Here is a 44,209-nt window from a genome sequence, read left to right as displayed (position 1 = left end):
GGGGTCGGCTGGGCGGGGTGGGAGGGCCAGGACGTAGGCGCCTACTCGCTGGCCCGGTGTGGCGAGTTCGGCCAGGCGGGACAGGCGGGCGGCGTCGGTGGAGGGGTCGCCCCAGCAGTTGGCCACCAGCACGTCGGCTCCCGGCTCGCCTGAGGGGAGTGCGGCGAAGGCGCCGACCGCCCAGGGGTCCGGGTTGGCGTGCAGGGTGATCGGAACGTTGGCGGCGGTTCTTCCGGCGACGGCGATCAGGCGCTGGCGTAGGGAGGTGGAGAGATCGACCCGTACGGCGCGCACCTCGTCGGCGAGGGAGCCCAACGCCTCGTCGATGGTGCCGGCGAGGGTGGGGGTGGTGCGGTCTATGGTCGCGCGGACTGTGGCTCTGGTGGGGGTGGGGTAGCGGGAGGCGCAGTGCGCGCAGAAGCACAGGGACAGGAGGTCGGCGTCCACCGGGGTCCAGTCGGCGCCGGAGGTCTTCTCGTGGATGCTCTGGTGGGCGAAGCCCATGGGGCCGCAGGCTTCCAGGATCAGGCCGTCCGGGTCGCCGACCGTGAGGATCTCCTGCACCAGGCGCTCGCAGTAGTCGACGACGTCCTCGTGGGCAGGGCAGAGCGCATAGGGGTACGGGTCTCCGAACGCGTTGCGTACGACGACGTCGGGGTTGGCGACGCCCAACTGGGAATTGTGGGTCAGGACGGTCCAGGCGTGGACATTGAGGCCGGCGGCCTTCAGGGTGTCGCGGGCCTGGAGGTAGGCGTCGGCGGGTGTCCACGTGGGGCTCGCCGGGACCAGACGGGACCAGGCCGAGGGGCGTACCGGGAGGTAAAAGGCAGAGTAGGGGACGTCGAGGACGCGGTGCGCGGGGTGGTAGGGCGTCGCCGCTCTCGTCGAGTGGTAGCTCGCCGCCAGCGCGACCGTTTCCACGCCCAGGCTCGCCAGGCGGTCGGGCGCCGACGGGTCGCCGACGATGTCCCAGGGGTAGACATAGGCCACGTTCACCAGCGCGGTCTCCTCGCCGAGTAGGAGGGCTCGAAACGCTGCATGTACGTCGTGTCGTCGCGGGCCAGGATGCCGCACTTGTCGTATGCCTCGTTCATGGCCGCCAGCGCGTCGCGGTCCAGTTCGACGCCCAGGCCGGGCCCGGCGGGGACCGGGACGGCGCCGTCGGTGAAGCGCAGGGCGCCGGGCAGGACCACGTCCTGGCCGTCCTGCCAGGGAGTGTGCGTGTCGCACGCGAACGTGAGGTTCGGGGTGGCGGCGGCCAGATGGGTCATCGCGGCCAGGCTGATGCCGAGATGGGAGTTGGAGTGCATCGACAGGGACAGGCCGAAAGTGTCGCAGAGCGCGGCGATGTGCGACGAACGTACGAGGCCGCCCCAATAGTGGTGGTCGAGGAGGAGCACGCCGATCGCGCTGGAGGCGATGGCGGGCGGCAGGTGTTCGGGGGTGACCACGCACATGTTCGTGGCCAGGGGCATGGGGACGGCGGCGGCTACTTCCGCCATGCCGGGAATGCCGGGGGTGGGGTCCTCCAGGTACTGGAGGGTGCCTTCCAGTTCGCGGCCCACGCGGATGGAGGTTTCGACTGTCCAGGCGGCGTTCGGGTCCAGGCGCAAGGGGACTCCGGGGAACGCCTCGTGCAGGGCCCTGATCGCGTCGATCTCCTGGTCGGGAGGGAAGACGCCGCCCTTGAGCTTGATCGACTTGAAGCCGTATTCCTTGATCAGGAGTGCGGCCTGCTCGACCACGCCTGCCTCGTCCAGCGCCTCGCCGAACCGGTCGGGTTCCCCACCGGGGTGGCCGGCCCACTTGTAGAAGAGGTACGCGCTGTACGGCACCGCGTCCCGCACCTTGCCGCCCAGCAGATCGGCGACCGGGACACCTGCCGCCTTGCCGCGAATGTCCAGGCAGGCCACCTCAAAGGGGGAGAAGATGCGGTCGATACTCTTCTCCTTCGTGGCGACACCGGTCAACCCGTGCATGTCGCTCACCACGTCGCCGACGATCGCGCTGATCCGCGCGTACATCGTGTTCGTGGCGTGGACGTCGAGCCCGATCAACGCCGGGGCGCACTCGCGCATCTTCTCGAGGTGTTTGATATCCCCATAGGTCTCACCCAACCCGGTCAGACCTTCGTCGGTGACGACCTCGACAATGGTACGGAGGGCCCACGGCTCGTGGACCCCGGCGGCGTTCAACAGGGGCGGATCCCGGAAAGCGACTGGGGTTACGTGGATCTGCCTGATGATCATTTCGACCGCCGTCCATATATGTGAACAATTGCCAGATTTGTGGACAAGTTTCCGCAACTGTAAGAATCAGGATGAACAAGTGTCAAGACTCCGAAGGGCCATTCGATGATCTACGGATACGACCCCAGGACCGGCCAGACCGTGGGCGCCGCCCTGGAGGAGACCGACAGCGCCGGGGTCGGCTTGATCGTTTCGGCGGCGGCCGCCGCCGGTGCGGCTTGGCGGGCGACTCCGGCGGCCGAGCGGGCGCTGGCGCTCGAGGCGGTCTCCGACGCGCTGACCGCGCACGTGGACGAGCTGTGGCGGATCGCCGACGAGGAGACGGCGCTCGGGGAGGTACGGCTGCGCGGCGAGGTGGCGCGTACGGCGGGGCAGTTCAGGCTGTTCGCGGAGGTGATCAGGGATGGCGGCTACCTGGAGGCCATCATCGATCATGCCGACGCCTCGCTCGCGCCGCCCAGGCCGGACGTGCGGCGGATGAAGCACCCGCTGCAGGGCGTCGTCGCGGTGTTCGCGGCGAGTAACTTCCCGTTCGCGTTCTCGGTGGCAGGGGGCGACACCGCCTCGGCGCTGGCCGCCGGCTGCCCGGTGGTCGTCAAGGCGCATCCCGGACATCCGAACACCTCCGAGCGGGTGGCGAAGATCGTACGCGAGGCGCTGCCGTACCCTGACCTGCTGGGTCTGGTGCAGGGCATGCAGGCGGGGATCGATCTGGTGCAGCACCCGGGCGTGGTCGCGGCCGGGTTCACCGGGTCGGTGGCCGGTGGGAAGGCGATCCAGAAGCTGATCGACGAGCGTGAGGCTCCGATCCCGTTCTACGGTGAGCTGGGCAGCGTCAACCCCGTGGTCGTGCTGCCCTCGGCGCCGGTCAAGGAGGTGGCGAGCGGCTTCGCCGGGTCGCTGACGCTGGGCGTCGGGCAGTTCTGCACGAACCCCGGGCTCATGTTCGTCCCCGAGGGTGACGAGCTGCGCGAAGCGCTGGTGGAGGCGGTCGAGGGCACCAGCGGCGGGCCCATGCTGGCCGACCGGATCAGGGACGGCTACCTGGGCGGCGTCGAGCGGCTGGGCGAGCTGCGGCTGCTGGCCGAGGGCAAGCCGGGGGAGGGCGCCTGGGCGGTCACGCCGAAGGTGTTCACCACGGATCTCGGGACGTTCGCGGAGAAGCTGCCGCACATCGGCGAGGAATGCTTCGGGCCGGCATCGATCGTGGTGACGTACCAGGATGTCTCGGATCTGCGGCCGGTGCTGGAGCGGTTGGAGGGGTCGCTGACGGCCACCGTGCACAGCAGCGAGCCCGAGGAGGCCGGCGAGGTCGCCGAGGTGCTGGCCGGCAGGGCCGGGCGGCTCATCTGGAACGGCTGGCCGACCGGCGTGGCCGTGTGCTGGGCGATGCACCACGGCGGACCCTGGCCGGCCGCGACCACGTCGTTCACCTCCGTCGGGGCCACGGCCATCGACCGGTGGCTGGCGCCTACCGCGTACCAGGACTGGCCGGACGCGCTGCTGCCGGACGAACTCAAGGAGGACAACCCGCTGGACATCCCGCGAAGGGTTGACGGCCGTTCACAGATGTGAACGTTGACGTGGACGGGTGATGATCGTACGTTCGCGGCACGTACGGGTGTTTGAGCGCGCCCGCCCTCATGAAGGGGGCGGGCCGGACGCGAAGGAACATCAGCATGCACGATCAACGAACTGGAGCTCTACTGAGAAACGAACCGGACCTACGCAAAGAACCAGAGCTCCACTAAGAGTGGCGTCCCGGCACAAGACGAATAAGAGAGGCGGCCCGGTAGCCGGGGCCGCCTCCCGTACAAAAGACGCAGGACAAAGGGCTCAGGACAAAGAGCTCAGGAGAAAGGCTCAGGCCCCGGCGATCTCCAGCCCGGCGGCGATGATCCGCTCCAGCTCGGCCACGTGCTCGGGCGCCGGATCCACCAGCGGCGCCCGCACACCCCCGACATCCAGCCCCCGGAACCGCACTCCCGCCTTGACGAGCGAGACCGCGTATCCGGGCACCTTGTCCCGCAGGTTCACGAGCGGCAGGTAGAAGCCGGTCAGCAACCGCTGCACCAGCACCTCGTCCCCGCCCGTCACACCCTTGTAGAAGGCCAGCGCGATCTCGGGCGCGAAGGCGAACACCGCGCTGGAGTAGAGGGTCACCCCGAGCCCGCGATAGCCGGGAACCGTCAACTCGGCGGTGGGCAGCCCGTTGAAGAACGTGAACTCACGGTCGGTAGTCCGCCGCACGGTCAGGATGATCCGCTGGAGCAGGTCGAGGTCCCCCAGCCCGTCCTTGAACCCGATCACGTTGGGCACCCGGGTCAGCTCGGCCACGGCCTCCGGAGTGAAGCGGGCGTTGCCGCGCTGGTAGATGATGACCGGCAGGTCGCCGGCGTCCGCCACCTCGCGTACGTACCGCACCAGACCGGACGGAGGGCCGCTGACCAGGTAGGGAGGCAGCATCAGGAGCCCGTCGGCCCCCTGGGCGGCGGCCGCCCGGGCCACGGCCTTGGCGGCGGGCAGCGCGCCGCCCGCGCCGGCGAAGACCGGCACGCGTCTCTCGGCGGCGGCGACGGACACCGCCACCGTCCGGGTGTATTCGTCGAGGTCGAGGGCGTTGAACTCACCGGTGCCGCACGCGGTGAACACTCCTCCCGCCCCGGCCGCGACCCCCTCCGAGACGTGCCGGGCCAGCGCTGGTTCGGCGAGGTCGCCATCGGCCCCGAAGGGAGTCACCGGAAAGAAGAGAACACCATCTAGCCGCATCAACAGTCCTTTCTAGCGGATGCCCTCCCGGCGGAGAGTGGCAGCCAGCTTGCGGGTGTGTTTGATCACCGCTTCGGTGATCCTCTCGACCTCAGCGGGACCGAGTCCCGCCGGCATCGAGCAGCTGATCGCGTCCGTGGCCGGGATGCGGTAGTCGACCGCCACGGCCACGCAGGACACGCCGTACGTGCCTTGCTCGCGTTCGTAGGACCAGCCCCGGGTGCGTACCTGGTCGAGCTCGCCGGTCAGCTTGGTCAGATCGGTGACCGTGTGCTCGGTCAGGGCCGCCAGCGGGTCGGGCAGCAGCGCCACGACCTCGTCGTCGGTGAGCTGGGCGAGCAGCACCTGGCCGAGCGCCGTGACGTGGGCGGGCAGCCGCCTGCCCACCCTGGGGATCACGTGGTCGGCCTCGCGCGACTCCCTGGTCGCCAGGTAGAGCACGTGCGCGCCGTCCCTGCGGGCGAAGTGCACGGTCTGCCCGATCTCGTCCCGCAGGTCCTCCAAGCTCTCCTGAGCGAACGGCAGCGCCGGATCCTTGTCCAGGTACGCGGTGCCGGTCAGCAACGCGTGCGGCCCCACGCCGAACGCCGACCTCGCCGAGTCGGTCTCGACCCAGTTGAGCTCGACCAGCGTCCGCATGAGGGCGTGCAGGCTGCTGCGCGGGAACCCGGTGCGCTGCTGGAGCTCCGACAGCGTCAGGTTGTCGTGCGACGAGGCCAGGGCTTCCAGGATGCGCACAGTCCGCTCGGCGGATTTGACCAGCTGGGGCTCCATACTCATCCCATCTCGTATCCCTCGGCGGCTCAGGACATCCAGGATATTGGATAGCGTCCAGATACATGGACAGCTACCCCTTGACTGCGCCGCTTGTCAGACCGCGCATGAACTGCCGCTGGAAGGCCAGGAACGCGATGATCGACGGCAGCAGCGCCAGCAGCGACGCCGCGAGCAGCACGCCGATCCCGACCTCCTCGTCCGAGCGGAGCGAGCGCAGCGCGATGGGCAGCGTCCACATGGTCGACTCCGTCGCGACGATCAGCGGCAGCAGGTACTGGTCCCAGATCATCGTGAAGCCGAAGACGCCGATCACGCCGAGCGCGGGCCGGCACAGCGGCACGATGATCGTGGCGAAGATCCGCAGCTCGCCCGCGCCGTCGATGCGCGCGGCCTCCTCCAACTCGACCGGCACCTCCTTCATGAACTCCGTCATGACGAGGATCGAGAAGCCCCAGGCGCCGACGGGCAGGATCATGCCGGCGTACGTGCCGATGAGGTTCACGTTCAGCAGCGGCATGTCCGCCAGGACGAGGGAGAGGGGGATCGCGATGATCTCCTCGGGGAGCATCATCGTGGTGAGCATGATCAGCATGACGATCGACATGCCGCGGAACTTCTTGCGGGCCAGCGAATAGGCGGCGAAAACGCTCACCAGCATCTGCAGCAGCAGTCCGAAGCCCACGACCACGAACGAGTTGAGCAGGTAGAGGTAGACGTTCTTGTCCATGGCCTGGACGAAGTTCTCCAGCGTGAACTCGTCGGGCCACAGCGAGAAGGACGTCGGATCGAGGGTCTTGCTGAAGGAGCTCATCAGCAGCCCGACCAGCGGCCCGGTGAAAACCACCACCATAAGGCCATAAATCAGGACTTTTCCGGCTACAGCCAGCGGCCCCCTACGCGACTCCAGCCCCAGAGCGCTGTCGAACCTCATGTCGCCTGCCTCCTGCGCAGCATCTGGACGATCACGGTGAGCGCCAGCGTGGCCAGGAACAGCACGATCCCGCCCGCCGAGGCGACACCCAGCTCGTTCTTCTGGAACCCGAGCTTGTAGATCAACGTCATCAGCACCTCGGAGGAGCCGTTCGGGCCGCCGTTCGTCAGCACGTAGACCTCGACGAAGACCCGCAGGCCGCGGATGGCGGCCAGCGTGAACAGGATCCAGAACACCGGCCGCAGAGCGGGCAGCGTGATGTGCCGCAGCCGCCGCCAGGTGGACGCGCCGTCCACGGCCGCCGCCTCGTAGAGCGTGCGGTCCACGCCGACCAGCCCGGCCAGGAAGATCATCATGTCGTACGGCGTCCCGCGCCAGATGCTCATCAGCATGATCGACCACAGCGAGGAGTCCTCACTGGCCAGCCACGGCTGCGTGTCGATGCCCACCCAGCCGATGACGATGTTGAGCATCCCGCTGTCGGCGGGGTGGAACATGATCCGCCACACCTCGGCCACGGCCGCCATCGTGGTGACCACCGGGAGGAACGCCGCCGTCCGGACGAACCACAGATACCGGGCCGGCCCCTCGATGAGCAGCGCGAACCCCAGCCCCAGCACGAGCGAGCCGACCGTGGTGCCCAGCGCCAGCACGATGCTGTGCCAGATCGCCGCGGCGAACTCGCTGTCGGAGATGATCGTCTGGTAGTTCTGCCAGCCGACCCACTCGTCACCCAGGAACGTCTGGACCTTGAAGAAGCTCTTCCACAGGCCCACGAACATCGGGATGAACTTGAAGTACAGGAACAGGATCAGAGCCGGCGCCAGGAACGCCCAGGCGATCAGCGACCCCCGCCACCGCACCGTCCTGGTGCGGCGGCCGGGGGGCGCCGTCCGGTCGCGCGCCGGGGTGAGTGTGGAGGTCATGAGGCTTTCTGGCTCTGCAGTTCCTGGGTGAGCTTGGTGTTCAGCTCCTCCATCTTGGCCTTGACGTCGGCGGAGCAGTCGGCCCAGACGGCGTTGATGGCGTCGGCGGAGTCCTGGCGGATCGGCGTCCAACTCGGCACCGGCGGGGCGTAGACGGCGTTGGCGTACGACTCCTGGAAGACCTTCCAGCGCGGGTCCTGCCGCTCGGCGGCCATGTCGACCTGGTTGTTGACCGGCAGGCGGACGATGGCGCCGTTGGCGTCCTTGTTCATGCCGATCTTCTGGCCCTCGGCGGAGACCGCGAACTCGGCGAACTTCTTCTGCGCGTCCTGCTGCTCTGAGCCGGCCATCATGTAGACGTTCTCGCCCTCACCGAGGGTGCCAGGGCCGCCGGTCGGGCCCTTGGGCACGGGCAGGACCTCGATCTTGTCGGTCCCGATGCTCGTCACGAACCTGGCGAGCACGTACGGGCCGACCAGGTAGATGCCGCCCTGGCCCTTCTCGAACACCTCGTGGCTGATGGTCGTGTCGTTGCTGACGGCGCCCGGGTTGACGGTCTTGGTCTTGCAGAACTGGTCCTGCAGGTACTGGACGGCCTCGACGGTCTTGGGGTCGTTCACGGTGGCGACGTACTTGCCAGGGGCGCCGGGCTTGATGAAGTCGCCGCCGTTGGCGTAGATCAGCGAGGAGGCGTACCAGGAGGCGTAGCCGCGCTTGGTGCCGGCGGGAGCGACGAAGCCCGCGGTGTCGGCCTGGCCGTTGCCGTCGGGGTCCTGCTCGGTGAACGCCGTGGCCAGCTTGGCCAGGTCCTCCCAGGTCTCCGGCGGCTCCATGTCCACCTTCTCCCGCCAGTCCTTGCGGACGATCAAGGCGAACGCCTGGGCGGAGAACGGGGCCCCGTAGAACTTGCCGTCACTGCCCGTCGCGGCCTTCCACGCCAGGTCCGACAACTGGTCGCCGCCGGCCAGCGTGGCCTTGTCCACCTCCTGCAGCCAGCCCTGCGACTGCATGGTGCCCAACTGGGCGGTGTCGTTGATGACAATGTCAGGAAGCTGCTTCTGCGCCGCCTGCTGGTTCAGCTTGGTCTCGAAGTCGTCGAAAAGCGCGACGACCTTCGTCGGCACCCCGCTGGCCTTGGTGAATGCGTCGCCGAGCTTCTTCGCTGTCTTGGCGGAGTCGGAATCGGGCGCCTGCCTGATCCAGATCTCCAAAGTGTTGTCCGAACTACCAGATCCCCCGGAACCGCAGCCTGTCAGCGTAACGGCCAGGGCCGCCGTGATTGCGACCCCAAGCAGACGACGTGACATCAGACCGCCTCCCGTTCACATACGTGGACATGAGTCTGTCACTTGGATACGTGCCTGTGAACGTAACTACTCGTACCGCTAACGGTCAATATTCAAGGATGTGAATTTCGACCAGAATCGTGTACATCATGGATGCATGCGCATTCTCATGACAGGAGCCGCGGGGAAAGTCGGCACGCTGCTTCGACCCCGGCTCGCCCGCGACGGCCGTACGCTGCGGCTTTCCGACATCACCCCGGTCGAGGCGGGCCCGGGGGAGGAGTGGGTGGCGGCCGACCTCGCCGACCCGGCCGCGATGGCCGGGGCCATGAAGGGCGTGGACGCGGTGCTCCACCTCGGCGGCCAGAGCAGGGAGCATCCCTGGGCCGACATCGTCGAGGCCAACATCAACGGCACGCAGGTCCTGCTCGAGGCGGCGCACAACGAAGGCGTCGAGCACGTCGTACTCATGGGGAGCCACCACGCGGCCGGCTTCCAGACCAGGCCCGCCGACGGCGAGGACCTGCCCGACTACGCCTTCCCCCGGCCCGACACCTACTACGGGGTCAGCAAGGTCGTCACGGAGGCGCTCGGCAGCCTCTTCCACGACCGGTTCGGCATGAACGTGACCGTGATCAGGCTCGGCACCTGCAACGAGGGCTCGGTCGACACGCGCGGCCTGGCCACCTGGATCTCGCCAGGCGACCTGACCAGGCTGGTGGAGGCGGCGCTGGTCGCGCCGGGATACCACGTGGTGTGGGGCGTCTCGGACAACGCGCGCCGCTGGTGGTCCCTGCGCGAGGCCGAGTCCATCGGGTACGTCTCCCGCGACTCCTCGGAGTCGCATGCCGCCGCGCTCATCGCCGAGCACGGCGAGCCGGACCTGTCGGAGCCGCTGCACCACCGCGCCGGCGGCGTCTTCACCCTCAAGGAGCTCGGCGGCTCCTGGTGAGCGGGCCTCAGCAAACGGTTGCAAGAACCTTGACGACATCAGGCGTGAAGGTCAAGGTTTAGTCTGGCAACCGTTTGCAAGGAAGGACGGCGATGGCGGCGACGATCAAGGATGTGGCGCGCGCCTGCGGCGTACACGTCTCCACCGTGTCCCGTACCTTCTCCGCGCCGCACCTGGTCAATCCTGGCACCAGGAGCAAGGTGCTGGCCGCCGCCGACGAGCTGGGCTACCGGCCGAACCGGGCGGCCAGGGCGCTCACCACGGGCCGCACGTTCAACATGGGCCTCATCGTGGCCGACATCGCCAACCCGTTCTTCCCGCCGATCATCAAGGCCGCGCAGGCGCAGGCCAGGAGCCGTGACTACCACGTGTTCGTGGCCGACACCGACGAGGACCCGAGGGTGGAGGAGGAGCTGATCAGGACGTTCGCGAAGCAGGTGGACGGCGTCCTGCTGTGCAGTCCCCGTCTGTCGAACCGGATGATCGAGCGTCTGGCCGAGGACGTGCCTTTCGTGGTGGTGAACCGGCGGATCAAAGGCATGCCCGCCGTGCTGATGAACGTCGCCCAGGGCGCCAAGCTCGCACTGGACCACCTGGCCGGGCTCGGCCACCGCAGGATCGCGCTCGTGTCCGGCCCGATCGGCTCGTGGACCAGCAACGAGATGCAGGGCGTCGCCGCCGAGGCCACGGGACTCGACCTCGTCTTCTTCGGCCCCAACCAGCCCACCGAGTCAGGCGGCCTGGCCGTGGCCGCCGACGTGGCGGCCTGCGGGGCGAGCGCCGTGCTCGCGTACAACGACCTCGTGGCGCTCGGCGTCATCGAGGGGCTGTCGGCGATGGAGATCGGGGTACCGGACCAGGTGAGCGTCGTCGGGTTCGACGACATACTGCCCGGACGGCTCAACCGGCCCAAGCTGACCACGGTGGCGATGCCCGCGGTGGCGGCTGGCAGGATGGCCGTCGATCTACTGCTGCAGTCGGGGGGAGAGGGCGCGACAGTGACCCTCGACACCGCCCTCATCGTCCGCGAGTCCACGGGAAGGGCCCAATCATGATCTTCGGAACGCTGCCGTCAGGCGAGCGGGTAGAGCGCGTGGAGCTGTCATCGGGACGGCTGCGGGTCGAGGTGCTCACGTACGGCGCCATCGTCCGCTCGCTGGAGGTCTCGGGCGTCAATGTCGTGCTCGGCCTGGACACGCTGGAGGACTACCTCACCCGCAGCCGCTACTTCGGCGCGGTCGTCGGCAGGTACGGCAACCGCATCGCCGGCGCCCGCTTCACCCTGGACGGCGTCGAGCACCGGCTACCGGCGAACAACGGCCCCAACAGCCTGCACGGCGGCACCGACGGCTTCGACCGCAGGGTGTGGACCATCGCCGCGCGCACGGACACGTCGGTGACGCTCACGCTGACGAGCCCCGACGGCGACCAGGGCTACCCGGGCACGCTGAGCGCCTCGGTCACGTACACGGCCGAGGACGACGCGCTGCGCCTCGACTACGCGGCCGAGACCGACGCGCCGACCGTGGTCAACCTCACCAACCACTCCTACTTCAACCTCAAGGGCGGCGGCGACGTGCTCGACCACGTCATCAGGCTCGACGCCGGGCACTACCTCCCGGTGGACGAGGACAAGATCCCGACGGGCGAGGCGGCGCCGGTCAAGGGCACGCCGTTCGACTTCACCGAGCCGCACGCCGTGGGCGAGAGGTACGAAGGCGCGTACGACCACTGCTTCATCCTCGACGGCGACATGAGCGTGACGGCCGGCGGGCTGACCATGGAGGTCACGACCACCGAGCCCGGCGTGCAGTTCTACACGGGCAGCATGCTCGACGGGGCCGAGACGCCGTACGGGCCGTTCGCCGGGCTGTGCCTGGAGACCCAGCACTTCCCCGACTCGCCCAACCAGCCGCGGTTCCCCTCCACCGTGCTGCGTCCGGGGGAGCGCCGCACCTCCACGACCACGTACCGCTTCATCTGACCGAGCGCAGGGCGGCGGCGGCCTTGATCACCATCAGGGCCACGTCGTCCCGCGACGGCACCGCCGAGAACGTCTCGACCGCGCGTCGCACCCGTTCGGCCACCGCGTGGGCGCTCAGCCCCGCGCAGCCGGACAGCAGCTTCGACAGGCCGTCGCCGTCGTCCAGCAGGACGTCGCCTGCGCGCCGCTCGGTGACGCCGTCCGTCACGCACAGCAGCACCTCCTCCGGCGCCAGCTCGAACGTCTCCACGAAGAACCTCGCGCCGACCTCCACGCCCAGCAGCAACTGGGGTGTCGCCACGGGCTCGACCGAGCCGTCCGAACGCAGCAACAGGGGCGGCGGGTGGCCGGCCGAGGCGATCGTGCACAGCGCGCCGCCCTGCGGGAGCGGGGTCAGCTCACCGCACAGCAGGCTGAGGAACCTGCCCTCCCCCTCCTCGTCCTCCTCCAGCAGCGCGCGGTTGAGCCGGTCGAAGATGTCGGCCACGGTGTAACGCTCCTTGGCCAGCAGGCGTACGGCATGACGGGCCAAACCGGTGACCGCGGCGGCCTCAGGACCGCTGCCGCAGACGTCGCCCAGCGCGAAGCACCAGTGGCCGGCCACCGTGAACAGGTCGTAGAAGTCGCCGCCGACGTCCGCGCCCTCCCCGGCAGGCTCGTAGACGACCGCGGACTCCAGGCCGGGCATGGGCGCCACGCGCATGGGCAGCAGGCTGCGCTGCAGCACCTTGGACGTGGTCGCCTGCCTGGTGTAGAGCATGGCCGTGTGCAGGTTGAGCGCCACGAGGCGGCACAGGTCGGCGACCAGGCCGGCCAGCTCCAGCGGCAGGGTCGGCTCGCCCCGGCCGATCACCAGCGCGCCGTACGACCTGCCCTGCGTCAGCAGCGGGAACGACAGCACGCTCTCCGGGCCGACCGGCCAGCTCACCTCGTCGAGCGCGGTGTGCGGGATGGCGGGCAGCGACTTGCGCAACTCGGCGTTGTGGCGCTCCTCGCTGTGCCACACGTGGGCGAGCCTGGTCATGCCGGTCAGATCGGTCAGGTAGACGGCCGCCCAGGTAGCGATCTTGGGTACGACGAGCTGCGCGGTCAGGGCCGCGATCAGCTCCTCGTCGTGCACGCCCGCCAGCAGCTCGCCGGCCTCGGCCAGGAACGACAGCCGGCTCCGGTGCGCCCGCTCCTGCTCGGCCAGCCGCTCGCGCTGCACGGGAACGGCCACCTGGTCGGCGACGTGCTGCAGGCTGACCGTGAGCTCCTGGTCGAAGCGGCCAGGCTGCGCGGCCGTCACCACGATGTAGCCGGTCACCTCGCCGTCCGCCGGGCCCGTCACGAGCAGCGGCGCGCACGCCAGCGACCTGGCCCGCAACTGCTCCGCCAGCGCGACGTCCGCGGCGAGCAGGTCCTCGATCACCGTGGGCGTCCCGCGGCCGGGACCGAACACGCCGGTGGCCAGCAGCACGTACGCGGCGTCGCCCCCGCACGACATCTGGACGATCCGCGCGATCGTGTCGAGCAGCTCGGTGAACGGCATGTCCTGGGCGAGCAGGTCCTTGATGCGGCTGCCCGCCTCCCTGCGCAGCGGCACGGGCGGCGGCGTCAGGACGTAGCCGTGCTCGGCGGCCACCACCATCCAGATCGCCAGGCGATCCTCGGGACGCCCTCTGGTGCGCAGGTGGGAGACGTAGACGGAGATCAGCCTGCCGTCCGCGTGCCGCATCCGCGCCTCGCCGCGCCAGCGGCACAGGCCAAGCGTGTCGGCGAGCGACAGCGCGTACGGGCCGTGGCCGCGCCAGGCGACCAGCCCCTCAAGCGGCAGGCCGACGACCTGCCCGGCCGGCCAGCCGAGCAACCGCTCCGCCTCGGGGTTCCACGACCGTACGATGCCGTCGCGGTCGCACATGACGACGCCCACGTGCAGCGTGCCGACCGGCGCGGCGACGACGACCGGGACCGGCCCGTCCGGCGTCGACCCCTGCGGCTCGGGGCCGTCGGTGAGCTCCATGCGCACCCAGACGCGTTTGGCGGTCCTGGTGTAGGTGACGCCCCAGGCGTCGGCCAGCATGCCCGCGAGCACGAGCCCGCGCCCCGAGGCGCGCAGCTCGTCGGAGGGCGCGTCGTCGGCGGCCAGGACCGTCCTGGCGGGGTGGTGGTCGTCGACTTCGATCTCCAGCCTGGCCGGCTCGGCGTCGGGGTCGAGGCGGCAGGTCAGCTCGATGCCGGTGCCCGCGTGAACGACGGCGTTGGTGACGAGTTCGCTGGTCAGCAGCACCGCGTCCTCCGCGAGATGGCTCAGCCGCCATTCGCCGAGCACCTGGCGGACGAACCTGCGCGCGTGTGCTGGGGCTTGGGGTGTGCCGTCGAAGGCGGTGCTCGACACCCGGGTCGTGTCCACTTCGCGTCCTAGAACATCACTCGATGTAGTAGTTCTGTCACTCTCAGAGTGGCAGACTTTACGCCGTCCATACCTCCAGTTGCGAAGAAGACCGCCCTGGTGGCGCAGCTGGAGCCCCGTTTCACGGGCGGCCGGGCTCCTTCACGGGAGGCCGGGCTCCGCGCCTCCCTCGCGACGTCACCGGTTGATTCACCCGAGATGCCCCTGTCTCCGGCGTGGCTGCGCGCGTTCCACGGCGTCTCCGACGTACCTTTGGCATCATGGCCACCCGTACGCCGAAAAGCGCATCGAAGGGGCCGGCGAAGCGGTCGACCTCGTCTCGCTCGACCCCCGCGAAGCGGACAGGCGCGTCGGCGGGGCGTTCCAGGGCGAAGGGGACCGCTGCTGGCCGCAAACCTTCGGTGACCCACCAGGATCCGATCAGCTGGGTCTTCACGATGATCGGCAAACTGATCGTCGGGCTGTGGATGCTGCTCGCCAACGGCATCGGCAGCGCCGCCCGCGCGCTGGGCAAGAACGCCCGCGAGCTCGATCCCGCGCACCGGCGCGACGGGGTCGGCCTGACGGTGCTGGCGGGCGCGATCGTGGTCGCCGCCATGACGTGGCGCGACTCCGACGGCGCGGTGGCCGGAGTGGTCAACAACGCCGTGCACGGCGTGCTCGGCTCGCTGGCCTGGGCGCTGCCGCTGCTGCTCGGCCTGCTGGCCTGGCGTTACCTGCGCCATCCCGACCAGAACGCCGACACCGGGCGGATGGTGATCGGCTGGGCGGCGTTGCTGGTTGGTGTGCTCGGCGTCATCCACGTGGCCAACGGCACCCCCTACCCGGCCGGTCAGGGCCAGGGCATGGACAAGGTGTCGCAGGCCGGAGGCATGATCGGTTTCATCGTCTCCGCGCCGCCGATGAGCATCCTGCCGCCGTGGATCACGATCCCGCTGCTGCTGCTCCTGTCCGGGTTCGGAGTGCTCGTGATCACCGCGACGCCCGTGCACCGGATTCCCGAACGGCTGGCCGAGCTCAGGCACATGCTGTTCGACCGGGAGGGGGAGCCTGCGCCACGGGAGCCGGGCAAGAAGCGGGTCAGGGCCGCGAAGAAGCCTCCCGGGGGCGAGGGCGGCGAAACGGTCAAGCCGTACGACACGCCCGTCCTGGCCGAGAAGGACAAGCGGACCGACCACTCGCCGGAGATCGTTCCAGGGCTGACGGACGAGGAGGAGGCGGCCGTCCCCGAGGCCGAGCGCAAGCCGGCGCCCCCGGAGCCGACGCCCGCGCCGCGCAAGGTGGAGCAGCTCGTGCTGTCGCCGCAGGCGGGGCCGTACAGTCTGCCCAACCTGCAGTTCCTCAAGCCGGGCACGCTGCCCAAGCCGCAGACCAAGGCCAACACCACCGTCGTGAACGCGCTGACTAGCGTGCTGGAGCAGTTCACCATCGACGCGCAGGTGATCGGGTTCACCCGCGGGCCGACCGTGACGCGTTACGAGATCGAGCTCGGCCCGGCGGTGAAGGTCGAGAAGGTCACTGCCCTCACCAAGAACATCGCGTACGCCGTCAAGTCCGCAGATGTCAGGATTTTGTCGCCCATTCCGGGTAAGTCGGCGATCGGGGTGGAGATCCCGAACGCCGACAAGGACCTCGTGGCGCTCGGCGACGTGCTGCGCGCCCAGGTGGCGCAGGCCGACCACCACCCGATGATCGTCGGCCTGGGCAAGGACGTCGAGGGCCGCACCATCGTCGCCAACCTCGCCAAGATGCCCCACCTGCTCATCGCGGGCGCCACCGGCGCCGGCAAGTCGGTCTGCGTGAACGGTCTCATCACCAGCATCCTCATGCGCGCCACACCCGACGAGGTGCGCATGGTGCTGGTCGACCCGAAGCGCGTCGAACTCAGCGTGTACGAGGGCATCCCCCACCTGATCACGCCGATCATCACGAACCCGAAGAAGGCCGCCGAGGCCCTCGAATGGGTCGTGGGCGAGATGGACCGGCGCTACGACGACCTGGCGGCGTCGGGGTTCCGGCACGTGGACGAGTTCAACAAGGCCGTGCGGGCGGGCAAACTGCAGCCGCCGCCCGGGAGTGAGCGGGTCTACCAGCCGTACCCGTACCTGCTGGTGATCGTGGACGAGCTGTCCGACCTGATGATGGTGGCCCCGCGCGACGTCGAGGACTCGATCGTGCGCATCACGCAGCTCGCCCGCGCGGCGGGCATCCACCTCGTGATCGCCACCCAGCGGCCCAGCGTCGACGTGGTCACCGGCCTGATCAAGGCGAACGTGCCCTCCAGGCTGGCGTTCGCGGTGTCCTCACTCACCGACTCGCGGGTCATCCTCGACCAGCCCGGCGCCGACAAGCTGATCGGGCAGGGCGACGCGCTGTTCCTGCCGATGGGCGCGAGCAAGCCCATCCGGCTCCAGAACGCGTTCGTCTCGGAGAAGGAGATCGCCGAGATCGTCGCGCACTGCAAGGCTCAGATGCAGGTCGAATACCGCGAGGACGTCGCCGCCGCGCCGGTCAAGAAGGAGATCGACGAGGACATCGGCGACGACCTCGACCTGCTCATCCAGGCCGCCGAACTGATCGTGACGACGCAGTTCGGCTCGACCTCGATGTTGCAGCGCAAGCTGCGGGTCGGCTTCGCCAAGGCCGGGCGGCTGATGGACCTGCTCGAAAGCCGCAACGTGGTCGGTCCGAGCGAGGGTTCCAAGGCTCGCGAAGTCATCGTCAAACCGGACGATCTGCCTGGTTTGCTGGCCGACCTGCGTGGCGAATGACCCCGGTGCATCCTCGCCCGACGGTAACTGGTTGAATATGAACCACTACGCAACGTCGTGGTGGGGTAGTTCAGGCGCCGTGGGGAGGCGTTCGCTGTGCAGGAGCAGAGCATCGGGGCCATGCTGGGGGCAGCCAGAGAATCGGCCGGTTTGTCGGTCGCGCAGGTCAGCGCGGCCACCCGGATCCGTGAGGCGATCATCCATCGCATGGAGCAGGACGACTACGGCCAGTGTGGCGGCGCGTTCTACGCCCGGGGCCACGTCAGGGCCGTGGCCAGGGCCGTGGGTCTCGATCCTGAGGCCACGGTTCATCTCTATGACGAACAACACGGGGGCGCGCCCCCGCCGATGCGGGCCGCCGCCGTGTTCCAGGCCGACCGCAAGATCCACCTGCCGGAGCGGCGGGGGCCGAACTGGTCGATGGCGCTGGGGGTGGCGCTCGCGGTCGTGGTGGTGTTCGGCATGATGCGCGTGCTGGGCGGGGCCAGCGACCAGGCGCGCAACGCCGACATGCAGGCGGTCTCGGCCCGGCCGAGCGTGCCGCCGAACACGCCGATCACCGAGTCGCCGTCACCGAGCGCCGCCGCCGAGGACGTGGTGACGCTCAAGATCAGGGCCAAGCGCTCGTCGTACGTGAACGTGCGCGACTCCGAGGGGCGCCGGTTGTTCGCGGGCACGCTCAAGGCGGGCAAGACCTCCACGTGGCGGGCGGTGGACCGGGTCAACGTGCTGCTCGGTGACGCGGGAGCCGTGTCCGTGCAGGTCAACGGCAAGAGAGTGAGGGGGCTCGGCGGTCGCGGCGAGATGGTGCGGCGCTCGTTCACCGCAGCCACACCAACGCCAAAAGCCACACCAACGCCAAAAGCCACTCCAACGCCGGAGCGCCGTCAACGCTGACGCTCCCGCGGGGGGCACGCCCCCCGCGTTCCCCCCGGAAAGGCGAGGAAGAGGCTTCTCCCGCGGGGGGCACGCCCCCCGCGTTCCCCCCGGAAAGGCGAGGAAGAGGCTTCTCCCGCGGGGGGCACGCCCGCCGCGAAAGGCGAGGAAGAGGCGATTTTCCCGCCCTCGAGGAGCACGCTCCTCGAGGGCGGTGCGTCGGGTGGTGGCCAACTCCCGATACCGTAGGGTTCACCATGTCATCCCGCCGAACCGCATCGCTGATCACTCTGGGCTGCGCGCGCAACGAGGTCGACTCCGAGGAGCTGGCCGCGCGACTCGAGGCTGCCGGTTGGCAGCTGGGCGACGACGACCCCGACGTCGTCGTCGTCAACACGTGTGGCTTCATCGACTCGGCCAAGAAAGACTCCATCGACACGCTGCTGGCCGCCGCGGACTCCGGCGCCAAGGTGGTCGCCGCGGGTTGCATGGCCGAGCGTTACGGCAACGAGCTGGCCGAGGCACTGCCCGAGGCCAGCGCGGTCATCTCCTTCGACGACTACGGCGAGATCGGCGGCCGGCTCGACGACGTGCTCGCGGGCAGGCCGCTCAAGCCGCACACGCCACGAGACCGCCGCACCTTGCTGCCCATCTCGCCGGTGGACCGTGCCAGCGCGCCCAAGACGAACATCCCAGGCCACGGCGACCTGCCGACCGGCCTGGCCCCCGCCAGCGGGCCGCGCGTGCTGCGCAAGCGCCTGGACGAGAGCCCGGTGGCCTCGCTCAAGCTGGCCTCCGGCTGCGACCGGCGCTGCACGTTCTGCGCCATCCCGGCCTTCCGCGGCTCCTACGTCTCACGCAGGCCGGAGGAGCTGCTGGCCGAGGCCGACTGGCTGGCCCACCGGGGCGTGCGCGAGCTCGTCCTGGTCAGCGAGAACTCCACGTCCTACGGCAAGGACCTGGGCGACCTGCGGGCCCTGGAGAAGCTGCTCCCAGACCTCGCCGCCGTCGAGGGCGTCGAGCGGGTGCGCGTGAGCTACCTGCAGCCCGCCGAGCTGCGTCCCGGGCTGATCGACGTGCTCACCGGCACCGAGGGCGTCGCGCCCTACTTCGACCTGTCCTTCCAGCACGCCAGCGGGGGTGTGCTGCGCAGGATGCGCCGCTTCGGCGACCCCGACCGGTTCCTCGGGCTGCTGGAGAGCGTGCGCGAGCGCGCCCCAGAGGCCGGTGTGCGCTCCAACTTCATCGTGGGGTTCCCCGGTGAGACCGAGGAGGAGTTCGGCGAGCTGGTCGGCTTCCTGGAGGCGGCAAGACTCGACGTGATCGGCGTGTTCGGCTACTCCGACGAGGACGGCACCGAGGCCGCAGGCCTGCCGGGCAAGCTGGAGCAGGACGTCATCGACGAGCGGGTGCGTGCGCTCACCGAGCTGGCAGAGGAGCTGACCGCCCAGCGCGCGGAGGATCGCATCGGCACCGAGCTCGACGTGCTGATCGACGACGACCTGGGAGACGGCGGCTACGAGGGCCGGGCCGCCCACCAGGGGCCCGAGGTCGACGGCTCGGTCACGGTGCAGGGCATCGGCCTGGTCAGGGGGCAGATCGTGCGGGCGATCGCGGTCGACGCCGAGGGCGTCGACCTGATCGCGCGCATCAAGGCCGGTCCATGACGAGGGACGAGCGCCGGGTGGTGAGCCCGTGGAACATCGCCAACGTCCTCACGGTCCTCCGGTTGGCGCTCGTCCCCTTTTTCGTCGTCTGCCTGTTCCTGCCGGGCACGGGGTGGCGGTTGGCCGCGCTCGCGGTGTTCGGGGTGGCCTCCATCACCGACCACCTCGACGGTGAGCTGGCCAGGCGCTACGGCCTGATCACCGACTTCGGCAAGATCGCCGATCCGATCGCGGACAAGGCACTCACAGGGGCGGCCCTGGTGAGCCTGTCGATCCTCGGCGAGCTGCCGTGGTGGGTGACGGTGGCGATTCTCGTACGCGAGGTGGGCATCACCCTGCTCAGGTTCGTGTTGCTGCGGCACGCGGTCATCCCGGCCAGCTACGGCGGCAAGGTCAAGACCGTGCTGCAGATCGCCGCCATCGTGCTCTACCTCCTGCCGGGTGTGCCCGACCCGGTCCGGTGGGTGGTGATGGGGGCGGCGCTGGTCGTCACCGTGGGCACGGGGCTCGACTACGTCATCCGGGCCGCCAGACTGCGTAAGGTGGCGCGGCGGGCGCGCGGGGAGTGATCGGCGATGGATATCGCGGGGGTTCTGGCCATGCTGGTACGACAGGGCGCCACGGTCGCGGTGGCCGAGTCGCTGACCGGAGGGCTCATCGGGGCCGCGTTCACGTCGGTCTCGGGGTCGTCCAAGGCGTTCAGGGGCGGGGTGATCTCGTACGCCACGGATCTCAAGCGGGAGTTGCTGGGGGTGCCGGAGGAGCTGCTGCGGCGTGAGGGGGTCGTGCACCCCGAGGTGGCGGCCGCGATGGCGACGGGTGTGGCGCGGCTGTGCGGGGCCACGTACGGGCTGGCGGTGACGGGCGTGGCCGGGCCTGAGCCGCAGGACGGCAAGCCCGTCGGCACCGTGTACGCCGCGGTTTCCTGCCCCGGCGGAAAGATCGAGGTCCGTGAGTTGAGCCTTGACGGGACCCGTGAACGTATCAGGGTAGAGACGGTGGACGTGGCAGTCGATCTCCTGTCAGGTGTGCTCAAGGCGAACATAGGGGAACATTCCGGGTGATTACCGTGTTACGTCCCCAGCGAACATGCGATGCACGGTCTGACGCGGTGTCGGTGGATACGGGTACGGTGGAGCTGTGAGTGAGGTCCGTGAGCCAACTGCAAGCACCGAGCGCCCGGCAGGCGGGCCTGATGAGTCGCGCAACGAGGCACGAGCGGCGGTCCAGGGTCGGCGACGCCCAATGATGACGGCGAGGAGTATGTACGAAGCTAAGAAGACCAATGTGCGGCACGAACCGATCGCGCGGGGCGTGGTGAAGACATCCGCGCCGGGGAGGGAGCGACAGATGATTCTGCTGCGTCAGCTGCTCGGTGACGTGCTGAGGCGGTTGCGGGTGCGGCAGGGACGCACGCTACGCGAAGTGTCCACACTTGCCCGTGTTTCGCTCGGCTACTTGTCCGAGGTGGAGCGTGGCCAGAAGGAGGCCTCGTCCGAGCTGCTCGCATCCATTTGCGGCGCGCTTGGAGTGCCGCTTTCGCAGGTGTTGCGTGAGGTTTCCGACCAGTTCGCGCTGGCGGAGCTCCAGGCTGCCCCTGTGCTGGCCGATGTGCCCGAGCACGAGCGACTGCCTCTTTCCGAGACGGTCCCGGGGTCGATCTCCGATTCCGTGTTCCCCGAAGTCAAGGACATGGTGGCCGCCTGACGTCGCTCAACGCGGCTGGCAGCCGGCACACCACAGGATCAGCCGCTCCTGTGGTCCCGCCCCCATCTCCCCGCGGCTGATGCGGGTGCCGCATCGGCGACAGGGCCTCCCCGCCCTGCCATAGACCCAGGTCTGGTTCGCCGGGCGGCGATCACCTGTGGTCACCGTGCCCGCGTGCCCCTTGTTGGCGCCCATGAGCCGCCGCGTCAGCGTCACGAGCCCGTTGAGATCCTCGATCTCCCCGACCTTCTTCCACGGCCAGACACCGCGCAGGAACAGGGTCTCGGCGCGATAGATCGTGCCGATCCCCGCCAGGTTGCGCTGATCGAGCAGCGCTTCCCCGATGGTCCTGTCCGGCGCCGCTCGCAGCCTTCGCACGGCCTCGCCGGGGTCCCAGTCCGGCCCGAGCAGGTCCGGGCCCAGGTGGCCCACCAGCCGTGCCTCGTCGGCGGTCCTGACGAGATCCACCATCCCGAGCCTGACCCCCACAGCCTGCCACGTCTGGTTGGCCAGGATGAGCCTGACCTGGTCGCCGGGTGCGGTGCGCCGTCCCACCGGCATGACCTGCCAGCTCCCGTCCATCCTGAGATGGCTGTGCACGGTCAGGTCGCCCTCCACGCGGGTGAGCAGGTGCTTGCCGCGCGAGGCGGTGGTGATGACCGCGCGGCCGGTGAGGTCGGCGGTGGCGTGCTTGGGGACACGGAAGTCCGACCTCGTGAGCACGTGCCCGTCCAGGGCCCCTCTGAGACGTGCGGCCGTGCGGTAGACGGCGTCTCCTTCAGGCATCCCTCCAGTCTAGGAACGCCCCGGCACCGGCCGTCGTAACCCTCGCACGAGTCAGGGGCGATGACCATAATGACGATCAGCGAATGCCTGGCGAAAGGGGCTGGACGGGGCATGCCGGACATAGAGGATTTACGCGAGGGAGACCCTGCGGAGGTCGGGGGATACACGCTCAGCGGGCGGCTGAGGGCCGGCGTGTTCGCCGGCTGCTCGTCGGCAGAGGAGGCGGTGGTCGTCAGGCTGCTGCCGCCGGAGATCGATCCCGAGCCGTTCCTGAACGCCATCGAGCCCATGCGCGGCCTCACCGCCGTGGGCACGGCGCAGATCCTGGCCGTCGGGGCGCTGGACGGGCGGGCGTACGTCGTCAGCGAGTACGTCGACGGACCCCCGCTGAACGAGGCCGGCGGGGTGCTGGAAGGCGTGGCGCTCTACCGGCTGGCGGCGGGAACGATCACCGCGCTGGTGGCGATCCACCAGGCCGGGCTGGTGCACGGGGACATCAGGCCGGGCAACGTGCTGCTCGGGCCCGACGGGCCGCGGCTCGTCGACGCCGGGCTGGAGCACGCGATGGCCGAAGCGGCCGTCGACACCCGTAAGGTCGCCGTGCCCGCCTACACCGCGCCCGAACGGCTGCGCGGCGCGCCCGCCGGGCCGGCCGCGGACGTGTTCTCCTGGGCGGCGACCATGGTGTTCGCCGCGACCGGGGCCTCTCCGTTCGAGGGCGGGTCGATGGCGGCCACGGTGGACCGCATCGCCAAGGACGAGCCGACGCTGCCCGATCTCGGCGAGCTGCACGCGCTGCTCACCGCGTGCCTGGCCAAGGAGCCCGCGGACCGCCCGGCCGCGAGCGAGGTGTTGTTGCGGCTGGTCGGGCAGACGTCGTTCCTGACCGGACAGGTCACGCCGGGTTCGGCGCCGCGGGTCCGCGGAAGCCTGTTCCCGATGCTGACGGGGGCGTTCCTGGCCGGTGCGCTCGTCTCCGGCATCGGTGTGTACGTCGTGGTCGACGCCGGCGCGCCCGCCCGCTCGGTGGCCGCCGAGTCCACTCCCACCTCCGCTCTCACCCCCAGCCCGACGCTCAGCGCGTCGCAGACGGCGGCGCCGATCGAGACGGTGGCGTGGAAGGCGGCGGCCGACACCGAACTGCCGGCGATCGGCGCCACCTTGCACGAGCACCCGGACGACGGCGTCCGCCTGGCGGCCTATATGGAGACCACGGACAAGTTCGGCAGCTACGTCAGGGACTCGTCCGGCGCGTTCAAACCGGTGGGACTGGGCGAGGAGCCCGCGCTCTCGCCCGGGGGCCCGCCCAGGTGCTGGCCAGCGGGGAGAGCGGCGGCATCCCGTACGTTGTGAGCGAGTACGTCGACGGCCCCTCCCTGGCCCAGGTCCTCCGCGACCGTGGCCCGTTGCGCGGAGCCGAGCTGCGCAGGCTCGCGATCGGCACGCTGACCGCGCTGTCGGCCATCCACCAGGCCGGTGTCGTGCACCGGGACTTCAAGCCGGGCAACGTGCTGCTCAGCAGGGACGGGCCACGAGTGATCGACTTCGGCATCTCGCGGGCGCTGGAGGAGACGGAGCAGACGGGGGAGCACCTGGTCGGCACGCCGCCGTACATGGCGCCCGAGCAGTTCGCCGGACGGGTCGCGGGGCCGCCCGCCGATCTGTTCGCGTGGGGCTCGACCATGGTCTGCGCGGCCACGGGGCAGCCGCCGTTCGGGACGCGCGAGCTGGCTGCGGTGGTCAACCGGATCATGTCCGGCGAGCCCGACCTGGGCGAGCTGGACGGCGAGTTGCGGGAGCTGGTGGCCCGGTGCCTGGCCAAGGACCCTGACGTGCGCCCCTCGGCGACCGAGGCGTTGCTCGCGCTGCTCGGCCACCAGGTGCCGGAACAGCGGTTGCTCGCCGAAGGGCAGCAGGTCGCCGTCCCACCGGCGCGCCGCCGGTGGCCGCTCGTGGCGGGGGCGGTGGTGACGGCGCTCGCGGTCGTGGTGGCGGTCCTGCTGACGCGGCCCCAGCCGGAGCCGCCCGCACGCCCGGCGCCCGTGCCGCCCACTCCGCTCGCGGGTCCGCTGGCGCTCGCCTCGTCGGCCGAACTGAAGCTCCCGGACACCGGGATCACGCTGTACGAGAACCCGGCCGACCCCGTCTGGGTGTCCTCCTACCACGACCAGCGCAGCGGGGGCGGCTTCGAGTCGTACGTACGGGATCCCGCGACTGGGACGTTCGCCCACTTCGGCACGTTGCAGGAGCCGGTCGTCTCGCCGGGCGGCGGGTACGTGGCCTCCCTGTCCGGCACGCGCGTCAGACGGCTCGATTTCGAGACCATCGTGCTGCGCGACCGCGTCACCGGCAGGAACGGGGAGATCCGCACGGTCGACAAGCCGGACTCCCTGTTGCTCCCGAGGTGGTCGCCGGACGGGCGGCGGCTGCTCGCGACCGTGTACGAGGTCGGCGAGTCGTCGAGTGAGGTCACCGGCTTCCTCGTCCTGGACGCGGCCGCCAGGACCACGATGATCACGGAGGCGCCGGGCGAGGGCGAGGGCGGGTTCGAGTGGGGTTCCGATGGGCGCACCGTGCTGCGCGGCAGTGGGGGCGCGGTGCGGAAGCTGGATCTGGGCGGCAGACTGGTGGCGGAGTTTCCTGGGGTAGGGGAATTGGTCGCGGGCGGCGGATCCCGCGGGTCGCTCGGAACGGTCTTCGCCACAATATGTCCCGATAAATCGGGGAACGTCTGCTTATGGGATGAAGGGTCAGGTGGCAAGAGGGGGACCGTGCGGATGCCCGAGGGCAGCCGGTTCCACGGATGGCTCGACGACGGGCATGCCCTGGCCGCCCTGCGCGACGGTGAGCACGCCAAGCTCGTCATGCTGGATCAGGACGGCCGTGACGTGCGCACGCTGGCCGGCGGTCCGGCCGCCGAGCTCGACGCCGTCACACTCTGGTTCACCCGCAGATGAGCCCAGAGATGAGATCAGTCCCAGGCGGCGGGGTCGGCGGCGAGCAGGCGTACGCGCTCGGGCAGCGCTCCGGTGGCGACCTGCTCGAGGGTGACCTCCTCCAGGACGGCCCGCTCGGTGGCCCGCAGGGCGATCCACACCTGCTGCAGCGCCTCCGCCGGGCCCCGGTAGCCCACGTGCTCCGGGCGCTCGCCGCGGACGTTGGCCAGGGGCCCGTCCACGGCCCTGATCACGTCGGCGAGCGAGATGTCGGCGGCGGGCCTGGCCAGCACATAACCGCCCTCCGGCCCCCGCTGCCCGCGCACGAGCCCGGCTCGTCGCATCTGCAGCAGAATGTTCTCCAGATATTTGGGGGGCATGTCCTGCTCTTTGGCGAGCTCGCCCACGGTAGTTGGTCCCGCACCGGCTGCGGCGAGTTCGGCGGCGGCGCGGAGGGCGTAGTCGACACGAGCGGATAGGCGCATGTTCTCGATTATCCCTCCTGGTCAACACTGGTTATGCGCAAGGGCATCAGGAGGGTCAGGCGAACCGAATACGGAGCGCTAAACTTCCAACAACCTTTTCGATATGACGGTGGGATTCAGCGTGGAGCGACGTCCTGGTGTGCCCAGACTTCTCCGGGAGATCAACGACCGGGCCGCACTGGACCTGCTGCTGGCCACCGGGCCCATGACGCGCGGGCAGATCGGTGACCTGACCGGCCTGTCCAAGGTCACGGCCTCGCAGACGCTCGCCAGGCTGGAGGAGCGCGGCCTGGTCGAAGTGGTGGGCACACAGGCCGGCGGGCGCGGTCCCAACGCGGCCCTCTACTCCGTGATCGCCTCCAGCGCGTACGTCGCCGGCCTCGAGGTCGGCCCCGAGCTGATCTCGGCCGCGATCGCCGACATCCACGGTCACACGGTCGCCGAGGTCACCGTCGATCCCAACGGCGACACCGACCCGGTCTCCGTCGTGCACGGCGCGATCGTCAAGGCCTGCCGCAGCGCCAAGGTCAGCATCGGCCGGCTGCGCGGCGTCGTGATCGGCACCCCCGGCGTCGTCGACCCGCGCAGCGGCGACGTGCGGTTCTCGTTCGACCTGCCCGGCTGGCACGAGGGCATCCACGAGGCGCTCGCCGGCGACCTGCGGCGCGAGGTGACGATCGAGAACGACGTCAACCTCGCCGCCATCGCCGAGCGCGCCGACGGGGCCGCCCAGGGGCTCGACGACTTCGTGCTGCTGTGGGCCAGCCGCGGCCTTGGCCTGGCCGTCATGCTCGGCGGCAAGCTGCACCGTGGCCGCTCTGGCAGCGCGGGGGAGATCGGCTACCTGCCGGTGCCCGGCGTGCCGCTGCCCGAGGACATCCGCACCCTGCCGGGGCGGCTGCCCTCGCTGGCGGGCGGCCTGGCGGCGCTCGTCAGCGCCGAGGCGGTGGCCGAACTGGCGCAGGGCCATGGTTTCGCGGCGGGCAGCGCGGGCGAGTGCGTGAAGGTCGCGGTGGCCGCCGGGGCCGCGGGTGAGCCGCTGCTCGACGAGATCGCGCACCGGCTCGCCCTCGGCGTGGCCGCGGTGTGTGTGATCCTCGATCCCGGCCTGGTGGTGCTGGCGGGCGAGGTCGGGCACGCCGGGGGCACGGCGCTCACGTCCCGGGTGGAGGAGGCGGTGGCCCGGATCTGCCCGGTACGCCCCCAGGTCGTCACCACGACGGTGACCGACAGGAACCCGGTGCTGCGCGGCGCCGTACTGGCCGCTCTCGACCAGGCCCGCGAGGAACTCCTCGCGCCCTAGACAGCCACAAGCCTCCAGCACCGCCCCGCTGCCACCGTCCTGCGGCCACCGCCCCCGCACCGCCGCGCCCCCGCCCGCGGCCACCGTGCCGCGCCGCACTGACCGTGCCGCGCCACGTGCCACCGTGCCGTGCCGCGGTGTGCGGCGCCTCCGCGCGGGCTCAGGCTGTGAGGAGTTCTATGGCGGCTTGGGCGTTGGCTCTGGCGGCGCCGTACGTCGCGATGTAGGCGGCGCTGCCGGGCCGCCAGACGGGCAGGCCCATCTCGATCACGGTCGTGTCCGGCCGGGTCGCCACCAAAGCGGAGACCAGTTCCCGGCTCGCCCGGTGGCGGTGCGCGTCCTTGACCACGACGACCAGGGACCGGTTCGCGGCCTTGGCCAGCAGGGCACGGACGTCGGCGGCGGCGGGCTCGACCCGGACGATCTCCGCGTCGGGCAGCCACGGGCCCACACCCCACGGCACGTCGCCCACGGCGATCGTCGGCGGGGTGTCCACCTCGATCACCAGCGGCTCGACCAGGGGCTCGGTCGCGCCGGTCAGTCGTACGGCGCGGCGCGCGGCGTGCAGGCCGACCCCGTTCTGCTCGGCCGTGACCTGGACCGGCGAGCCGGACCACGCGCGCAGCGCGGCGACCCGCGCAGCCGCCTCCTCCAGCCGCTCCAGCGGCAACCGTCCGTCGCGCACCGCGGAGACGATCTCCGCGATGATGGCCTGGACGTCGTCGTAGGTGGGCAGCGGCCCGAGGCACAACAGGTCGGACCCGGCCGCCAGCGACAACACGGCGCCACCGGCCAGGCCCACGCTCTTGGTGATCGCGTGCATGTCGAGCGCGTCGGTGACGACCACGCCGTCGTAACCGAGCTCGCCCCTGAGGAGCCCGGTCAGCGCGGCGCCGGACAGGGTGGCGGGCGTGTCGCCCGTCACGACCGGCACCGCGACGTGCGCGGTCATCACCGACTTGGCCCCCGCGCCGATCGCGGCGCTGAACGGCGCCAACTCCCGCTCCCGCAGCACGTCCATGCTGACGTCCACGACCGGGATCGCCAGGTGGGAGTCCACCCGGGTGGCCCCGTGGCCGGGGAAGTGCTTGACGCAGGCGGCCACGTTCACCGACTGCAGGCCCTGTACGGCGGCCACCGTGTGCCTGGCGACCAGCTCCGGGCCGGTCCCGAACGACCTGGTGCCGATCACCGGGTTGTCTGCCTCGGTGTTGACGTCGGCGCTCGGCGCCATGTCCAGGTTGATGCCGCACGCGGCCAGCTCCGCGGCGATCGCGCGGTAGACCCGGCGGGTCAGCTCTACGTCGTCCACCGCGCCGAGCGCCGCGTTCCCCGGGTACGGGCTGCCGACGTGGTACGCCAGCCGCGTCACGTCCCCGCCCTCCTCGTCCAGCGAGATGACGGGCTCACCGGCTCCCCGCAGCGCGGTGGTCAGGTCGAGCACCTGGCCGGGATCGGCCACGTTGAAGCCGAAGAGCGTGACACCGCCCAGGCCGTGCTCCAGTTCCCGCAGCACCCATCCGGGCGCCGTGGTGCCCTGGAAGGCGACGAGCAGTGTGCCGGCCGCCAGGCGGCGCAGCCCCCGATCACTCTGACTCATGGCTCCTCATCAGTTTTCCGGCATGGCCGAGTACGGCACGCGCGGTGCCGTACCGGCATCGTGGGTTGGTCAGCCCTTCACGGCCCCGGCGACCAGGCCGGAGACCATGCGGCGTTGTACGATCAAGAAGAAGATGACGACCGGGATGGTCATCATCGTGGAGCTGGCCATGATGGCCCCCCAGTCGGTGCCCTTCTGGCCGAAGAAATACTGCAGCGCGACGGGCATCGTGTACTTCGTGGGATCGCTGATCAGGTACAGCGACATGATCAGCTCGTTCCACGCGGTGATGAACGAGAAGATGCTGGTCGCCACCAGCCCCGGGGCGACCAGGGGGAAGAGCACCTTCCAGAAGGTGGTGAACCGGCTCGCCCCGTCGATCCAGGCCGCCTCCTCCAGCGACTTCGGCACCGCGGCGACGAACGTGCGGAGCATCCAGATCCCGAACGGCAGGGTCAGCGCCACCTGCGTGACGATCAGGCCGAGCAGCTGGTCGTAGAGGCCCAGGCGCTTGACGCTCAGGAACAGCGGGATGACCAGCGCCTCGGCGGGGATCATCTGCACGACGAGGAGCAGGGCCAGGAAGGGCGTACGGCCCCTGAACCTGAACCTGGCCACCGCCGTGGCGGAGAGCAGCGCGAAGACCGCGCCGATCAGCACCGTGCCGATCGCGACGATGGCGCTGTTGCGCAGGTAGAGCCAGATCGAGTGCCCGGCCACGCCGTCCGTGAGCACGCGGGTGATGTGCTCGAGGGTGAACTCGGTGGGGAACGGGATGAACTCGGTGGTGAAGATCTGGTCGTTCGTCTTGAAGGCGGTGGAGACCATCCAGTAGACGGGGAAGGTGGCCGCCAGGAAGACCAGCACGCCTGCCGTGTTGAGCGCGGTCCTGCCCAGGCGCTTGCGGGCCAGCGGGGTCATCACACCTCCTCCTGCTTGAACATCTGGCGGATGTAGGCCGCGGTGACGATGAGCAGGATCACGGTCAGCACGACCGCGATGGCCGCGCCCGAGCCCATCTTCGGCGGCGCCTTGAACGCCTCGGTCACCGCGAACATCGACAGGTTGTACGCCTCCCGGTTGTTCGTCCCGGCCAGCACGAAGAGCTGGGAGAAGACCTTGAAGTCCCAGATGATCGACAGCACGGTCAGCACCGCGAACACCGGCTTCAGCAGCGGGAAGGTGATCTTCCTGAACGTCCGCCACGGGGTGGATCCGTCCACCTTGGCGGCCTCGTAGAGCTCGGCGGGGACGCCCTTGAGCCCGGCGAGCACGGAGACCGCGACGAACGGGAAGCCCGCCCAGACCACACAGACGATCAGCACCATGTAGATCGACCAGGCGTCGTTGAGCCAGGGCTCGCCGGTCCAGTCGGACCGGCCGAACAGGAGGCTGGAGAGCCAGTCGGGCAGCAGGTTGAGCGCCCAGTTGATGATGCCGGCCTCGGCGTCGAACAACCAGCGCCAGATCACGCCCTGCGCCACCGGAGGGACGGCCCAGGCGAACATGATGCCGATGATGACGAACAGCGACATCTTCCTGCCGAGCTTCTGCAGCAGGACGCCGACGGCGGTGCCGAGGATGAGCGTCAGCGGCACCGCGAGCACGGCGAACACCACGGTGTTACGCAGCGCGGACCAGAAGATGTCGTTCTCGAGGATGCTGGTGAAGTTGTCGAAGCCCACCCAGGTGGCGGGCCTGCGGCCGGAGATCTGGACCAGGCCGACCTTCTGGAAGGCGATGATCACCATCTGGACCAGCGGGTAGAGCAGCAGGGCCGCGATCACCAGCAGGCCGGGGATCAGCAGCACGTAGGGGATGGACCAGGCAGGGAGCCCACTCGCCTTCTGCGGTGGGCGGGCGCGGCGCCGCCCCGGGGTGGAGGAACGGCCCTCACCCCGGGGGAGCGTTGACGTGTCGGTCATGGCACTCAGGACGCGTTGAGGATGTTCTCGAGCTCCGTGTTGGCCGCGGCCAGCGCCTCATCCGCGGTCGCCTTGCCCTCGATGACGTTGCGGGCCGCGTTCTGCAGCACCGCCTTGGTCTCGTTGGCCTCGGTCCACTGCGGGTCGGCGGGGAAGGCCTTGGCCTTGGCGAAGGCGGCCGCGAACGGCGCCTGCACGGGGTCGCTCGAAAGGGCGGCCAGGGCGTCGGGGTAGACGGGGAGGAGGCCGCCGTCGGTGGCGTACTTGACGCCCCACTGCTTGCCCGAGGCCAGCTTCACGAACTCCTTGGCGGCCTCCTTCTCCTTCGCCAGGCCCCAGACGGCGATGTCGTTGCCGCCGAGGAACGACTGCGCCTCGCCGCCGTCCTGGGACGGGAGCGGGAAGAAGGCCAGCTTGTCACCCTTGATCTTGCCCTTGCTGTCCTCCTCGATCCCCGCCAGGTCCCACGACGCGGTGAGGTACATGCCGACCTTGTCGTTGGCGAAGCGGGTGCGGATCTCCGTGGTGTTCTGGTTGAGCCGCGCCTTGCTGGACAGGCCGTCGGTGACCAGGCTGGTGTACTGCGCGAAGCCGGTCTTGAACGCCGGGTCCGTCAGCTTGCCCACCCACTTGTCACCCTCCTTGACGGCGTAGTCGCCGCCGGAGGTCCAGGCGAGCGCGCCGAGGAGGTGGTTGGCGTCGGAGCCGCCGTTGAAGGCGAAGCCGTCGACGTCCGAGCCCTTCTCGGCCTGGATCTTCTTGGCGGCGGCGACGAGCTCGTCCCAGGTCTTGGGAATCTCGAGCTTGAGCTCCTTGAACCAGTCGGCGCGGTAGAGCACCGCCCGGCTGCCGCCTCCCCACGGCACGGCGTACGTCTCGCCGTCGATGGTCTCCAGGCCCAGGAGGTTCTTGGGGATCAGGGCCTGGTCGCCCGCGGAGACGATGTCGGTGATCGGCTCCAGGGCCTCCTGGCTCTGCCACAGCGGGACCTGGTCGTTGCCGATCTCGGTCACGTCGGGGCCCGCGCCGCCCGCGGCCGCGGCCGTGAACTTGTCGTTGACCTGCGCCCACGGGATCCACTCGACGTTCACCTTGGCGCCGGTCTGCTTCTCGAACTCGGCGGACAGTTCGGTGGTGTACTTCTCGGCGGCGGGGTTGGTGTCGCCGAGCCGCCAGAAGGTCAGCGTCTTGCCGGCGTACTTCGGGCCGCTCGCCGAGGCGGCCGTGCTGGGCGAGGACGAGGGCGCTTCGCCGCCCCCACAGGCGGCCAGGCCCAGGGCCAGCGCGGCCGTGGTGACCGTAGTGGCTGTGATCTTCGCGATCCTCACAGGGTTCTCCCTTCCCGGGTGCTGGCCTACGGTTCGCACCAGGCTGAATCGTCAATCTCGAACGACGCTGCTAAACTAACAAGAAACTTTCTTAAAAAAAACGCCCGTTAGCCATTCGTGACGAGAGGGGTGCGTGAATGAGTCGAAGCCCGGGGATTCCCCGGCTGCTGCGCCGGCTGAACGACCGCGCGGCACTCGAGCTCCTCCTCGGAGACGGCCCGCTGACCCGTGCCGAGCTCGGCGAGCGAACCGGGCTCTCCAAGGTAACCGCAGGTCAGTTGCTCGCTCGCCTGGAGGAGAGAGGGTTGGTCGAGGTCGCGGGCGAGCGCGCGGGGGGCAGGGGACCGCACGCCGCACTGTACGCCGTGGTCGCCTCCAGCGCGTACGTCGCCGGCCTCGTGGTCCTGCCCGACAGTCTCATCGTGGGTGTGGCGGACATCACAGGCAGGACCGTGGTCGAGATCACCCTCAACCCGTCGGACGGCGGCGATCTGGTCAAAGCGGTCCACGAAGCCGTACGGCGCGCCTGCGACACGGCGAACGTCAGCCTGTCGCGGCTGCGCGCGTTCGTCATCGGCACCAGGGGAGTGGTCGACCCGGGCAGCGGCGACGTGCGCTGGTCGATCGACCTGCCGGCCTGGCACGTCGGCGTGCTGGCCAGCCTGCGAGAGACGCTGGGCGCCTCGGTGACGATCGAGAACGACGTCAACCTGGTCGCCCTCGCCGAGCACGCGTACGGCGCCGCCGCCGGCCACGACGACTTCGTGGTGATCTGGGCGGGCGTCGGCCAGGGCCTCGGCGTCATGCTCGGCGGCCGGCTGCACCGGGGCATCAGCGGGGGAGCGGGCGAGATCGGCTGGCTGCCGGTCCCCGGCGAGCCGCTGCCGATCGACGTCGCCGAGCCGCAGTCGGGCTCGTTCCAGCGACTGGTGGGCAACGCCGCGCTGCGCGACCTGGCCCGCGAGCACGGCGTGACCGGCAACAGCGTGCCCGACCTCGTGCGGAGCGGCCACGAGGGCTATCTGGACGCGGTGGCGGCGCGGATGGCCGTGGGCGCGGCGGCCGTGACGGTGGTGCTCGACCCCGGGCTGATCGTGCTCAGCGGCGAGGTCGGCCGGGCGGGCGGCGAGCGGCTGGCCGCCAAGGTGCAGGAGGCGGTGGCCCGGGTGTGCCCGAGCCGGCCGACCGTGCTCGCCTCCAGGGTGTCAGGGAACCCGGTGTTGCGGGGGGCGCTGGTGGCGGCTCTGGAGCAGGCCCGGGAGCAGGTCTTCTCGGATACTGTGTGAGAATCTCTGCCCATGTGGCAGTCCCCCAATGATGTCGTGCTCATCTCCGATCCCCGTGTCACCTCGATTCCGGTGCGCGAATGCGGCGAGCCGCTGGCCGACGTACGCGGGCGGTTGCGCGTGGACGGCCGGCTGGCCGACGACGCGGGCGCGTACGCGCACCTTCGCCGGGGTCTCCTCGATCGGCTGGAGCGGGCCGAGCGTGGCCTGCCCGAGGGTTTCCACCTGCTGATCGTCGAGGGCTACCGCCCGATCGCCACGCAGCGCCGGATCTTCGACGGGTACCGGGCCGAGCTCCAGACCACCTTCCCCGAAATGTCGCCTGAAGAGGCATATATCGCGGCAAGTCGGTACGTGTCGCCGGTCGACGTCGCCCCCCACACCGCCGGCGCCGCCGTCGACCTGACCCTGTGCGCCCCCGACGGCACCGAATACGACATGGGCACCCAGGTCAACGACAACCCGGAGCAGAGCGACGGCGCCTGCTACACCGCCGCCCCCAACATCTCCGCCGACGCCCGCGTCCACCGCAAGCTGCTGGCCGCCGCCCTGGAGCCGGTGGGCCTGGTCAACTACCCGACCGAATGGTGGCACTGGTCGTACGGTGACCGTTACTGGGCGATGTCCACGCAGGCCGGGGACGCCCGCTACGGCCCCGTAGAATTCACCGGCTGACAACCTCCTCGCAGGAAGGTTTTCCGCAGGGCGCGCTACGGGCACAACCTCGTACGGAGGCTTGTGGACTCCCCAGCGAGGTGCAGGCATGGTTCCGTTGATCGGGATCGAAGAGGAATACCTCGTCGTCGATCCCCGCACCCGCCACGTGGCACCCCGAGCGGCCGATGTCCTGGCCGCGGCGACGGACATGCTCGACGTGGTGCACGAAATCACCAGGTTCCAGGTGGAGGCCCGTACACCGCCCTCCGCGGACCTTCGCGAGCTGGGCGCGCAACTGCGCCTGGTGCGCAAGGAGGTGGCGGGCGCGGCCCGCTCGTGCGGACTGGAGGTCGTCGCGAGCGGCATGCCCGTGCTGGGGCACGTCATGTCGCCGCCGCTCACCGACGACGTCCGCTACCTGCGGGGCCGGGTCCTCTATCGGGCGTTACAGGATGAGATCAGTATCTGCGCCCTGCACGTGCACGTGGACGTGCCCGACGAGGAGCACGCCGTCTACGTCGGCAACCATCTGCGGCCGTGGCTGCCGACGCTGATCGCGCTGGCCGCCAACTCGCCGTTCTTCGTGGGCCGCGACACCGGCTACGCGTCCTGGCGGGTGATCAGCTGGGGGCGCTGGCCGGTCTCGGGCGCGCCCCCGTACTTCGCCACGTTCGGCGACTACGAGCTGGCCCTGCGCGCGCTGTCGGAGTCGGGCGCGCTGCTCGACCCCAAGACGGTCTACTGGGACGCCCGCCCGTCGCCCAGCCTGCCCACGGTGGAGATCAGGGTGGCGGACGTGCCGCTCGACGTGAGCGACAGCCTCACCCTGATCGGGCTCATCCGCGCCCTGGTGGTGACCGCGCTGGCCGCCTTCGGGCGCGGGGACCGGGGGCTGCCGGTGCCGTCGGAGGTGGTGCGCGCCGCCTACTGGCGCGCGGCCCGCGACGGGCTGCTGGGCGACAGCCTGGACATGCGCCACGGCACGCTGGTCCCGGCGCCCGTGATGGCGGGGCGCCTCCTGGAGCACGTACGCCCGGCGCTGGCGGAGGCCGGCGACCTGACGTTCGTCCAGGAGGGGCTGGACCGGCTGCTGCGCGAGGGCTCGGGAGCGATACGGCAGCGCCGGGTCCACGCCAGGGCCAACGACCTGGAGGACGTGGTCGACGACCTCATCGAGGCCACGGTGGCGTAGCACCAAATGGGCACCTAATGGGCACTAGCGCAGGGCGAGTGCCGCCGCGACCCCCAGGCCGAACGCGACCACCACCCCCCGCAGGACTTTGGCGGACAGGCGCCTGGCCAGCCGCGTGCCGAGGAAGCCGCCTGCCAGGCTGGCCGGCGCGACCACCGCGACCGCCTGCCACTGCACAGGCCCGAACAGCCCGAAAGCCACCACCGACACCGTGCTGATGACCAGCGCGAGCGTGGCCCGCACGGCATTGACGCGATGCAGGTTGTCGTGCAGGAACATGCCGAGCACGGTCAGCAGGAGCACACCCATGCCGCCGTTGAAGTAGGCCCCGTAACAGCCGCCGAGGAAGACCCCGGCGTACACCATCCTGTTGGGCGGGCCGTCCGCCTCGCCGCCGAACAGCTTGCGTAACCACGGCTGCGCGAGCAGCGCGAGGCTGGCGAAGGCCACCAGCCACGGCACCAGCGACTCGAACACCCGGCCAGGCGTGACCAGCAGCAGCGCGCTGCCCACGCCCGCCCCCAGGACGGCCGTGACCGACAGCGTCGCCGCCCTGCGCCGCTGGCCGCGCAGCTCGGTCCGGTAGCCGAGGACGCCGCCCAGGTAGCCGGGCCACAGCGCCACCGCGTTCGTCACGGAGGCGGTCAGGCTCGGATAGCCGAGCGCCAGCAGCGCGGGGAAGGAGATGAGCGTGCCGCCGCCGGCCAGGGCGTTCACCGCCCCGGCCAGCAGACCGGCTCCTACCAGAAAGAACAGATCAGCCGGCGTCATCGGCCGACTGCGTAGCCCTGCGCGCCGCGCGGGTTGGCCGCGGCCTTGATGAAGCCGCCGTCTCTGGCCACCGCGCTCAGCCGGCCGAGGGCCCACGGGCCCTGGACCTCGACCTCGTGCCCCCGCCGCCGCAGCTCAGCCAGCACGCCAGGGTCCACGCGGTCCTCGGCGTGCAGGACGCCAGGACGGGAGCCGCGCGGGAAGAACGAGCTGGGGAAGTGCTCGGAGTGGAACATCGGGGCGTCGATGGCCTCCTGCAGGTTCAGCTTGCCGTGGACTACGGCCAGGAAGAAATTCACGCTCCACTGGTCCTGCTGGTCGCCGCCCGGGGTGCCGAACGCCAGCCACGGCCGGCCGTCCCTGAGCGCGAACGACGGCGACAGCGTGGTCCGAGGGCGCGTCCCCGGCCGCAGCGAGGCGGGCAGCCCGTCCTGCAGCCAGAACATCTGCGCCCTGGTGCCCAGGCAGAAGCCCAGCTCGGGGATGGTGGGGGAGCTCTGCAGCCAGCCGCCGCTGGGAGTGGCGGAGACCATGTTGCCGTGCCGGTCCACCACGTCGACGTGGCAGGTGTCGCCCTTCACGGAGCCGTCGCGCGCCACGGTGGGTTCGCCGACGCCCTGCGGCGCGCGGCGGCCCCCCGAGACGCCGGGGGCGTCGCTCGCCGTGCCCGGCGCGGGGAAGTCGGGCAGCCGGGGCTGCCTGCCGCCGGGGGCGCCGGGCCGCAGCTCCAGGCTGGCCTGGACCTCGACGAGCCGGCGCCGCTCGGCGTTGTACGGCTCGCCGAGCAGGTCGGCCATGGGCACGTCGGTGTCGCCGTACCAGGCTTCGCGGTCGGCGAAGGCGAGCTTGGCGACCTCCGTCACGGTGTGGATGTAGTCGGCGCTGAGATGGCCCATCTCGTCCAGGTCGAAGCCGTTCAGCAGGGCCAGTTGCTGCAGGAACACCGGTCCCTGGCCCCAGGGCCCGGTCTTGCACACGGTGTGCCCGTGGTAGTCGAAGGTCAGCGGCTCCTCGACCGACGCCGACCAGCCGGCCAGGTCGTCGCCGCAGATCAGGCCGCCGTGCACCTCGCCCGAGCTGTCCCGCCAGGCGGTCTTGGCGCTGAACTCGGCGATCGCCTCCGCGACGAAGCCCTCGTACCAGGCCTTCCTGGCGGCGGCGAGTTGTCCCTCACGGGTGCCTGACGCGGACTCGGCCTCGGCGACGAGCCGCCGGTAGGTGGCGGCCAGCACCGGGTTGGCCAGCTTCGACCCGGCCGCGGGCACGTCGCCGCCGGGCAACCAGGTCGCCGCCGACGTGGGCCAGTCCTCGCGGAACAGTCCGCTGACGGTCTCGATCGTGGCGGAGATCCGTTCGAGGACCGGGATCCCGCGCTCGGCATAGTGGATCGCGGGCGCCAGCACCTCGGCGAGCGACCAGGTGCCCCAGCGCTCCAGCATGAGCATCCAGCCGCCGAACGCCCCTGGCACGGTCGCCGCCAGGAGCCCGGTGCCGGGCACGATGTCCAGGCCCAGCTCCGTGAAGCGCTCAATGGTGGCCGCGGCGGGCGCCACGCCCTGACCGGACACCACGGACACCTTCTGGTCCGCCTCGCTCCACAACAGGATCGGCACCTCGCCGCCGGGGCCGTTCAGGTGCGGCTCGGCGACCTGCAGCACGAACCCGGCGGCCACCGCCGCGTCGAAGGCGTTCCCGCCGCGTTCCAGCACGCTCATGCCGGTGGCCGAGGCCAGCCAGTGCGTGCTGGCGACCATGCCGAAGTCGCCCGTCAGCTCGGGCCTGGTGGTGAACAAGATCTCTCCTTCTATTTGGTCGCGGCCGCGTCGGGGAGGCGGTCCGCCGTTATCAGGTGGCACGCGGCCGGATGGCCGTTGCCACGCGTGTCGATCAAGAGGGGCTCTTCGGTACGGCAGGCGTCGTACGCCAGCGGGCACCGCGTGTGGAAACGGCACCCGGACGGCGGATCGACCGGGCTCGGCACGTCGCCGCCCAGCACGATCCTGCGCCGCTCCCGCTGCCTGACCGGATCGGCCACCGGCGCGGCCGACAACAGCGCCTGCGTGTACGGATGCCGCGGCGCCGCGAAGATCTCGGCCGTCGGCCCGGACTCGACGATCTTGCCGAGGTACATGACGGCGATCCGGTCGGCCAGGAACTCCACCACCGACAGGTCATGCGTGATGAACAGGCACGAGAAGCCCATGTCCCGCTGCAGATCGGTGATCAGGTTGAGCACCGACGCCTGCACCGACACGTCGAGCGCCGACACCGGCTCGTCAGCCACGACCAGCTTCGGCTCCAGGATCAACGCCCTGGCCAGCCCCACCCGCTGCCGCTGCCCGCCGGACAGCTCGTGGGGGAACCGTGAGCGCATCTCCTGCCGCAGCCCGACCTTCTCCAGCATGGCGGACACCCGCTCCGAGGTCTCCCGCCGGCCGGTCACCTTGTGCCTGAGCAGCGGCTCGCCGACGATCCGCTCGATCGTGAAGCGCGGGTTGAGCGAGGAGTAGGGGTCCTGGAAGACCATGTGGACGTCCCTGCGCAGCGGGCGCATGGCCCGGCGCGACAGGTGGGTGATGTCCCTGCCGTCCAACTCGACGGCGCCCGAGGTGGGCTCGGTCAGCCGCAGCACGCACTTGCCGACCGTGGACTTGCCGCTGCCGGACTCGCCGACCAGGCCGAGCACCTCGCCCTGGCCGATCTCCAGCGACAGGCCGTCCACCGCGCGCACCGGGCCGTAGTGCTTGACCAGGTTGTCGATCCGCAGGATCACGACTTCCCTCCCGGGTGGAAGCAGGCGGCCAGATGGCCTTCCGCGTGCCGTACGAGCTGGGGCCTCGACAGGCGGCAGTCCGACTGGGCGCGGGGGCAGCGGTCCTGGAAGGCGCACTCGTCGGGGTCCGACAGCGGCGAGGGCACCATGCCGGGGATCTCGGCCAGCCGCCCGTTCACGGCGGCCGACGGGAGGGCGTTCATCAGACCCAGCGTGTACGGGTGCCGCGGGTTCGCGAACAACTCGGTCACCGGGGCCTGCTCGACGGCGCGGCCCGCGTACATGACGACGGCCCGGTCGGCGATGTCGGCCACCACGCCCAGGTCGTGCGTGATCAGGATGATCGCGGTGCCGAGCCGGTCCCGCAGGTCGCGGAACACGTCCAGCACACCGGCCTGGATCGTCACGTCGAGCGCCGTGGTGGGCTCGTCGGCGATCAGCACCCGCGGCGAGCAGGCCACCGCGATCGCGATCATCACGCGCTGCCGCATGCCGCCGGAGAGCTGGTGCGGATACTCCTTCATCCGGCGTGCCGGGGCCGGGATGCCGACCAGCTCCAGCAGTTCGAGAGCCCGGCTCGCGGCCGCCCCGCGGGACAGGCGCTCGTGCCTGCGCAGCACCTCGGCGATCTGGAATCCGACGGTGAACGACGGGTTGAGCGAGGTCATCGGCTCCTGGAAGACGACCGAGACGTCCTTGCCGCGTACGCGCCGCATCTCCGGCTCAGGCAGCGTGGTCAGCTCGCGCCCGTCCAGCGTGACGGAGCCGGACAACCTGGTCGTGTCGGGCGGCAGCAGCCTGGGCACCGACATCGCGGTGACCGACTTGCCGCAGCCGGACTCGCCGCACAACGCCAGGATCTCGCCTTCCTCCAGGGTGAGCGAGATGTCCCTGACCGCCTGCACCAAGCCGTCCTCGGTGTCGAAGCCGACCGTCAGGTCGGTGATCTCCAGCAGGCTCATGGGCCGCTCCTCGGGTCCAGGACGTCACGCAGCCCGTCGCCGAGCAGGTTGAAGCCGAGCGTGGCCAGCGCGATCATCAGCCCGGGCCAGATGGCCAGCCAGGGCGCGTCGCTCAGGTACTGCTGCGCGGTCGTCAGCATCACGCCCCACGACGGCGTCGGCGGCTGCACACCGAGCCCGAGGAACGACAGTGTGGACTCGCCGATGATCGCCGCCGGGATCGCCACCGTGGCCTGCACGATGAGCGGGCTGGCGCAGTTCGGGAGCACGTAGCGGAAGATCAGGTGCCCGTCGCCCGCGCCGTCGGCGATGGCGGCGGCCACGTAGTCCATCTCCCTGATCGCCAGCACCTCGCCGCGGGTGATCCGGATGATCGCCGGGAGCTGGGAGAAACCCAGCGCCAGCACCACGCCCTTGAGCGAGGGCCCGATGATCGCCGCCAGCCCCACCGCGAACACCAGGAACGGGAACGCCAGCGTCACGTCCACCAGGCGCATCACGATCGGGTCGAGCCAGCGCCGGTAGAACCCGGCGACCAGCCCGATGGGGACGCCGATCACCATCGCGAGCAACGTGGAGAGCACCCCGGCCTGGAGCGACACCTGCGCGCCGTGCGCGATCCTGGCGAACGCGTCCCTGCCCAGGTCGTCGGTGCCCATCGGGTGCGCGCCCGACGGCGGCGCCAGCGTGGCCAGGTAGTCCTGGGTGGTGGGGTCGCCGGTCAGCAGCGGCCCGAGCAGCGCCAGCAGCAGGAACCCGGCCACCAGCACCAGCCCGGTCATCGGCATCGGCCGGCGCCTGAAGCGCCGCCACAACCTGCCCCGCCGAAGGGTTACGACCGGAGTCTCAGTCATGCCGGCCTCCCGACAACCGGATCCGGGGGTTGAGGAAGGCGTACGCGATGTCGACCAGCAGGTTGACCAGCACGTATCCGATGACCGTGATCAGCACCACGGCCTGGATGACCGGATAGTTCCTGGTCAGCACCGCGTCCACGGTCAGCTTGCCGAACCCGGGGATCACGAAGATCTGCTCGGTCACCACGGCGCCGCTGATCAGCGCGCCGAGTTGGAGGCCGAGCACCGTGACCACGGTCGTCAGGCTGTTGCGCAACGCGTGGGCGCCCACCACCTTGGCCTCGGACAGGCCCTTGGACCTGGCGGTCCTGACGTAGTCGGCCGACAGCGCGCCCAGCATGGCCGAGCGGGTCTGCCGCATCAGGATGGCGGCGAAGCCGGTGCCGAGCACGATGGCGGGCAGGATCATGCGCTGCAGGTTCTGCGCGGGGTCCTCGGTGAAGGGGACGTACCCCGAGGCGGGCAGCACCCGCCAGGTGACCGCGAACAGCAGGATGCCGAGCAGGCCCAGCCAGAAGTGCGGCACCGACAGCCCGGCCAGGCCGAACCCGGTGGCCACGTAGTCGGCGGCCCGGCCGCGCCGGACGGCCGCCACGATGCCCGCGCCCACGCCGACGACGATCGCGACGAGCATGGCCAGCGCGGACAGCTCGATCGTGACCGGGAGCCGTTCGACGATGATGTCGATCACCGGCAACTGGTCCTGGGTGGAGCGGCCGAGGTTGCCGGTGAGGGTCTGGGTGACGTAGTCGACGTACTGGGCGGGCAGCGGCTTGTCCAGGCCGAACTCGTGCCGGATGGCCTCGACCACGGCGGGCGACGCCTCCTCGCCGGCCATGACCGTGGCCGGGTCGCCGGGCAGCGCCCTGATCCCCAGGAAGATCAGGACGCTGCCCAGGAACAACACGATCACCGCGGACCCGCAGCGCCGGAGGATGAACCACAGCATTACGCGGCGAACCCGGCGGTGACGAAGCGCGGCAGGCCGTCCTTGAAGTACTGGACTCCGGCGACGGTCTTGCTCATGCCCAGGTAGTACTTGTTGTGGTACAGGTACAGAACGCCGCGCAGCTCGGCGCCCTTCTTCATGGAGCTGGCGTAGAGCTCGGCGCGCTTGGCGGTGTCGGTCTCGGCGGCGGCCTCCTTGATCGGGTCGTCGATGCCGGGGTCCGACATGCCGCTGTAGTTGTTGCTGCCGCCGGTGGTGACCAGGTTCGTCAGGTTGCCGTCCGGGTCGACGCGGCCCGACCAGCCGTTCAGCAGGACGTCGAACTTGCCGGACTTCCCCTGCTCCAGGGTGCTGACGAACTCGGCGCTCTGCACGCTCACGTTGAAGCCCGCCTCCTTGGTCATCTGCTGGATGACCTGCGCCAGGCGTACGTTGGTGGCGTCGTTGGGGCTGGTGAGCGTGACCGGGATCGGGGTCTGCACACCGGACGCCTGCACCAACTGCTTGGCCTTGGCCAGGTCGCGCTTCGGGCACTGCAGGTCCTGCGTGCGGTAGGGGCTGTCCAGCGGCACCGGATAGCAGTCCACCTCGTGCAGGCCGTTGTAGACGGTCTTGTTGATCACGTCCCGGTCGAGCGCCAGCTCGAACGCCTCACGCAGCTGCGGGCTCTTGGCCAGCGCCGTGTCGACAGCGCCGGGCTTCTCGGTGGAGCCGTTGGCGTTGCCGGTGTTGATCGTGATGCCGTAGTAGCCGAGGCCGCCGCCGGAGACCACGGTCAGGTTGGGGTCGGTCTGCACGCCCTTGACCGTGTTGGTGGCGAGCTGGTCGGCCACCTGCACGTCGCCGGACTTCAGGTTCGCGGCCCGTACGTTGGGGTCGACGATGATTTTGTATACGAGCTGGTCCAGCTTGACCTTGGCCGCGTCGTAGTAGTCGGCGGACTTGTCCAGCACGATCTGGTTGCCCGAGGTGCGGCTGGCGAACTTGAACGGCCCGACGCACACGGGACTCGCGCCGAAGTTGTCGCCCGCGTCGTCGAGGGCCTTCGGTGACATGATCATCCCGGCCCGGTCGGCGAGCTGGGCGGTCAGCGGCGTGAACGCCTGCGACAGCGTCAGCGTGACGGTGGCCGGGTCGACCACGGTGACCTTGGACACCGCCGCCAGGTCGGCCTGGCGGGCGGACTTCTCCCAGGTCCGGTGCCGGTCCAGCGACTTCTTGACGGCCTCGGCGTCGAACGCCGTGCCGTCGTTGAACTTCACGCCCTCACGCAGCTTGATCGTCACTTCCTTGCCGTCGTCGGAGAGCTCGGGCAACGCGCTGGCCAGCTGCGGGATCAGCGTGGACGTGGCGTCGATGTCGTAGAGCTTCTCGCACATGTTCGCGAACACCTCGCGGCCCACCAGTGTGGTCGATACGCTCGGGTCGAGCGCGTCGGGGTCGGCGTTGAGCGCGATGTTCAGCGTGCCACCGGCCTTGACCGGCCGGTTGTCGGCCGAGGCGCCGGCTATCGAAGGAGGGGCCGCGGGCGTGCCCGTCGAGCCGCCACCACCGCCGCACGCCGCCAGAGCGACGGGCAGGGCGGTGAGCACCGCGACGAGCCTGGGGGACGGTCTCATGAGGCCTCCGTAAAAGGGGATAGGAGACTGTATACAAGACCTTACATTTCACTGGTGTTTCATAACGCTATGTTGTTATCTAGGCGTTTTCTAATCGTTCGGGTGTTTTGCTGTTCGGCCGACCGCTGTCAGGAACGACCGCCTGGCCGCCGCGACGTGCGCGATCGCCCTGGCCTGCGCGTCATCCTCGTCGCCCGCCGCGATGGCCTCGCACAGGCTCAGGTGCTCCGACCAGGAGTGCGGCCCGCGTGCGGCGGCGGTCTGGCTGAAGACCCACTGCGCCCGCTGGAGCATCGGCTTCATCATCAGGCTGAGGTAGGAGTTGCCCGCCGCCTCGCCCACGGCCAGGTGGAAGGCGGTGTTGAAATCCGCCACCTCCGCCAGCCGCCCGGCCTCCACGGCCTCCTTGGACTGTTCGAGCACCCGCCGCAGCCGCTCGGCCGCTTCTGGCGTCCGCTTGCGCGCCGCCAGCCGCGCGGCGAGGCCCTCGATCGCCATGCGTACGTCGAACAGCTCCTCGCCCTCCTCGGCCGACAGTCGCGCAGTCGCGCGACGGTCGCGCCCAGCCGCGGCACGACCTGCACGAACCCCTCGGCGGCCAGGACCCGGATGGACTCGCGTACCGGGTTGCGCGACACGCCGAGCAGCGCGGCCAGCCGGTCCTCGACCAGCCGTTCTCCCTGGGCGAGCGCTCCGGAGAGGATGCGGCGCCGCAGCTCCGCGGTGACCTCGTCGCGTAAGGTCTGGTGGGCCGCGCCCAGCGTCAGATCAGTCATATGGGGACTAATCGTATACAGGTGAGGAGTTACACCTCTTCCCCCGGTAGGGGACCCACATGCCCACGCCGCACATGGTCCCGCCATTCAGGATCATCACGATCGCCGTGCCGCTGTCGCCTCGCCACTGCCACCCGGCTGCGGTCACTCACGTCGAGCCCCCGCTGTGACGACGCCCCCGCCGCTGATCCGCTCGCCGTGACGTGTTGCTGTCGCGGTGCGGGAAGGGGGCGAGGTCGCGGTGGCGCCACTGTGGCGAGGTACTTGTGCGTGGCCTTCTTCGCGGTGATGGGAGCGATGGGGTCAGGCGCGAAGTCGCAGTCCGCGCGGTGTGGGATGGAATCCGGCCGCCTCCAGGGCCGCCGCCAGCGGTGACTCGATGATGGAGGCGCCGTCGGCCCGCTCCACGGTCAGCTTGCCGAGCGCCCCGTCACGTACGGCCAGGGCCAGCGCGTCCACGGCCGGCTGCAGGCGCTCGTCGTCGGCGTACGACAGCAGCGTCTTGCCGCCGCGCTCGACGTAGAGGACCAGATGGCCGTCGACCAGGACGACCAGGGAGCCCGCCTTCCTGCCCGGCTTGTGCCCGACTTCGCCGGGATGCTGCGGCCAGGGCAGCGCGGCGCCGTACGGACTGGCCGGATCCGCCGCGGCCAGCACCACCGCCCGCCGCCCGGCACTCACCGCTCGCCCAGGACCGCCACCCGCCCTGTACGGCCC

39 protein-coding genes and 1 pseudogene are annotated in these 44,209 nt (G+C 70.2%); 16 read left to right on the top strand and 24 right to left on the bottom strand.

Annotated features, from left to right (window positions below):
• Together ITP53_RS25020 and ITP53_RS25015 are read right to left on the bottom strand one after the other, a co-directional pair.
• A partial coding sequence (locus ITP53_RS25020; RefSeq protein ID WP_195897882.1) for a hypothetical protein occupies positions 1 to 996 on the bottom strand: 996 nt, incomplete at its 3' end.
• The gene (locus ITP53_RS25015; RefSeq protein ID WP_236051156.1) at positions 993 to 2,195 is read right to left on the bottom strand and encodes a glucarate dehydratase family protein; all 1,203 of its coding nucleotides are present in this window, start codon (positions 2,193 to 2,195) and stop codon (positions 993 to 995) included. The genes ITP53_RS25020 and ITP53_RS25015, both read right to left, overlap by 4 nt.
• Positions 2,196 to 2,354: 159 nt before the next feature.
• Between ITP53_RS25015 and ITP53_RS25010 the strand changes: the two genes are divergently transcribed.
• Entirely contained in the window at positions 2,355 to 3,824 is a 1,470-nt protein-coding gene (locus ITP53_RS25010; protein ID WP_195897880.1) for an aldehyde dehydrogenase (NADP(+)), read from the top strand.
• Positions 3,825 to 4,112: 288 nt separating this feature from the next.
• Here ITP53_RS25010 and ITP53_RS25005 read toward each other — a convergent pair whose 3' ends face one another.
• The 5 genes from ITP53_RS25005 to ITP53_RS24985 all read right to left on the bottom strand — a co-directional run bounded on the left by ITP53_RS25005 (position 4,113) and on the right by ITP53_RS24985 (position 8,863).
• On the bottom strand, positions 4,113 to 5,018 hold the full coding sequence (locus tag ITP53_RS25005) for a 5-dehydro-4-deoxyglucarate dehydratase (protein ID WP_195897879.1): 906 nt from the start codon (positions 5,016 to 5,018) through the stop codon (positions 4,113 to 4,115).
• 12 nt (positions 5,019 to 5,030) lie between these two features.
• Complete coding sequence (locus tag ITP53_RS25000; protein ID WP_236051155.1) at positions 5,031 to 5,798, bottom strand: IclR family transcriptional regulator; 768 nt, start codon at positions 5,796 to 5,798, stop codon at positions 5,031 to 5,033.
• A 67-nt stretch (positions 5,799 to 5,865) separates the two neighbouring features.
• Positions 5,866 to 6,726, bottom strand: a complete 861-nt coding sequence (locus tag ITP53_RS24995; protein ID WP_195897878.1) for a carbohydrate ABC transporter permease — start codon at positions 6,724 to 6,726, stop codon at positions 5,866 to 5,868.
• Positions 6,723 to 7,652, bottom strand: a complete 930-nt coding sequence (locus ITP53_RS24990; RefSeq protein ID WP_195897877.1) for a carbohydrate ABC transporter permease — start codon at positions 7,650 to 7,652, stop codon at positions 6,723 to 6,725. The genes ITP53_RS24995 and ITP53_RS24990 overlap by 4 nt, the downstream gene beginning before the upstream one ends.
• Positions 7,649 to 8,863, bottom strand: coding sequence for a sugar ABC transporter substrate-binding protein (locus ITP53_RS24985; RefSeq protein ID WP_236051154.1), 1,215 nt, complete (start codon positions 8,861 to 8,863; stop codon positions 7,649 to 7,651). Before ITP53_RS24985 ends, ITP53_RS24990 begins: the two co-directional genes overlap by 4 nt.
• A 232-nt stretch (positions 8,864 to 9,095) precedes the next feature.
• Between ITP53_RS24985 and ITP53_RS24980 the strand changes: the two genes are divergently transcribed.
• The 3 genes from ITP53_RS24980 to ITP53_RS24970 all read left to right on the top strand — a co-directional run bounded on the left by ITP53_RS24980 (position 9,096) and on the right by ITP53_RS24970 (position 11,874).
• Positions 9,096 to 9,890, top strand: a complete 795-nt coding sequence (locus ITP53_RS24980) for an NAD-dependent epimerase/dehydratase family protein (RefSeq protein WP_236051153.1) — start codon at positions 9,096 to 9,098, stop codon at positions 9,888 to 9,890.
• A 92-nt stretch (positions 9,891 to 9,982) separates the two neighbouring features.
• Positions 9,983 to 10,945, top strand: coding sequence for a LacI family DNA-binding transcriptional regulator (locus tag ITP53_RS24975; protein ID WP_195897875.1), 963 nt, complete (start codon positions 9,983 to 9,985; stop codon positions 10,943 to 10,945).
• The gene (locus ITP53_RS24970; protein WP_195897874.1) at positions 10,942 to 11,874 is read left to right on the top strand and encodes an aldose epimerase family protein; all 933 of its coding nucleotides are present in this window, start codon (positions 10,942 to 10,944) and stop codon (positions 11,872 to 11,874) included. The genes ITP53_RS24975 and ITP53_RS24970 overlap by 4 nt, the downstream gene beginning before the upstream one ends.
• Here the strand turns inward: ITP53_RS24970 and ITP53_RS24965 are convergent.
• Entirely contained in the window at positions 11,867 to 14,266 is a 2,400-nt protein-coding gene (locus tag ITP53_RS24965; protein ID WP_195897873.1) for a SpoIIE family protein phosphatase, read from the bottom strand. The two genes, ITP53_RS24970 and ITP53_RS24965, sit on opposite strands and share 8 nt — an antisense overlap.
• A gap of 260 nt (positions 14,267 to 14,526) precedes the next feature.
• Between ITP53_RS24965 and ITP53_RS24960 the strand changes: the two genes are divergently transcribed.
• The 6 genes from ITP53_RS24960 (at position 14,527) to ITP53_RS24935 (ending at position 21,287) form a co-directional block, all read left to right on the top strand.
• Positions 14,527 to 17,037 carry a DNA translocase FtsK gene (locus ITP53_RS24960; protein WP_195897872.1) on the top strand — a complete coding sequence of 837 codons (2,511 nt, stop codon included), beginning with the start codon at positions 14,527 to 14,529 and terminating at the stop codon, positions 17,035 to 17,037.
• Between the two features lie 96 nt (positions 17,038 to 17,133).
• Positions 17,134 to 17,934 (top strand): helix-turn-helix domain-containing protein, encoded by an 801-nt coding sequence (locus ITP53_RS24955; RefSeq protein ID WP_195897871.1) that lies wholly within the window; start codon positions 17,134 to 17,136, stop codon positions 17,932 to 17,934.
• A 236-nt stretch (positions 17,935 to 18,170) separates the two neighbouring features.
• Positions 18,171 to 19,580, top strand: coding sequence for a 30S ribosomal protein S12 methylthiotransferase RimO (gene rimO, locus ITP53_RS24950; RefSeq protein ID WP_195897870.1), 1,410 nt, complete (start codon positions 18,171 to 18,173; stop codon positions 19,578 to 19,580).
• Positions 19,577 to 20,149, top strand: coding sequence for a CDP-diacylglycerol--glycerol-3-phosphate 3-phosphatidyltransferase (gene pgsA, locus ITP53_RS24945; RefSeq protein WP_195897869.1), 573 nt, complete (start codon positions 19,577 to 19,579; stop codon positions 20,147 to 20,149). Before rimO ends, pgsA begins: the two co-directional genes overlap by 4 nt.
• Before the next feature lie 6 nt (positions 20,150 to 20,155).
• Positions 20,156 to 20,644, top strand: a complete 489-nt coding sequence (locus ITP53_RS24940) for a CinA family protein (RefSeq protein WP_195897868.1) — start codon at positions 20,156 to 20,158, stop codon at positions 20,642 to 20,644.
• Positions 20,645 to 20,930: 286 nt separating this feature from the next.
• Positions 20,931 to 21,287 (top strand): helix-turn-helix domain-containing protein, encoded by a 357-nt coding sequence (locus ITP53_RS24935; RefSeq protein ID WP_090929002.1) that lies wholly within the window; start codon positions 20,931 to 20,933, stop codon positions 21,285 to 21,287.
• A gap of 6 nt (positions 21,288 to 21,293) precedes the next feature.
• On the opposite strand, the gene ITP53_RS24930 is transcribed toward ITP53_RS24935, so the two are convergent.
• Positions 21,294 to 22,073: an Fpg/Nei family DNA glycosylase gene (locus ITP53_RS24930; RefSeq protein WP_195897867.1), complete on the bottom strand. Its 780-nt coding sequence runs from the start codon at positions 22,071 to 22,073 to the stop codon at positions 21,294 to 21,296.
• A 111-nt stretch (positions 22,074 to 22,184) separates the two neighbouring features.
• Here ITP53_RS24930 and ITP53_RS56185 point away from each other — a divergent pair, with 111 nt between their 5' ends.
• Together ITP53_RS56185 and ITP53_RS24925 are read left to right on the top strand one after the other, a co-directional pair.
• A complete protein-coding gene (locus ITP53_RS56185; protein WP_207756395.1) occupies positions 22,185 to 23,426 on the top strand; it encodes a serine/threonine-protein kinase in 1,242 nt (413 codons plus the stop codon).
• A complete protein-coding gene (locus tag ITP53_RS24925) occupies positions 23,423 to 25,030 on the top strand; it encodes a serine/threonine-protein kinase (RefSeq protein ID WP_328815647.1) in 1,608 nt (535 codons plus the stop codon). The genes ITP53_RS56185 and ITP53_RS24925 overlap by 4 nt, the downstream gene beginning before the upstream one ends.
• 14 nt (positions 25,031 to 25,044) lie before the next feature.
• Here the strand turns inward: ITP53_RS24925 and ITP53_RS24920 are convergent, their stop codons facing one another.
• Positions 25,045 to 25,494, bottom strand: a complete 450-nt coding sequence (locus ITP53_RS24920; protein WP_195897865.1) for an RrF2 family transcriptional regulator — start codon at positions 25,492 to 25,494, stop codon at positions 25,045 to 25,047.
• 121 nt (positions 25,495 to 25,615) lie between these two features.
• Between ITP53_RS24920 and ITP53_RS24915 the strand changes: the two genes are divergently transcribed.
• On the top strand, positions 25,616 to 26,797 hold the full coding sequence (locus ITP53_RS24915) for an ROK family transcriptional regulator (protein ID WP_195897884.1): 1,182 nt from the start codon (positions 25,616 to 25,618) through the stop codon (positions 26,795 to 26,797).
• A gap of 160 nt (positions 26,798 to 26,957) precedes the next feature.
• Here ITP53_RS24915 and ITP53_RS24910 read toward each other — a convergent pair whose 3' ends face one another.
• From ITP53_RS24910 to ITP53_RS24895, 4 genes are all read right to left on the bottom strand, one after another.
• Entirely contained in the window at positions 26,958 to 28,397 is a 1,440-nt protein-coding gene (locus tag ITP53_RS24910; protein WP_195897864.1) for a glycoside hydrolase family 3 protein, read from the bottom strand.
• A 69-nt stretch (positions 28,398 to 28,466) separates the two neighbouring features.
• The gene (locus ITP53_RS24905; protein ID WP_195897863.1) at positions 28,467 to 29,318 is read right to left on the bottom strand and encodes a carbohydrate ABC transporter permease; all 852 of its coding nucleotides are present in this window, start codon (positions 29,316 to 29,318) and stop codon (positions 28,467 to 28,469) included.
• On the bottom strand, positions 29,318 to 30,322 hold the full coding sequence (locus ITP53_RS24900) for a carbohydrate ABC transporter permease (protein ID WP_195897862.1): 1,005 nt from the start codon (positions 30,320 to 30,322) through the stop codon (positions 29,318 to 29,320). Before ITP53_RS24900 ends, ITP53_RS24905 begins: the two co-directional genes overlap by 1 nt.
• A 5-nt stretch (positions 30,323 to 30,327) precedes the next feature.
• Positions 30,328 to 31,650 carry an extracellular solute-binding protein gene (locus ITP53_RS24895; protein WP_195897861.1) on the bottom strand — a complete coding sequence of 441 codons (1,323 nt, stop codon included), beginning with the start codon at positions 31,648 to 31,650 and terminating at the stop codon, positions 30,328 to 30,330.
• 137 nt (positions 31,651 to 31,787) lie between these two features.
• Here ITP53_RS24895 and ITP53_RS24890 point away from each other — a divergent pair, with 137 nt between their 5' ends.
• From ITP53_RS24890 to ITP53_RS24880, 3 genes are all read left to right on the top strand, one after another.
• Entirely contained in the window at positions 31,788 to 32,936 is a 1,149-nt protein-coding gene (locus ITP53_RS24890) for an ROK family transcriptional regulator (RefSeq protein ID WP_195897860.1), read from the top strand.
• Between the two features lie 12 nt (positions 32,937 to 32,948).
• Positions 32,949 to 33,611 carry a M15 family metallopeptidase gene (locus tag ITP53_RS24885; RefSeq protein ID WP_195897859.1) on the top strand — a complete coding sequence of 221 codons (663 nt, stop codon included), beginning with the start codon at positions 32,949 to 32,951 and terminating at the stop codon, positions 33,609 to 33,611.
• An 88-nt stretch (positions 33,612 to 33,699) separates the two neighbouring features.
• Entirely contained in the window at positions 33,700 to 34,785 is a 1,086-nt protein-coding gene (locus ITP53_RS24880) for a carboxylate-amine ligase (RefSeq protein WP_195897858.1), read from the top strand.
• Positions 34,786 to 34,809: 24 nt separating this feature from the next.
• Here the strand turns inward: ITP53_RS24880 and ITP53_RS24875 are convergent, their stop codons facing one another.
• From ITP53_RS24875 to ITP53_RS24835, 10 genes and pseudogenes are all read right to left on the bottom strand, one after another.
• Complete coding sequence (locus ITP53_RS24875) at positions 34,810 to 35,556, bottom strand: sulfite exporter TauE/SafE family protein (protein ID WP_195897857.1); 747 nt, start codon at positions 35,554 to 35,556, stop codon at positions 34,810 to 34,812.
• Positions 35,553 to 37,310: a gamma-glutamyltransferase family protein gene (locus tag ITP53_RS24870; RefSeq protein ID WP_207756396.1), complete on the bottom strand. Its 1,758-nt coding sequence runs from the start codon at positions 37,308 to 37,310 to the stop codon at positions 35,553 to 35,555. Before ITP53_RS24870 ends, ITP53_RS24875 begins: the two co-directional genes overlap by 4 nt.
• 50 nt (positions 37,311 to 37,360) lie before the next feature.
• On the bottom strand, positions 37,361 to 38,329 hold the full coding sequence (locus tag ITP53_RS57850) for an ABC transporter ATP-binding protein (RefSeq protein ID WP_328815642.1): 969 nt from the start codon (positions 38,327 to 38,329) through the stop codon (positions 37,361 to 37,363).
• A complete protein-coding gene (locus tag ITP53_RS57845) occupies positions 38,326 to 39,291 on the bottom strand; it encodes an ABC transporter ATP-binding protein (protein WP_195897855.1) in 966 nt (321 codons plus the stop codon). The genes ITP53_RS57850 and ITP53_RS57845 overlap by 4 nt, the downstream gene beginning before the upstream one ends.
• Positions 39,288 to 40,145, bottom strand: coding sequence for an ABC transporter permease (locus tag ITP53_RS24855; RefSeq protein WP_195897854.1), 858 nt, complete (start codon positions 40,143 to 40,145; stop codon positions 39,288 to 39,290). Before ITP53_RS24855 ends, ITP53_RS57845 begins: the two co-directional genes overlap by 4 nt.
• The gene (locus ITP53_RS24850; RefSeq protein WP_195897853.1) at positions 40,138 to 41,097 is read right to left on the bottom strand and encodes an ABC transporter permease; all 960 of its coding nucleotides are present in this window, start codon (positions 41,095 to 41,097) and stop codon (positions 40,138 to 40,140) included. The genes ITP53_RS24855 and ITP53_RS24850 overlap by 8 nt, the downstream gene beginning before the upstream one ends.
• On the bottom strand, positions 41,097 to 42,716 hold the full coding sequence (locus tag ITP53_RS24845; protein ID WP_195897852.1) for an ABC transporter substrate-binding protein: 1,620 nt from the start codon (positions 42,714 to 42,716) through the stop codon (positions 41,097 to 41,099). The genes ITP53_RS24850 and ITP53_RS24845 overlap by 1 nt, the downstream gene beginning before the upstream one ends.
• 90 nt (positions 42,717 to 42,806) lie before the next feature.
• Positions 42,807 to 43,229, bottom strand: coding sequence for a GntR family transcriptional regulator (locus ITP53_RS57840; RefSeq protein ID WP_268961134.1), 423 nt, complete (start codon positions 43,227 to 43,229; stop codon positions 42,807 to 42,809).
• Between the two features lie 50 nt (positions 43,230 to 43,279).
• A pseudogene (locus ITP53_RS61235) lies at positions 43,280 to 43,492 on the bottom strand (GntR family transcriptional regulator); the annotation flags it as partial.
• A 303-nt stretch (positions 43,493 to 43,795) separates the two neighbouring features.
• The coding region (locus tag ITP53_RS24835) for a DEAD/DEAH box helicase family protein (protein WP_195897850.1) at positions 43,796 to 44,209 on the bottom strand (414 nt) is incomplete at its 5' end.

The organism is Nonomuraea cypriaca (genome assembly GCF_015645445.1).
Classification (GTDB): Bacteria; Actinomycetota; Actinomycetes; order Streptosporangiales; family Streptosporangiaceae; genus Nonomuraea; species Nonomuraea cypriaca.
Note: the sequence above shows the minus strand (reverse complement) of the source record. Positions and strands in the feature narration are given on the sequence as shown.

Bases quoted from the DNA above. Each gene is read 5' to 3' on its own strand.
- ITP53_RS24880 (WP_195897858.1), top strand. From the start codon at position 33,700: ATGGTTCCGTTGATCGGGATCGAAGAGGAATACCTCGTCGTCGATCCC.
- ITP53_RS24980 (WP_236051153.1), top strand. From the start codon at position 9,096: ATGCGCATTCTCATGACAGGAGCCGCGGGGAAAGTCGGCACGCTGCTT.
- ITP53_RS25010 (WP_195897880.1), top strand. From the start codon at position 2,355: ATGATCTACGGATACGACCCCAGGACCGGCCAGACCGTGGGCGCCGCC.
- ITP53_RS24900 (WP_195897862.1), bottom strand. From the start codon at position 30,322: ATGACCGACACGTCAACGCTCCCCCGGGGTGAGGGCCGTTCCTCCACC.
- ITP53_RS24990 (WP_195897877.1), bottom strand. From the start codon at position 7,652: ATGACCTCCACACTCACCCCGGCGCGCGACCGGACGGCGCCCCCCGGC.
- ITP53_RS24910 (WP_195897864.1), bottom strand. From the start codon at position 28,397: ATGAGTCAGAGTGATCGGGGGCTGCGCCGCCTGGCGGCCGGCACACTG.
- ITP53_RS57845 (WP_195897855.1), bottom strand. From the start codon at position 39,291: ATGAGCCTGCTGGAGATCACCGACCTGACGGTCGGCTTCGACACCGAG.
- ITP53_RS24930 (WP_195897867.1), bottom strand. From the start codon at position 22,073: ATGCCTGAAGGAGACGCCGTCTACCGCACGGCCGCACGTCTCAGAGGG.
- ITP53_RS25005 (WP_195897879.1), bottom strand. From the start codon at position 5,018: ATGCGGCTAGATGGTGTTCTCTTCTTTCCGGTGACTCCCTTCGGGGCC.
- ITP53_RS24845 (WP_195897852.1), bottom strand. From the start codon at position 42,716: ATGAGACCGTCCCCCAGGCTCGTCGCGGTGCTCACCGCCCTGCCCGTC.
- ITP53_RS24920 (WP_195897865.1), bottom strand. From the start codon at position 25,494: ATGCGCCTATCCGCTCGTGTCGACTACGCCCTCCGCGCCGCCGCCGAA.
- ITP53_RS24935 (WP_090929002.1), top strand. From the start codon at position 20,931: ATGATTCTGCTGCGTCAGCTGCTCGGTGACGTGCTGAGGCGGTTGCGG.
- ITP53_RS24890 (WP_195897860.1), top strand. From the start codon at position 31,788: ATGAGTCGAAGCCCGGGGATTCCCCGGCTGCTGCGCCGGCTGAACGAC.
- ITP53_RS24855 (WP_195897854.1), bottom strand. From the start codon at position 40,145: ATGACTGAGACTCCGGTCGTAACCCTTCGGCGGGGCAGGTTGTGGCGG.
- ITP53_RS24995 (WP_195897878.1), bottom strand. From the start codon at position 6,726: ATGAGGTTCGACAGCGCTCTGGGGCTGGAGTCGCGTAGGGGGCCGCTG.
- ITP53_RS24960 (WP_195897872.1), top strand. From the start codon at position 14,527: ATGGCCACCCGTACGCCGAAAAGCGCATCGAAGGGGCCGGCGAAGCGG.
- ITP53_RS24870 (WP_207756396.1), bottom strand. From the start codon at position 37,310: ATGGTCGCCAGCACGCACTGGCTGGCCTCGGCCACCGGCATGAGCGTG.
- ITP53_RS24875 (WP_195897857.1), bottom strand. From the start codon at position 35,556: ATGACGCCGGCTGATCTGTTCTTTCTGGTAGGAGCCGGTCTGCTGGCC.
- ITP53_RS24940 (WP_195897868.1), top strand. From the start codon at position 20,156: ATGGATATCGCGGGGGTTCTGGCCATGCTGGTACGACAGGGCGCCACG.
- ITP53_RS24905 (WP_195897863.1), bottom strand. From the start codon at position 29,318: ATGACCCCGCTGGCCCGCAAGCGCCTGGGCAGGACCGCGCTCAACACG.
- rimO (WP_195897870.1), top strand. From the start codon at position 18,171: ATGTCATCCCGCCGAACCGCATCGCTGATCACTCTGGGCTGCGCGCGC.
- ITP53_RS25000 (WP_236051155.1), bottom strand. From the start codon at position 5,798: ATGAGTATGGAGCCCCAGCTGGTCAAATCCGCCGAGCGGACTGTGCGC.
- ITP53_RS24970 (WP_195897874.1), top strand. From the start codon at position 10,942: ATGATCTTCGGAACGCTGCCGTCAGGCGAGCGGGTAGAGCGCGTGGAG.
- ITP53_RS24975 (WP_195897875.1), top strand. From the start codon at position 9,983: ATGGCGGCGACGATCAAGGATGTGGCGCGCGCCTGCGGCGTACACGTC.
- ITP53_RS24885 (WP_195897859.1), top strand. From the start codon at position 32,949: ATGTGGCAGTCCCCCAATGATGTCGTGCTCATCTCCGATCCCCGTGTC.
- ITP53_RS56185 (WP_207756395.1), top strand. From the start codon at position 22,185: ATGCCGGACATAGAGGATTTACGCGAGGGAGACCCTGCGGAGGTCGGG.
- pgsA (WP_195897869.1), top strand. From the start codon at position 19,577: ATGACGAGGGACGAGCGCCGGGTGGTGAGCCCGTGGAACATCGCCAAC.
- ITP53_RS24850 (WP_195897853.1), bottom strand. From the start codon at position 41,097: ATGCTGTGGTTCATCCTCCGGCGCTGCGGGTCCGCGGTGATCGTGTTG.